Annotated in this window: 51 protein-coding genes; 17 read left to right on the top strand and 34 right to left on the bottom strand. The window is 34.1% G+C overall.

Annotated features, from left to right (window positions below; genetic code table 11):
* The first annotated feature begins 156 nt into the window (after positions 1-156).
* Positions 157-471 carry a hypothetical protein gene (locus I215_RS12310; protein ID WP_008992303.1) on the top strand — a complete coding sequence of 105 codons (315 nt, stop codon included), beginning with the start codon at positions 157-159 and terminating at the stop codon, positions 469-471.
* Between the two features lie 144 nt (positions 472-615).
* Here I215_RS12310 and I215_RS15755 read toward each other — a convergent pair whose 3' ends face one another.
* Positions 616-1482, bottom strand: coding sequence for a WG repeat-containing protein (locus I215_RS15755; protein WP_008992304.1), 867 nt, complete (start codon positions 1480-1482; stop codon positions 616-618).
* 18 nt (positions 1483-1500) lie between these two features.
* The gene (locus I215_RS12320) at positions 1501-2307 is read right to left on the bottom strand and encodes a hypothetical protein (RefSeq protein WP_008992305.1); all 807 of its coding nucleotides are present in this window, start codon (positions 2305-2307) and stop codon (positions 1501-1503) included.
* Between the two features lie 406 nt (positions 2308-2713).
* On the opposite strand from I215_RS12320, the gene I215_RS15955 reads away from it, so the two are divergent.
* Complete coding sequence (locus I215_RS15955; protein WP_008992306.1) at positions 2714-2923, top strand: hypothetical protein; 210 nt, start codon at positions 2714-2716, stop codon at positions 2921-2923.
* Positions 2924-2954: 31 nt separating this feature from the next.
* Positions 2955-3386 (top strand): hypothetical protein, encoded by a 432-nt coding sequence (locus I215_RS12330; RefSeq protein ID WP_237738963.1) that lies wholly within the window; start codon positions 2955-2957, stop codon positions 3384-3386.
* A gap of 162 nt (positions 3387-3548) precedes the next feature.
* Here I215_RS12330 and I215_RS12335 read toward each other — a convergent pair whose 3' ends face one another.
* Both I215_RS12335 and I215_RS12340 read right to left on the bottom strand, forming a co-directional pair.
* Positions 3549-7280 (bottom strand): AAA family ATPase, encoded by a 3732-nt coding sequence (locus tag I215_RS12335; RefSeq protein ID WP_008992308.1) that lies wholly within the window; start codon positions 7278-7280, stop codon positions 3549-3551.
* A gap of 3 nt (positions 7281-7283) precedes the next feature.
* Positions 7284-8531: an exonuclease SbcCD subunit D gene (locus tag I215_RS12340; protein WP_008992309.1), complete on the bottom strand. Its 1248-nt coding sequence runs from the start codon at positions 8529-8531 to the stop codon at positions 7284-7286.
* A 233-nt stretch (positions 8532-8764) separates the two neighbouring features.
* Here I215_RS12340 and I215_RS12345 point away from each other — a divergent pair, with 233 nt between their 5' ends.
* Entirely contained in the window at positions 8765-9283 is a 519-nt protein-coding gene (locus I215_RS12345; RefSeq protein WP_008992310.1) for an outer membrane beta-barrel protein, read from the top strand.
* 160 nt (positions 9284-9443) lie between these two features.
* On the top strand, positions 9444-9611 hold the full coding sequence (locus I215_RS12350; RefSeq protein WP_262486295.1) for a helix-turn-helix domain-containing protein: 168 nt from the start codon (positions 9444-9446) through the stop codon (positions 9609-9611).
* Positions 9612-9702: 91 nt separating this feature from the next.
* Here the strand turns inward: I215_RS12350 and I215_RS12355 are convergent, their stop codons facing one another.
* Together I215_RS12355 and I215_RS12360 are read right to left on the bottom strand one after the other, a co-directional pair.
* Positions 9703-10971, bottom strand: coding sequence for an O-antigen ligase family protein (locus tag I215_RS12355; protein WP_008992312.1), 1269 nt, complete (start codon positions 10969-10971; stop codon positions 9703-9705).
* 43 nt (positions 10972-11014) lie between these two features.
* The gene (locus I215_RS12360; protein WP_008992313.1) at positions 11015-12358 is read right to left on the bottom strand and encodes an exopolysaccharide biosynthesis polyprenyl glycosylphosphotransferase; all 1344 of its coding nucleotides are present in this window, start codon (positions 12356-12358) and stop codon (positions 11015-11017) included.
* 92 nt (positions 12359-12450) lie between these two features.
* Here I215_RS12360 and I215_RS12365 point away from each other — a divergent pair, with 92 nt between their 5' ends.
* From I215_RS12365 to I215_RS12385, 5 genes are read left to right on the top strand one after another with little or no spacing between them, the layout of a single operon-like run.
* Positions 12451-13533, top strand: a complete 1083-nt coding sequence (locus I215_RS12365; protein WP_008992314.1) for a glycosyltransferase — start codon at positions 12451-12453, stop codon at positions 13531-13533.
* A gap of 39 nt (positions 13534-13572) precedes the next feature.
* Positions 13573-14814 carry an MATE family efflux transporter gene (locus I215_RS12370; RefSeq protein ID WP_008992315.1) on the top strand — a complete coding sequence of 414 codons (1242 nt, stop codon included), beginning with the start codon at positions 13573-13575 and terminating at the stop codon, positions 14812-14814.
* Entirely contained in the window at positions 14811-16058 is a 1248-nt protein-coding gene (locus I215_RS12375; protein WP_008992316.1) for an O-antigen polymerase, read from the top strand. Before I215_RS12370 ends, I215_RS12375 begins: the two co-directional genes overlap by 4 nt.
* A complete protein-coding gene (locus I215_RS12380) occupies positions 16059-17054 on the top strand; it encodes a hypothetical protein (RefSeq protein ID WP_008992317.1) in 996 nt (331 codons plus the stop codon).
* Positions 17044-18282 (top strand): O-antigen ligase family protein, encoded by a 1239-nt coding sequence (locus I215_RS12385; protein ID WP_008992318.1) that lies wholly within the window; start codon positions 17044-17046, stop codon positions 18280-18282. Before I215_RS12380 ends, I215_RS12385 begins: the two co-directional genes overlap by 11 nt.
* Here the strand turns inward: I215_RS12385 and I215_RS12390 are convergent.
* From I215_RS12390 to I215_RS12425, 8 genes are read right to left on the bottom strand one after another with little or no spacing between them, the layout of a single operon-like run.
* On the bottom strand, positions 18279-19595 hold the full coding sequence (locus I215_RS12390; RefSeq protein WP_008992319.1) for a hypothetical protein: 1317 nt from the start codon (positions 19593-19595) through the stop codon (positions 18279-18281). The genes I215_RS12385 and I215_RS12390 overlap by 4 nt on opposite strands.
* A gap of 31 nt (positions 19596-19626) precedes the next feature.
* Positions 19627-20307, bottom strand: a complete 681-nt coding sequence (locus I215_RS12395) for an acylneuraminate cytidylyltransferase family protein (protein WP_008992320.1) — start codon at positions 20305-20307, stop codon at positions 19627-19629.
* Positions 20307-21356, bottom strand: a complete 1050-nt coding sequence (locus tag I215_RS12400) for a nucleotidyltransferase family protein (RefSeq protein ID WP_008992321.1) — start codon at positions 21354-21356, stop codon at positions 20307-20309. The genes I215_RS12395 and I215_RS12400 overlap by 1 nt, the downstream gene beginning before the upstream one ends.
* Positions 21357-21365: 9 nt before the next feature.
* A complete protein-coding gene (locus I215_RS12405) occupies positions 21366-22424 on the bottom strand; it encodes an N-acetylneuraminate synthase family protein (RefSeq protein WP_008992322.1) in 1059 nt (352 codons plus the stop codon).
* Entirely contained in the window at positions 22421-23263 is an 843-nt protein-coding gene (locus tag I215_RS12410) for a family 2 glycosyl transferase (protein WP_008992323.1), read from the bottom strand. The genes I215_RS12405 and I215_RS12410 overlap by 4 nt, the downstream gene beginning before the upstream one ends.
* Before the next feature lie 2 nt (positions 23264-23265).
* Positions 23266-23895 (bottom strand): acetyltransferase, encoded by a 630-nt coding sequence (locus I215_RS12415; protein ID WP_008992324.1) that lies wholly within the window; start codon positions 23893-23895, stop codon positions 23266-23268.
* A complete protein-coding gene (locus tag I215_RS12420) occupies positions 23882-25027 on the bottom strand; it encodes a LegC family aminotransferase (RefSeq protein ID WP_008992325.1) in 1146 nt (381 codons plus the stop codon). Before I215_RS12420 ends, I215_RS12415 begins: the two co-directional genes overlap by 14 nt.
* A gap of 1 nt (position 25028) precedes the next feature.
* Positions 25029-26216 (bottom strand): UDP-N-acetylglucosamine 4,6-dehydratase, encoded by a 1188-nt coding sequence (locus I215_RS12425; protein ID WP_008992326.1) that lies wholly within the window; start codon positions 26214-26216, stop codon positions 25029-25031.
* Between the two features lie 938 nt (positions 26217-27154).
* On the opposite strand from I215_RS12425, the gene I215_RS12430 reads away from it, so the two are divergent.
* From I215_RS12430 to I215_RS12435, 3 genes are all read left to right on the top strand, one after another.
* Complete coding sequence (locus I215_RS12430; protein WP_008992327.1) at positions 27155-28318, top strand: glycosyltransferase family 4 protein; 1164 nt, start codon at positions 27155-27157, stop codon at positions 28316-28318.
* A 280-nt stretch (positions 28319-28598) separates the two neighbouring features.
* Positions 28599-28811: a hypothetical protein gene (locus I215_RS16205; RefSeq protein ID WP_156800271.1), complete on the top strand. Its 213-nt coding sequence runs from the start codon at positions 28599-28601 to the stop codon at positions 28809-28811.
* Positions 28812-28934: 123 nt separating this feature from the next.
* Positions 28935-30479 (top strand): RNA-directed DNA polymerase, encoded by a 1545-nt coding sequence (locus I215_RS12435; RefSeq protein WP_008992328.1) that lies wholly within the window; start codon positions 28935-28937, stop codon positions 30477-30479.
* A 202-nt stretch (positions 30480-30681) separates the two neighbouring features.
* Here the strand turns inward: I215_RS12435 and I215_RS12440 are convergent, their stop codons facing one another.
* From I215_RS12440 to rfbC, 13 genes are all read right to left on the bottom strand, one after another.
* Complete coding sequence (locus I215_RS12440) at positions 30682-31875, bottom strand: glycosyltransferase family 4 protein (RefSeq protein WP_008992329.1); 1194 nt, start codon at positions 31873-31875, stop codon at positions 30682-30684.
* A gap of 336 nt (positions 31876-32211) precedes the next feature.
* Positions 32212-33453, bottom strand: a complete 1242-nt coding sequence (gene wecC / locus I215_RS12445; protein WP_008992330.1) for a UDP-N-acetyl-D-mannosamine dehydrogenase — start codon at positions 33451-33453, stop codon at positions 32212-32214.
* Positions 33446-34582, bottom strand: coding sequence for a non-hydrolyzing UDP-N-acetylglucosamine 2-epimerase (gene wecB / locus I215_RS12450; RefSeq protein WP_008992331.1), 1137 nt, complete (start codon positions 34580-34582; stop codon positions 33446-33448). Before wecB ends, wecC begins: the two co-directional genes overlap by 8 nt.
* 228 nt (positions 34583-34810) lie before the next feature.
* Positions 34811-36067, bottom strand: a complete 1257-nt coding sequence (locus I215_RS12455; RefSeq protein ID WP_008992332.1) for a lipopolysaccharide biosynthesis protein — start codon at positions 36065-36067, stop codon at positions 34811-34813.
* A gap of 3 nt (positions 36068-36070) precedes the next feature.
* Positions 36071-37465, bottom strand: a complete 1395-nt coding sequence (locus I215_RS12460) for a hypothetical protein (RefSeq protein ID WP_008992333.1) — start codon at positions 37463-37465, stop codon at positions 36071-36073.
* Between the two features lie 123 nt (positions 37466-37588).
* Positions 37589-38560 (bottom strand): O-antigen ligase family protein, encoded by a 972-nt coding sequence (locus I215_RS12465; RefSeq protein WP_162131563.1) that lies wholly within the window; start codon positions 38558-38560, stop codon positions 37589-37591.
* Between the two features lie 566 nt (positions 38561-39126).
* Entirely contained in the window at positions 39127-39339 is a 213-nt protein-coding gene (locus I215_RS16210; protein WP_156800272.1) for a hypothetical protein, read from the bottom strand.
* Positions 39340-39717: 378 nt separating this feature from the next.
* Positions 39718-40215 (bottom strand): acyltransferase, encoded by a 498-nt coding sequence (locus I215_RS12470; RefSeq protein ID WP_008992335.1) that lies wholly within the window; start codon positions 40213-40215, stop codon positions 39718-39720.
* A gap of 121 nt (positions 40216-40336) precedes the next feature.
* Positions 40337-40861 (bottom strand): KdsC family phosphatase, encoded by a 525-nt coding sequence (locus tag I215_RS12475; protein ID WP_008992336.1) that lies wholly within the window; start codon positions 40859-40861, stop codon positions 40337-40339.
* A gap of 46 nt (positions 40862-40907) precedes the next feature.
* Positions 40908-41942 carry an N-acetylneuraminate synthase family protein gene (locus tag I215_RS12480; protein ID WP_008992337.1) on the bottom strand — a complete coding sequence of 345 codons (1035 nt, stop codon included), beginning with the start codon at positions 41940-41942 and terminating at the stop codon, positions 40908-40910.
* Complete coding sequence (locus tag I215_RS12485) at positions 41939-42697, bottom strand: cytidylyltransferase domain-containing protein (protein WP_008992338.1); 759 nt, start codon at positions 42695-42697, stop codon at positions 41939-41941. Before I215_RS12485 ends, I215_RS12480 begins: the two co-directional genes overlap by 4 nt.
* A 319-nt stretch (positions 42698-43016) precedes the next feature.
* On the bottom strand, positions 43017-43832 hold the full coding sequence (gene rfbD / locus I215_RS12490) for a dTDP-4-dehydrorhamnose reductase (protein ID WP_008992339.1): 816 nt from the start codon (positions 43830-43832) through the stop codon (positions 43017-43019).
* A 75-nt stretch (positions 43833-43907) separates the two neighbouring features.
* The gene (rfbC, locus tag I215_RS12495) at positions 43908-44450 is read right to left on the bottom strand and encodes a dTDP-4-dehydrorhamnose 3,5-epimerase (protein WP_040460389.1); all 543 of its coding nucleotides are present in this window, start codon (positions 44448-44450) and stop codon (positions 43908-43910) included.
* A 186-nt stretch (positions 44451-44636) separates the two neighbouring features.
* Here rfbC and I215_RS16675 point away from each other — a divergent pair, with 186 nt between their 5' ends.
* A complete protein-coding gene (locus tag I215_RS16675) occupies positions 44637-44765 on the top strand; it encodes a hypothetical protein (protein ID WP_394330798.1) in 129 nt (42 codons plus the stop codon).
* Between the two features lie 303 nt (positions 44766-45068).
* Positions 45069-45320, top strand: coding sequence for a DUF6364 family protein (locus I215_RS12500; protein WP_008992341.1), 252 nt, complete (start codon positions 45069-45071; stop codon positions 45318-45320).
* Positions 45321-45405: 85 nt separating this feature from the next.
* On the opposite strand, the gene rfbA is transcribed toward I215_RS12500, so the two are convergent.
* From rfbA to I215_RS12535, 7 genes are all read right to left on the bottom strand, one after another.
* Positions 45406-46269, bottom strand: coding sequence for a glucose-1-phosphate thymidylyltransferase RfbA (gene rfbA, locus I215_RS12505; protein WP_008992342.1), 864 nt, complete (start codon positions 46267-46269; stop codon positions 45406-45408).
* Between the two features lie 5 nt (positions 46270-46274).
* Positions 46275-47360, bottom strand: coding sequence for a dTDP-glucose 4,6-dehydratase (rfbB, locus tag I215_RS12510; RefSeq protein WP_008992343.1), 1086 nt, complete (start codon positions 47358-47360; stop codon positions 46275-46277).
* A 6-nt stretch (positions 47361-47366) separates the two neighbouring features.
* Complete coding sequence (locus I215_RS12515; protein ID WP_008992344.1) at positions 47367-48632, bottom strand: nucleotide sugar dehydrogenase; 1266 nt, start codon at positions 48630-48632, stop codon at positions 47367-47369.
* A gap of 140 nt (positions 48633-48772) precedes the next feature.
* On the bottom strand, positions 48773-49387 hold the full coding sequence (locus tag I215_RS12520) for a hypothetical protein (RefSeq protein ID WP_008992345.1): 615 nt from the start codon (positions 49385-49387) through the stop codon (positions 48773-48775).
* Positions 49388-49471: 84 nt separating this feature from the next.
* Positions 49472-49768 carry a DUF2695 domain-containing protein gene (locus tag I215_RS12525; RefSeq protein ID WP_008992346.1) on the bottom strand — a complete coding sequence of 99 codons (297 nt, stop codon included), beginning with the start codon at positions 49766-49768 and terminating at the stop codon, positions 49472-49474.
* Positions 49769-49773: 5 nt separating this feature from the next.
* Positions 49774-49989 carry a hypothetical protein gene (locus I215_RS12530; protein ID WP_237738964.1) on the bottom strand — a complete coding sequence of 72 codons (216 nt, stop codon included), beginning with the start codon at positions 49987-49989 and terminating at the stop codon, positions 49774-49776.
* Between the two features lie 109 nt (positions 49990-50098).
* A complete protein-coding gene (locus tag I215_RS12535; protein ID WP_008992348.1) occupies positions 50099-50419 on the bottom strand; it encodes a nucleotidyltransferase family protein in 321 nt (106 codons plus the stop codon).
* A 395-nt stretch (positions 50420-50814) separates the two neighbouring features.
* Here I215_RS12535 and I215_RS12540 point away from each other — a divergent pair, with 395 nt between their 5' ends.
* Positions 50815-51216 carry a hypothetical protein gene (locus I215_RS12540; protein ID WP_008992349.1) on the top strand — a complete coding sequence of 134 codons (402 nt, stop codon included), beginning with the start codon at positions 50815-50817 and terminating at the stop codon, positions 51214-51216.
* Positions 51217-51635: 419 nt separating this feature from the next.
* Positions 51636-52307 (top strand): 3-keto-disaccharide hydrolase, encoded by a 672-nt coding sequence (locus I215_RS12545; RefSeq protein WP_008992350.1) that lies wholly within the window; start codon positions 51636-51638, stop codon positions 52305-52307.
* The last annotated feature ends 243 nt before the right edge of the window (positions 52308-52550 follow it).

Here is a 52550-nt window from a genome sequence, read left to right on the forward strand (position 1 = left end):
TTTACATACTTAAATATACGAAAATTTATACTGTTTAACGAATAAAACCATTATAAAATAGCATTTAACCTACATATATTAACCTGATATTTCCCCAAATTTGACGAAGAACCCATTACTCCGAAATAGCCACCACCCCTATAAATGTCCCAAAGAATGATGTTTTCTCTCCCTGAGGGTAAAGGATATTCAGTTGCTGTTAACTACCAAAACAATGTGTCAAACTGCTTTTCATTCAAGAACAGCCATGGATTAAGATCTTTGACAGCAGTCAACTTGGCTAAAGCTGCCCACTGGCTACCTATAGCAAAGGATGAAAGAGGAGCGTTCTCTATGAAAGATATTAAAACGCTGTATAACAATGAATTAATGATTCATAGATTTTTGGACGTGTTCGGCATTAAAGCGAACAAGCCAAAAAATAAAGAAAAAATCAGGCAGCTAATGACCTACGGGGCTAGGGCTGCGTAAAACTAAACGAACCATTATTATGTAGAACGTATCCAAAATGCTGCATAGTGGAGTGATTGTCATCTCTAATACCTGTGACATTTAACCAAATTACTCTATCGAGTCTTTGGCTTGGTGGGGTGATTTTTTGATTAAGTTATGAGATTATCCTAATACAGGTTGGTTATTCTGTTTATTGCCGTTTTTATCAATGTAAAATTCATATATCACGTTGAATTGTTTTCTTTTAACAAGGGCTCTACCATTTTTGAAACTATAGGCGTCATCATAAATAATGTCTATGATCGTTTCACCTTTTTTATTAATGTAACCGAAAAAATCTCCTTTTCTTACTACGGCTAAACCTTCAGAGAATTCCTCTGCATAATCATAGATTAGGGGAACTTTGGTTTCTCCATTTTCCATAATAAAGCCATATTTATCCTTGTAATTGATGGTTATATATACTAGGGCTACACCATCTATAAACTCGTATGCTTTACTATATTTGTGCTTTATCAAAATATTACCGTCTTTGCCAACATATCCAAATTTTTTTAACGTTGGGTTATAATGAAGATTTAATTTGTCATTCCAGCTTGTTGAAATTGCTTTTGGTTCTTCTATTGAATTATTTAATAAATAATGCTTTTCCAAAAAGCTATTAAGCTGTTCCAGTTTATTAATGTTTTGCAATAAAACCTCTTCATCCATAAAAAATGCATATTCATTTTTTCCATCAACTTTTAAAACGAAAATGTTATCATCTAAAAACCCATGCCTAAACAAAAATGTTTGATTTTCTTTTTCAATCAATAACGAATCTTTACCTAAATATTCCCATTTCCCTTTATTAACAATACCGTTTAATGATATTAATAACTCATTATTTCCTCTAAATATATACACCAATTTGGTGTTGTCTTCTTCATTAAGTAGAATCCAATATTTGTCCACAAAATTTGTTAGGACATTAAGTTTTTTGCTGTATTCTTTTATTTTAGGAATAATGTTAGAGATAAAAGTTTTCATAATGGTAACGCTGTCTTTTTATAATCTATAACCTGTAAAACGATTACCTTCACTATTTATATAAGAAAGGATATGAGATCCTACGTCTTCAATATTTAGAGTATATCTCTCTTTCCGTGTTTTTATGTGTATTTTTTTATTTTCTAACATATATGTTCCAACTATGGCTGTTGATTTATCAAAAATAAATTTAACTTCGTTCTCATTATTGAAATATATGATATAATTTTTAAACTTCCATGCTCCGTAAAAATCTAAATAGCTATAGTTTGATTTCTCCACAGCTAGATGTTGTTTATATTTTTGATATAATGTCCATGTATGTTTTGGATACAAATTGTTTCCGTATATCGACATATAGCTCTCGTAATCTTTTATAAGCAGATATACTTTCTTTTCAAATTGCTCTTGTGATAATAGACTGACCCTTAATAGATTATGCAAATGCTTGTATTCATCTAAACTTTTTACTTTTTCTTTTACTAGATTAGTTTTTAGGATGTTACTATTCTGTTCTATAATCTCTAATTTTTCATGATATTCTTCATTTGTCAGTATCCCTTTTTGCTTCAATACAAGTAAACTCATTTCCTGCTCACTGGTTGAAAAAACTCTTTTGAATTTTTGAGTATTATTTGCAGGATATGAGATTCGGGATGAGTTATAAAAGTATATTATTATAATTGAAATCCATTGAAGCGGTACAAAGAGAACACAGAAAGTTAAGTAAATCTTTTGTGGAAGTGTGTATCGTCCTGACGTCCAAACGTAAATTGTTGACCAAGTGGCAAGTCCAACTATAAAAGTAACTACTATTTCTTTCATAGGATCCGAAATTAGTTTAAAAAATTATTTGGTTATTGAATGTGAATGATACTACAATTTTAATACGTTATAAACACATACATATGGTATGTTTAGATTTTTTTAAATAATAGCTTTAATTTGACAATGGTTCGTTTAAAAATGGATTAAATAGTTGAATATTAATAAAACAAAGCAAAAATAATGATCGAAAAATTAAGGCAACTCTCTGATTAGTATATTAGTCGTTTTACGACAAGCAGCTAAAATATGACTCACAGAGAGAATTCCAGGTATAAAGATCTTACAAAAAGCATTCTTAACAAAATGCCAAACATAGGGAAACGCCATAATAATTTCATTCTGGAAGTCTTTGGACTATTACTCTCCATAAAAGGAAGGGTTAATTTTCTTAGTCTTGCTCGCTATGGGAATCGTGAAGAGCAAGACTACAGATCGCGTTTCGACAAGGATTTTGACTACCTTTCCTTTAACACTCAACTGGCATGATCACGGGAGTGGTGATTTCACCATTGCCTTTGATCCAAGCTATGTGAGTAAATCAGGGAAAAAGACTCCTGGTGTTGGCTATTTCTGGTCTGGCTCTGCTGCTCGAGCAAAGTGGGGTCTTGAATGAAATGGCAAACCTGCTATTAAAGATAGACCAAATGGATGCGGCATATGTAGATAAAGTTTCTGATCAGATCTATGAGCAACAACCTTTTTTCCTATCAGTGCTGTTAGGTTATAGCAAAGATATTTCTATGGTGGAGGTAGAAGAAATCATGAAAGTTTATTTTCTAATATGGGAATATTTTAAATTAAACCAGAATCTTCCCAAAAAGAAAATAACCCAAACTATGTTTGAGAAAGCTCAACAAAAAATAATACAAATGCTTCACTATAGTGAGGGAGAACCAGAATCCCTTAGAGACCAAATTTACGAGGTAGAATTTCAAAACCTCAAGTCTAAATCATTATGGGCAGCTGTACTATTTCGCTTTCATAATCGGCCAGCTCTGATGAATTTAAATTCAGAAAATAAAGGAATAATCCTGGTGGGGATTCTAAGCTTTATTCAGTGCTTTGAAGCGCAATAGAGGTATTTTTAAGCCTTGATGGGAGTAATTATCAATCAGGGTTTACTTAGCCGTTCATCTGAATATACCTTTTCTTAATAAGACCTCTTTCTAACTACGAAGGCATTTCATCCAAACAGCTTATAAGTTTCACGGAAACTGTGCCTACGCTCCTACTCCAACCTAACACCCAACAACCTCCACCTTACTCTTCCCACTCTGTTGTTTACTTACCTTGATTTGAACTGGTATACGCTCAGTCATTTCTTGCACGTGAGAAATCACCCCGACTTTACGACCCTGATTATGTAAGCGCTCAAGAGCATCCATAGCAATGTTGAGTGTTGCAGGATCCAGTGACCCAAAACCTTCATCAATAAATAATGATTCTACTTTCATTCGAGCTGAAGATAAGGATGCTAGCCCCAGTGCAAGCGCTAGGGAAACCAAGAAAGATTCTCCACCTGATAATGAATACACCGTTCGCACCTCATCCCCCATGTCCTGGTCTAGAACTTGGAGCCCAAGAGAATTCGGTATTCTCTGAAGGATATAGCGCTTACTCAAAACCTCCAAATGAACATTCGCATAACTTAACAGCACATCTAGGGTATATTCCTGAGCAATTTGACGAAACTTTTTACCATCCGCAGAACCAATAATCTCATTGAGTTTTGCCCAATTCTCCACCACATCAGCTTGCTTATTGATACGCTCTAATAAGGTACCAATGAGCTTCTTGTTCTGAGTGTCTTGATTTATCTTAAAATCAATCTCATTGGATGCTTGTCTATTTTTCTTTAAGGATTCTTCAACCTCCACGCGTATGGCAGTCAATTCCTCCAGTGACATTTCAGAAGTACGCTGTTTGGTATGGGTATCCAATGTTTTAGTACGCTCTTTTAATACAGAATTTGCTTGCATAACCCCTTCATCAATTCCGCGTAAACTATTTCTTTCAGTCTCAATCCAGTCTTGGCTATATTCTAATAAGCTTAATAAACCCTCTTGACTAAGAATCGTTTCATTCTGCGCATTATAATCTGAAATCCAATTCTCAAGCTGACCTTTAAGTTCAGCTACTTTCTTGGATAAACTATTAACATCTTTTAAAAGTTGCTCATATTGGGCACTATTTCGGGTAATGTCTTCATTTATTTTGTCAAGTACTTTCCTTTGATCCTCCAAAGTTTTCTTCGCAGATTCAACCGCTGCTTTTAACTTGGCTTCCACTTCTGTTACTGGCGATCCCTTAAAAAGAACTGTCCGCTGCTCTAATAGCTTTTTATTTTGATTTTGCAAATCAGCATACTTTTTATGAAGAGATGTCACTTCTTCCCTAGTAACATTTAAAGGAGTCTCCAACGCTTTGCTCTTTTCAGAGAGTAACTCCTGTTTACGCACTAAAGAATCAAGCTTGGAAATATTGCTTTTCCAATTACTAGAAAAATCTTTAATCTGAGAAACAAAAGAATCTGGATTGCTCTGCCAATTCTCAAACCACTCCTTGGAACTAAAATACCCTGATAAAGCTTCTTTAAGCTCCTCTAAGTTTTTATTGATCTTATCTCTTTCATTAGTATCATTCTGTTTCTGTTCCTCCAAAGTTTTCAGGTTTCTTTCAGCATCCTTAATGCTGTTAAGAATCTGGTCATATTCTATTTGAAGTTTGTCAAGCTGGGATCTATGATTTTCAAGTTCCAACTTCTGCTTATTATAGGATTGAAGTGCTTCTTGTAATTTCTGCTGTCTCTCTTTTTGCTTTTTTAATTGTTGTTGTAACCAAGAGCTTCTTTCCTCTTGTGGAAATGTATTACACTGAGTTGAAACCTGAAATGATGACCAAATCCTTTTAAGTTCGGCTAAGTCAGTTTCCTTCTCCAGGAGCTTCTTCTCTTGCTCCTTAATTAACTTTTCTAGTTGTGTAGCGTTTTGGCCTAGCGTATTGTGTAAGGTCAACTGATTAATATACTCAGAATCGATTTTCTTATGCTCAGCTTCCAACTTATCAAGCACATGATCAAGACCTGGATGGTGCGTAGCATATGGATGGTGCGAACTACCACAAACTGGACAAGGCTCTTCAGGGACCAGGTGACTTCGTAACTCCTCTACACTTTCTGCCGCAGCTAATTTTGCTTTTTCAAGCATTTTTAAAGATGCATCTTTTTCCAATGTTTTAGTAACAAGAAGTTTTTTGGCTTGCGTTAACTTAACAGTGGTGTGCTCTAATTCCTCTTTATTACTTTTAAGTGTCTGTTGTAATTTATCTTTTTCCGATACAGCTGAAAATAACAACTTCCAATGAGCTGTTGCACCAATAAGATCTTCTATAGAGGTATCCAGAGCAGCTTTTTCTTTCTCATTTTTCTCGAACGAAACTTTAGATAATGCAGCAGTCAAAGACTCGAAGTCACTCTTTTTTTGTTTCAGATCACCTTCTATAGCATCACCCTTATTAAGGAAATCCTCCTGCTCTTTTCTGTTAATTAAGATATCTTCTTCAGCCTTTTTTATGCGAGCATTATAATACTTAAGATTTTGCAAAATCCCCCCTGCATCCTGAAGTTTAGATAAGATGAGATTTTCCTGTTCCGCTATGGGCCCACGAGATTCATTATCAGCCTTCCATTGTTGTAGTTCAAGGATTTCTTCTTTAACAGATCCTAGTTCAATTAAAACCTCAGCAGATTCCTTTGTCTGGAGTGTAAGCTTACGATTTACACGAATAAGCTCTTCACTAGCATGTTCTACCTGCTCTGATTTTTCAAGGAGTTTTACATCTAAGGCTTTTGCTGCGTTTAATAGTGGTTGAGCTTCCTGCTCTTGCTTCTGCTTTATATCAAAGGCTGCATTGGCTTTTTTAAAGCTTTCATCGGCTTCTTTTTTATCCTTCTTTAAAAAATCTATTTTAGTAGAGAGCTTTGAAGCATTATCCGCTTTTAAGGAATGTTGCTGCTTTACCCCATTTCGCTCTGTAAAAATTGGCCTAGCTGATTGTACTCCTACAATCTGTTGGAACTTCACTTCTCTAGGTTTGGCTTCTTCTTTAGCTTTAAAGGCACTATCATATTTCTGCTTAGCCGATTGCACACTCCCTTGAAGTTCAATCCACCTCTCATGCCAACTAACCTGTTTATTTAATTCCTCAAATCGCTTCTCATCAGCCTTGACAAGGGTGCCTAACTTTTCTTTTTGAATCTTATAATCCTTTAATTCTTCAGTGGTTAGGGTGGCTATTCCTTCCCTTTGTACATCTAATACTTTGAGGTTTTGGGACTCCTCTTTATGATGTTCGTATACTTTTTTAGAGATTTCTGAATAGATGTGAGTTCCTGTCAGTTTTTCTAATAAGGATGACTTTTCATCCTTTGCAGCTTTTAAAAAGGCTGTGAAATCTCCTTGAGCTAATAAAACAGAACGGGTAAATTGCTCAAAATTAAGCCCCACCAAACGTTCGATTTCTGGAAGTAATTCTGTTTTCTTTCCTGGTATATCTTGATCTGTTGAAATGTTTTTAAGTGACATCTCATAGGGTTGCAAATTTCCTTCCGCCTTATTACGTGCTCTTCTTACGCTCCAAGTTGAGCTGTAGTGATGACCATCAACTCCAACGAAATCTACTTCCGCATATCCACTAGATGAGCCATCTCTTAAAATTCCTCGCACATCACCTTGTTTGATGGTGCTTCCTTTTACATCTGCTACATCTATTGAGTTTTCTGCATGCCTGTAACGAGGTGTTCTAGCATAGAGCGACAGACACAAGGCATCTAATATGGTTGATTTCCCGGATCCTGTAGGTCCGGTAATGGCAAAGATCCCTGCAGAAGAAAGTGGCTCGTTAGTAAAATCAATTACTGTTTTTCCACCAAGGGATGCTAGATTATGTATGCGAATAGCAAGTATTTTCATTTTTTAATTGTCGGTTTCATTGACCTCTTGTGCTACTTGTAGAAATAGTCTTTGAAGGTCTTTAGGAACGGGGTTATTGTATTTACTTTGGTAAACTTTATCCAGAACTTCCATTGGTTGTAGTTCTTTAAGCTCTTCAGAGCTTATCACTTTACTTTCCTTAGATTTAGAACTTGAAGCTGCGTAGCGTACATCTATTTTAGCGAGTCTGTAGTTTTTACCTTGCAGAGCAGTTTCTACCTTATGTCGTAATCCAGGCTCTGGTCCTTCTAATAACACGCGGACTTCCAAATAGGGTGCTGTATTTGAATCTCCCGTAAAAGGTTCTAATTGTTTCAAAGCATTTAGTACTTCTGTAAGCGAACTATGCACTGTTGGAGTTCTTTTCAGTGGAACTGAAACAGGTATCTCGATGGAATGCAAGTTTTCTATTTTGTCCTCCTTAATATCAAATACTATGACTTGATGCTTATAATTGGTTTCTGAAAAGGACATGGGTAAGGGACTTCCACTATAGCGGATATGCTCTTTCCCTCCAATGCGCTGAGCTTTGTGAATATGTCCTAATGCTACATAACGGATACCAGTATCAAATGCGGCTGCTGAAATGCTTTCCACGCCTCCCATAATAAGCCTTTCTGTGTTATCGAGGTCTCCAACTTCTGCTTGTTGGGCGTGCAAGTGTCCCATTGCTATAATGGATTGTCCTTCTTCTTTCTTTGATGCCGCATAAGTATATGCTTCTTTATAGAAGGAATTAACGCCTTCTGTATATGGATTAGAACAATTAGGTACGGAAGGGTAATCCCCCATCCGTAGAAAAGGAGCTGCTATACACCATATGGCAGTATTTCCTTGTTTATCTTTTATTGGTATAGTGAGGTTACTGTAATCAATAGCGCCATTTCGATCTTTTTGTACAAGTCCTATAATATGAATATTAGAAGATTCTAAAAGGGGTTTAGGTGATTCTAATCTGGAGGCTGAGTCATGATTCCCAGCGGTAACGATAATTTGTAATTCCGGGTTTTGTCTTACTGCTTGGTTTAGAAATGAGTAAAACAATTTTACAGAAGCTGCTGATGGATTGGAGAGATCAAATACATCTCCACTTACAAGCAAAACATCTATCTCTTGTGTGGTGAGGGTTTCTAGCAGCCAATTTAAAAACTGCTGGTGCTCATAACTACGGTCGTATTCATGAAAGAGTTGTCCTATGTGCCAATCAGCGGTATGTAATATTCTAATCATCTAGTGGTTTTAATTCAGTGTAAAGTTATTAATATAGTCAACAGAGTTACTTTTGACAACTTACTTAAAATGTAATTTTATCAGTGTCTTTCCTGTTGTTTGTTACCTCTATAAAATTAAAAATATTAACTACAAAATCGTTGAGGAATTCAGTAAAGATTTGAAATGTAATAAATCCTTTTAAAATTGAATTTATAGTTTATATTTGCTACTTAAACCTTAATCAATATACTATGTTTAAAAAATTTCTTTTTTTCGCGATCCTACTAACTAGTATGGTTACTTTTGGCCAAGAAGTACGTTTTGGAGCCCAAGCAGGTTACCTTAATATGCAAGACAAAGCTACTTATGATGGTACTTCAGTTTCTGAGAACTACTCTGGCTTTTTTGTTGGTGCTTTAGCTGATTTTACTTTATCAGAGAGTTTTCATTTACAACCTTCTTTAAATTATGGGAGTGTAGATGACACAAGTTTCTTGATCATTCCGGTTATGGCACAATACCATATCCAGGAATCTGGATTCTATGTTCAGGCTGGTCCTCAAGGAACTATCTCGTTGGAAGATACAGCAGAAGGGTTTAACTCTTTTGGTTTAGATCTTGGGGTTGGTGCTGGTTATCAAATCAATGAAAACTTTTTTGTTGAGGCTAAATATGCCTTTGAAATCACCAATAGGTATTCAGGAGATGGCAGTGATGATATAAAGAGTCGTATCAACACTCTTAGCGTTGGATTGGGTTATAAATTCTAATCCAGAATAAAAATATAATTTTTTAAAAGGAAGCAATACGCTTCCTTTTTTTGTCTGGTATAACTTTATGTTGTAGGTTGAAAAACTAGAGTTTTTCTGAAAGTTTTGTCTTGCTCACATAGTCATAATTGAAGCCTTTTCATATTATTTTGGCGAAATCATAAAAAACAGACGAAAAGAATTGCATATGACCCAGAACTTGGCAAAAAAAGTTGGTAAAAAGCGCCCCTACATTTCGAGGATTGAAAACGGGGAGGATATACGGTTGTCAAATTTTGCACTGCTAGCCAATGCTTTGGGATTGTCTATTGAGTTAAAACCTGAATAGGCAAAAGGCACAATTCACTACAAAAAACAGTATAACACTTTATCTGAAAGCGTTCTGAACTGCTTATCCTGACGAAAGCAAGTTTCAAACATCAAACATTGCGGATAATACGACTACTTAGAATACTCTTCTTTTTCAAGAGCAGCGGAACTATAATAGAAAAGAATACAATACCGTTAAAACGAACCAGCATTGACTCAAACATCAAAGCAATAAACAAGGCCAAGAACACCGCAAATTCATTGGAACTACGCCTCATATAAAAAGCTAGCCAGGTAAAGACAAACAAAAGAATAAAAATTCCGATAACACCTGTTTCAAGCCAAGTCTGCAAAAACTGATTATGGGCGTTATAACGGTGCTTTGCATGGTTTTGATACTCAGATCCCAGTTCTTTATATTTAGCTACCAGAACATCCTTAGCATCCCCTATTCCGTATCCTAATAAAGGAGCTTCTTCAATAGCCATTATAGCTGCCTTCCAAGTAAGCCAACGGTCATTTTCTGATATGGGGAGTTCCTGAGTATTTAACGCTGTATCATTAGTCCTACCTTTATCATGAAAGAAATGAGGATTCTTCACAAAAACAATGGTTCCCAACAAAAACAAACAAACCAGTATGTAACGTTTAGATTTATCCTTGACTTTCCATATAAGTAATATACCCATTACAAACAGCGTATAATAAGCAGCCTCATTACCTAGAAGAAATAAGTAGGCAAACAATATCAACACACAAAATAATCGCCAAACGGTATTCAATTCCTTTTTAAGATAATAACTCAGCACCAGTAGTATATACAACGAAACATAACTGGGACTAACAACATTGGAGAACTGATCGTTCATAAATAGTCTCCAGGACACTGTTACCTGCTCCCACAAAGAGGTAGTTTCTACTTGTACGGTTGTGAATACATCATAAAGGACTGTAGAGAGGTTCATAAAGAAGGAGAATACCAATCCATAAAGCAAAAAGTCAAAAAGTTTTCGAACGGAACTTGCATCCTCTTTAACAAATAGAAATATTATTGGAAATAACAACAATGACAAAGATCTGACAATAAGATCAAACCCGTCAGGAAGGTTATCGGTATACAGAATACTAATAAGTAAAATCAGAAAGTATAAGGGAAATGCCAACAGCACCTTGTTTTCACGAACATAAGCCTTATCGGCTTTGATAGTGTTCATTGCACCGAAGATAATGGCAAGTCCGAAAAAAGGTGTAGGATAATTAATATCAATAGGCAGCAAAAAAAAAGCGATGTAAAGGCTGTTCCAGAAAACACGCTGAACAAGCGTACTGTTTTCATCGTTATAGAATAAGCTTCTGATATATTTTATTGTTTTATCCAACGACCAATATATTAATTAAGTTCTACTACTATTTCAATAGGTTTTAATACGCCTTATCTTCTCCTTGGAAGACGTTCAGGACGGTTTGGATAATAATTTTAATATCCAATGCCATAGTCCAATTCTCCAGGTAGAAGATATCAAATTTTACACGGTTAACGATATCAGTATCCGTTTCAATTTCACCGCGGTAACCGCGAACCTGAGCAAGTCCGGTGATTCCGGGTTTTACAAAATGGCGAACCATATACTTATCTACTTTCTTAGCATACAACTTTGTATGGAGTACCATATGAGGACGTGGCCCCACTACGGACATCTGTCCCCAGAATACATTAAAGAATTGTGGTAATTCGTCAATGCTGGTTTTCCTGATAAAAGCTCCCATTTTAGTGATTCTCATATCTCCCTTAGTGGCCATTTGCTTATCAGAATCCTTATTAACGGCCATGGAACGAAACTTTAAACAAGCAAACTCTTCTGAGTTTATCCCATTCCGGTACTGTTTAAAGAATATAGGCCCTTTAGACTCTAACCGGATTAAGAGCCCAATTAATGGTGTTAACCATGAAAGTACCAAAACAATCACAAGACCGGAAAAAATAATATCAAAAGCTCTTTTTAAGTAATAGTTAATTGAATTCTCCAAAGGGATATCTCTCATGGAGAGAATTGGAATATAATCGTAATACTCATACTTCAAACGCTTGGTGAAGATGTTCTTATTATCCGGAATGAACTTCACTACCTTTAGGTTATTATCGGCAAAAGCAATGATCTCCTCCAGCTGACTGTTTTTTAATTCCGCTACGGAACAATAAATTTCATCTACGTTATGTTCTATAATGTATTCAAAGCACTGCTGAAGCGAAAACCCATAACCTCCTACATCAAACTTTCGTTTAAAATCGTATCCAAACTCCATCCGTTGCTTAAAAACTTCAACCAATTGATTGGTTTTCTTATTGTCTCCAATGACAACTGTAGTTCTGCGGTTACCTCCTAGAGTTTCCCTGTAGCGCATCAATAGGTAATACATCAAGATCTTAAAAAAGGAAACCAGTACCAGACACAGGATAAAATATTCAGCCAACAATAACCGGCTGATCATGGTTTCTTTAAAGAAACCGATAAAGGCGTATAATAAAAAGAAGAATACAGTAAATTGCTTAAACAGCAGAGTTAAGATAAGTGGCAATTTTGCATAGCGTTGAACATCATAGAAAGTATTACGAATAGAAATTACAATCCAACCAAAAGTCAAATAACTAAAGAACAAGATTGGGTTATATAACCGTATTGGCAAATAATATGCTAACAATAACACTATTCCCAAATCTAAAAAATACGTAATAGGTTTTATAAGTTTATAATAACTTTTTTGCACAGCGTTTAAAATTTATTATTCGTAATTATGCATAAATAAAGAACAAAAGTATTATTAATTCAAATAATTTATACTTTTACAAAAAAAATAAATTGAAAATATTACACATTACCGAGTCATTAGGCGGAGGAGTTTACACCTATTTCAAGGATTTGGGAGATTTTATCACATCGAAAACACACAACAAAACTCTTGAAAATATACTCATATACAGCCCTAACCGGAAAGAACTAAATAAACAAAAGCTACAAAAAGAACTTTCCCTAGTGTATACTTTAAAAGTCGTCAAGATGACTCGCGAAATATCACCAATAATAGATTTGATTGCCATATATAAATTAATTAAGGAAATTAAAGAAATTAAGCCAGACATAATTCATCTACACTCATCAAAGGCAGGGGTTTTAGGTCGTATTGCTTCAATTTTATTCCCAAAGGTTAAGGTGTTTTATACGCCTCACGGTTATGCATTCACAAGAGAAGATATCTCAAAGTTCAAAAAGAAATTATATTGGAACATTGAAAAATATGTGACAAAAATTTTTGGAGGCACAACAATAGCATGTGGCGACACCGAATATGAATATGCATTAAATATTGGACCCGCTGTACTAGTCAGGAATGGTGTTAAACCTATAACCATCAAAAATGAGGATAAAGATGAGTTAGAGGATCGGGAAGTTTTGATAGGTACGATTGGAAGAATTTCGGCTCAAAAAAACCCTAAATTATTCAATGAAATAGCCAGACATTTTCCAGATATAAAATTTATCTGGATTGGGGATGGAGAGTTAAAAAACAGCTTGACCTCAAGAAACATCACTGTAACTGGTTGGCTTGATAGGCGAGAAGTTCTAAAAATGACAAATTCGTTCACAATTTATTTACAGACTTCGCTTTGGGAAGGCCTCCCATTCACAATTTTGGAGGCCATGTCCTTAGGGAAACCAATAGTTGCAACAAACGTCATTGGGAATAAAGATGCGGTTTCCAATGGATATAATGGGTACTTATGTAACGATTGTATACAATTTAGAGAAGCAATAAATAAAATTATTGAGAGTGAAGACCTCCAAAATCAGTTCTCAAACAATTCATTGGTTAGAATAAATGATGACTTCAATCTAGAATCAAATTTTAAGACACTATTTAATATATACATTTCTCATACTTAGTAAGCAAATATCTTCAATAAAATATTTTAATTTCGAAAAATGAAAAACAAAATAATTTACTTTTTTAGCTTTTTCATTAGCAAAGCCAGTGTTTTTATCGCTCCCCTTCTTCTTTCACAAACCATGTCAAGTTCAGATTATGGAATGATTGAATATGCCATTGGGGGACTAGGCTTCTTGATAAGTTCTTTAATTGGTTTTGGGATTCCGGCATCTACTGGTTATTTTTTATTGTCAGAAAAAGACTATGAGTCTAAGGAGGGGTACAATTTATATCTATTGTTTTTAATTTTATATTTAATTGTTGTTCAGCTTTTATATTTTGTACTTCCGCTGGAAATATATCTTTCCTTCGTTCTCAGCTATATACTTGCTAACCAGGTTTTTTACTCCTATATATTTAAATCAGAGACTAAAAATATTTATGCGACCTTTATAGAAGGTGGAATATATTTTGTATTCCTACTCCTAATATTGGTTAGTCGCATCACCGAAGTCAATATGAATATTGGTGATTTTATTTTACCTCTATTAGTTTATTCTGGTATTTATGTCATATTTGGCATTAAGAATAACATAAACCTTAATTTTAAAACTTCTTTGAAACAATTATTGAAAATTGGAAAGTACAGTGTTCATTTATTGCTTAGTTCATTTTTAGTAATTCTGTTATTAAACTCAGGGAGATTTATTTTGGAATTTTTCACAGAAGATTATGAAACAATTGCAATATTTGGTTTCTACCTCAGAGTATCTGGAATCTCCTTAGTACTATTTCAAATGTTATTTATATTATATTATAGGGAAATCTACACTAGAAGTTATCTCTATCTCGATAGAATATTTGCAATTTTTCTATATGTAATTTTAATATATTCCATAGGTAGTATATATATTCTCCCTAAGGTATTAATTAATATCTCATCCTTTTTTCAGGAAACATATGTTACAAATTCGTCAATTTTAATAATACTAACATTCTTCACTTTCTTTTGGGCTGTTTTCAATATATTTTCAAACATTTTTGTACGAGAAGGGCTAGTAAAATACTTCAATTATCTTTTAGTATTTATTTCTTTATTATATGTAGTTTTTTTAATACTTATGCCTCAATTAAATGTTATTCAGTTTGCTGTTGTCCAATTTATAATTGGAATAGTCACAGTGACCGCACAGCAAATCATTCTTATAAAAAATGGATATATATTTAAAAAATCCATAATTGTCATTATATTGACAATACTAACTTCTATTCTGTTTTTAGCGAATTATTTGATATGAAAGTATACTCTCCCAGAAATGCAGCCATTTACGGTATTCTTATATGGATACTATTCTATTTAATTTCTCCTATTTCATATTCTTACCCTATTTCTAGCGTTTCAATTATATTGTTACTCGGTTCATACCTATTGTTTTTCTTAGGCTATTCTATTGGAAGTAAGGTAAAACATCTTAGGATAATATCTACTAATTCAAGGAGAAATAGTATAAAGCTATATTACATATTCTTAGGTATATCGGTTTTATCTGTGCTTTGTTTATTTATTGACAGTTTTGTAATTAGAGGGATTAATATTAATAACGGTGCATTTGAGAATAGAGAAATCCTCGAAAATTCGACTCCAAGTATAATTGGAATATTTGGTAACATTATTAAGGCAAGTGTATTTCTGAATTTCTTCTTATACTTTCAACATAATTTTAGGAAACCCTACTTATTATATGCTAACTATGCGTTAATAATGTATTTTATTTTCGAAAGCTTTTTAACAGGCTCTAGATCTATTCCGTTTTTTTATGTTATTTTGATTATACTTATACTTTTTCACTTTAAAATAATCCAACTTAAAATTAAATATTTATTTTATTTAGGAATTTTAGGAATATTATTTTTCATATTATTAACTGAAACTTTTATTTCAAGAACCATCGAGTTTACTGGTACTAGGGAGCAAGCAATCATATTTATATTAAAGAAAGGGACATACTTAGATTATACTAAAATTGACGAATCCTTTTTATCATTCGTAATAAGTATAGATTCCTATTACCTGCAGTCTTTTTTCGTGGGTTTAGCATCCTTCTATGGCTATTACTTACATAGTATAGTAGAATTTTCTTATTTAATTGATCACTTTGATTCTCCCGCACGGCTTGGTTCACATACTTTTTTTGTGATTGCAAAGTTCTTTAAAATTATATTTGGTGGAGGATACGAATTAACGTTAAATTATGTTCCAAGACCAGGTAAATACACAACTTTTTTCGGGGATATATTTATGGATTTTAAATATTATACCCCATTTTTCATGATGCTTTTTGGTTATTGGCAGTCAAGGCTATATAAATCAGTCATAGCCAAAAACAACTATACAATCATTCCACTAATTTTATTTTTATGTATCTTAAACTTTATTTTTCCAGTTTTCAACTTGATTACCGGTGGAAAAGGTATATATCTTATTATTGGGCTAATTTTACTAAGTTACATGTATAGATTTCTAACTCAAATTAAATCATAAATGTTCCAAAAAGCAATTAAAATATTCGCCATTATAACCCTCTTTGTGGGTTGTAATTTAAGTTCAAATAAGCTAGAAGTTCAAAATAAAAGTGTCGTTAAAAAGAAGTTTAGTGATGTGGAATGGGTGAAAGATGAAAAATTCAATTACGGTGATATTAGAAGGTATGGATTTAGTGGCCCCATGCTAAATAACGTACAGATTGATTCGATATTTCTTTTGGCAAGTAAAGGAGTTAAAGTTAAATTCCCTAGTGGATTTTATAATATAAATTTAATTATTGAAAATAAAAAAAATATAAATATAGAATTTAATAAATCCGTTATATGTGGAAAAATTAGCTTTGAAAATGTTGAAAATGTAAACATCACGGGAGAATTTACGGCTTTAGACATGATGTTTTTTAAAAACTCCAGCAATATTAACATAAATGGCGCTAGGATAGCTACTAATATAGCTCATAATCTGTACAATGAGGCTAATCGAGGAGTAAGTATCTATAGCGGCTCCAAGAATATTTATATAAAAGATTTAAAGATTTTAAATTCAGGAGGTAGTAGTCGAAGATTTATTTACAACCAAGCCTCCCTATTAATTCATGGCTTCCTAAATACTCCACAAAATATAACCATTGACAATCTTTTGATTAGTAATTCCAAAAGAACTGGCGCATACATCAGTGGTCGAGATCATAAGTTTAAAAAAATCGTGATTGAAAACTTTGGGTCTGGAGAGCTCAATTCCAACATAAAACCTATTGAAAAAGCAGAAATTGGAGGAGAAAAAAAATTTAGTGGATTATGGTTAAATTTAAATGAGAACAACATTATTGATAGCTTAATAATTGAGAATAACAATTCATCACTTCCATTGATTAAATTTGACAAGAGTTTAGGATACATCCCAAATGTAATTAAAAATATGTCAATCACAAATAACAGAAATAACTACTTAATTAGTGAAAACTCTAACACCTTAGTTCTAAATGAATTTTAATTTTAAAGCAGATATAAGACATTCAGTATTCAGTATATTAATAGTGTTATTCATTATATCGTTTCCATTAGGATACAGGATAAACACAATGCTGTTATATGTCTTTTTAATTTTCTTTTTCACTGACAGCAAAAGTTCGATAAAAAATAAATGGCTAAAAATTAAATCAAATAGGGTAATAAAAGCATATATAATGTTTTTTTTAGTTCAATTTATTGGATTAGTGTATTCAAATGATTTCAATGAAGCATCAAAAAAAATACTTTTATTATTACCAGTAATATTTTTACCTGCAATCATATTATGTGAGTTAAAAGTATTCTACAAACAGAAGTTATTTCAAATTATTAAAATACTCATACCAGTTAATTTCATATTAATAGCATTATACTATAGATTATTCCTTAATTATGAAGGAATGGATAGATTTGTACAAATTACATATATTGATACAATAGGGATTAGTCAATTCTATTTAATTTTTATTCTATTAATGCCACTGCTAATTATTCTTAATGATATAAAAAAGGAAAATCTTTATTTAGATATATCACTAATTGTGGTTTTAAGTTACTTCGTAATAATAATGAATAACTTTACTGGTGTCGCCTTTTTGATATTTATTCTATTCTTAACACTTAAAAAAATTCTAAGAAATAATAATAATAATAAGAAATTATTTATTTCTATTGTTGGGTTCGGGGTGGTTCTTTCATTATTCACCATAATAATTGCAAACAATAAGTTTGAAAGGAAGTTTCAGCCTTTAAAGTATACCACTTTAAATATTGAAAATATTAAAACCAAAAATAAATATGCTTATACCAGGAATACTCTAGAGCACAGAATATACATTTACAACTTAGTATTAACAGACTTAAAAAATACATTTCCATTCGGTGTTGGCACAGGCGACACCCAGAGTTATTTAAATAATTTATATCTTGAAAATAACTTTTTAACTGGTATAAAGCTTAAATTAAATGCCCATAGTCAATATTTACAAGAATATTTGAAAACGGGGTTAATAGGGCTCTTTACACTTATTTTTTTGGTCTATACATTATTGCGGTATGTAATAAAAGTAAATCAATATTACTCCTACTTTATTATTTTTTTCTGTATCGGGTGTCTCGTGGAAAGTTACCTCAATAGATATCATGGGGTAATAATATTATCCGCTTTAATACCTATATTAATATTTAATGAAGATGATCAAAATCGCTAGCCTTCAATGTGATTTAAAACATTTATAAAAGCAGCATTTAGATTTTTTATATTTTCCAAGCTAATACTCGCTTTGTTTCTATATGGGTCTGCAATCAGACCTCTATAACTAACCGAATTCAAAAACTGCATATATTGAATTTTTTCCTCCATATCGAAAGGTCTAAAATTAGAAGATACCACTTGATTAATAATATCTTTAATTTCATCAAATGAATTAATATTATAAGAACTTCTTACATTATTAAAATAGGTACTTACCAAACTTATTACTGGTTTACCGCTCAAAATGCACTCGATTGATATTGTTCCAACAATATTGATAAATAAATCAACTTTATTAAAAACGTCATCCATTCTAACTCTACTATTTAAAGCTACAATATTATCATTATTCTTTACGAGTTGAATGATTTTTTCATTTATTTCAAATGAAGATTTTGGATTTGGTTTGACATATAAAACATCATTCGATCCAAGCTGTGTAGCTATTTCTTTAAGGGTGCTGGCTTGATCTGAAAATTTCCTTCCCCATACATCAATACTAGATTCTGGTTGCATATGTAGTGGAAAAAGGATTACAAATCGAGAAGAGTCAACCGTGTCAACGGCCATTTCATTCCATTTTTTTAAATAGTTTTTATTTTTTAGTTCTTTCGTAAACTTATAATAAGGTGATGGTGTATTAAATCTTTCTCCTTCCAAATAACCTCTTAAAATATTTATTCTGTCCTGTAATTTCTCGATCCTAGTGGTTTTCTGTGGCACCATGTAATTCGGGATAACTTCCCTATGCGCTATACATTCAATAATTTGCTTAGCTTCATCAACATTTAGAGTTTCGTTACTACCTCCAAATATTTCTAAAGTGTCATGTTTGTAGAATGCAAATCTATTTATTGGATACCTACAAGTTCCTGGGTGTAGATATAAAATATCTCTTTTTTTACATGCCTCTATCGTTATTAAATGATGAAATGATGTTGGTTCACCAAAAACTACATCAGGCTTTATATCATCAATTAATTTATTGATCTTCTCGTCATAATAATAGAAATGTTCTTCTGACTTTAATGAGTAAAAACGTAATTGGCGATCAGTAGAGATTATGTCATCCAAATAATCATTCTTTCTAGTAGAAGTACTTTTACCATTTGGATAGTCTATACAAAAGGCTTTCCCATTTTTAGGAATAAATCTATGGTTCATTATTAACCAATATATTTCATGCCCTTCCTCCTCAAGTGTGCTTGCAATTTCAGAATATAAATTTGTAATATATCGACTTTCAACGAAAAGAATTTTTTTATTCATCACTAATAGTACTTTTAGGGTAATATAGAAATTAATTGGTTTTAATATTTAACATAAACTCTGCATATTGAAAATCATACTGGGTATCTATATCTATAGAATTGGTTCTATCCATTAAATAAGCAAAGGTGTTTTCTGAATAATAAATACCCTTTTCCAACATTTCTCTTTTAAATACAAATACCGCTCCATTGGGGTAGTAAGTTTTTTTCTCCGATTGTCTATTCGCCACTCTACTTTCAAAAATAGGTAAAATTCTTCCGTCATTGGACAAATGTTTATTCCATGTTATAGGGTGATGTTCTTCACAGAAGCTAATTACCGAATCAGCATTTTTCTCTATAAACAACCCAATGGCATTATCAACATCTGTGTGCGTTCGAAGTGGGCTAGTTGGCAACAAAATAACAACATTATTAATCCTACTTCCGTTTGAATCGTCTAATCTATTCAAGGTATAATTATACACATCCACCGCTAAAGCGTCATCACCTGCCAGTTCTGCTGGCCTCATAAATGGAACCTCAGCACCATATTCTTCTCCTATAGCAGCAATCTGTGGATCATCAGTACTCAATATTACTCTTGAGATTGACTGGCTTTTTAGGGCGGCTTCTATAGTATAGGCTATCAATGGTTTCCCTAATAATGGCAATATATTTTTACCGGGTAAACCTTTCGACCCGCCTCTTGCTGGTATTATAGCTATCATTAACTTATATGTTTTATAAATTCTTGAGCATGATCATAATCTACTGGTTTACCAATATCAATCCAAAATCCTAGAATTGGATTATACAATAATTTTTTACCATCTTCTACCAGTTTATCCATCAGGGTTGTGATATCATAAAATTCATTTTTTGGAATCTCATCAACAAGTTCCTTCTTCAAAATATAAATACCAGCGTTGGATTGATATCGAAACGTTGGTTTTTCCTTAAAGCTTTTCACATCGGAACCATTGGTTTCAAAAACTGCATAAGGCACATCCACTTTATACTCTGTGGATGCCACAATCATATCTCCTTCTTTATTTAATATATTTAAATATAAATCTTCGAAATCAATATTGGTGAAGAGGTCACTATTCATAAGTAAGACATGATCTGTTTTAAACTCGGGAACAAGAGATAATGCTCCAGCTGTACCAAGAGGCTCATCCTCCCATACATATTCAATTTGAACGCCTTTTTTACTTCCATCCCCAAAATAGTCTTGGATTTGTTGACCCAAGTATTTCAAAGAAATGTAAAACTTAGTGATTCCGAATGATATTAAACGATCAATATTGTGTTCAATGATGGGCTTACCTCCAAGTGGCAGCATGGGCTTCGGCATTTTATCAGTTAATGGACTAAGTCTTTTACCTCTACCGCCTGCCATAATCATGCATTCCATAGGCAGTACCGCTCTGGTTTTAACCAAATCTATGATTCGCACCAGTCGCTTTTGATGGTCTAGAATAGGTAGAATTTTAATGTTATTTTTATTGTATTCACTTAATTGGATAAATCTATTATTCTTGTTCTCTAATTCATATGCAAAATCATAATTACAAATACTTCCTACTTGGAGATCCAAGTCAGCGTATTTGGCCAAAGAGCGACGTATGTCACCATCTGTTAACGACCCAATTACTGCGTTTTCTTTGTTTATAACAAATAAAATCAGTCGACTAATATTACGAAGGGCGTTTAGCTTTACCAGCGCTTCTAGTATGGTGCTATTTTTATGTATAAGTAGACTTTGTAAATCCATGATTTCTATCTAATTTAATAACTCCCATTTAATTAAATCATCATTACTCACATCAACCTTTAGGCTTCTACCGACTACAAAGTTGACCTGATCTGGTGGAATATGAGTCCCAGGTCTTTTAGCGGAAAGATCATCTTTGGTTAGGACATGACCTTTATTAAGATCCTTATTGACAACTAAACTCCTTCTAAATCTTAATTTTTTACTTTCCTCGGCTTCTGAGACAATTCTTTTATAGCTTCCTAATGCATTAACAATGTTTTTAGAATCTTCGCATATTACTTTTAATTCCTTAGGGTCCGCTGAGATTTCATGATCCCAACCTGGAAGGTCTTTATCAGTAGTAAAATGTTTTTCTATAATACAGGCTCCAAGAGCGGCCGAAGCAAGCGGAATTGAAGTTCCAATGGTGTGATCCGAGAAACCCACTGGCACATCAAACGTACGCTGCAGAGTAGTGATATTATTCAAATGAATATCTTCATAAAGCGGTGGATAAATAGAGATGCAGTGTAAAAGCATGATCTTATCATTCCCCTCCTTATAACAGGCATTAAGTGCCGTTTCTATTTCCCCCAATGTAGCCATTCCTGTAGATATAATTACAGGTTTCTGATATGATGCGACCTCTCTTAAAAAAGTCAGGTTATTAATATCCATAGAAGCTATCTTAAAAAAAGGAACATCAATATCGTTGAGTAATTTGGCTTCTTTTTCAGAGAATGGTGAGGAGGCAAAGGTGATTTCTTCATTCTCACAAAAATCTCTTAGCTCTTTGTGTTGAGCGTCAGTTAGGGCATACTTTTCAACCATTTCTTTTAAAGACCCAAAATGCTTCTTTTTAGAATCATTATACACCTGGTTACGTTCGTATTCTTCTTTTGCAATCAGTGATTTAGAAGTCCATGATTGAAATTTAACGCAATCTGCACCGGCATTTTTAGCAGAAAGAATCATTTCTTTAGCTAAATTCATATCTCCGTTGTGATTTGCTCCAATTTCTGCAATGATATAGGGTTCGCAGTAGTTGTGTACTAATTTTCTATTGTCAATTTGAATTTTTTTCATATCATTTCTGTTTCTTCCCACCAAAATGGGAATTTGTTCAATTTGATGTTTTTGTTTTTATAATTTTCCAAGTTTTTTTCGAAAGCATCAAGACGCTCCAATTCTTTATTTAGATTCGGGTAGAATTTCACTAGGGCGCTATAATGTCTTTTCTTCACCATAGTTGCTTTATATATGCTTTCAAATGTCAGCTCATTTGATAGCCCTGCAGTGTTTTGTTCATGTTGGTTATAGATAGTCGTGCAATCATGTAAAAAACTTCCCTTTAGTTTACCATTGTTTAGGAATTGGTAGAAAACAAACCAATCTGTAGCCCAAATGTTATTGTCTCGAATAATTTTTGTTTTTAAAACTTCTGATCGCACACCTGAATTACCAAGACCTATTATGTTCTTATCTGCAAGAAAATCCTGGTCGAAATTAAAGCCATGTTCCATGCGATGGGACCAAACATTAGCCGCGATAATTTTTCCATCTTTACTAATGGACAAATCATTACAAACAATGGGGTCGAGCGTTAGACCAGAAATCGTCTGCTCCACACGATTCGTACTCATCCCATCATCAATGTCCTGAAAAATCACATATTCATAACCTTGGTCAGTTAGGAAATGAAAAGAATCAAACCGTATGTTAGGAATCGATTTATGTTTGCTATCAATGATCTGAAAGGATGGCGACAATTCTTCCAGATCATCTTCTGATATAGTAGCGCCATCATTAAACAGTATCACGTCGAAGTCATTACAGTTTTGCTTATTGACAGAATCGACAAAACTTCTTAGATACTTCTTGGCAACAGGGTATATATAACTTACTAATACGGCCTTCTTCTTCATGTTTACTTTATTCTTCTAGCTGGATTTCCAACCCATGTGGTATGAGAGGGTAAATCTTTTATGACAACTGATCCAGCACCTACTATTACATGATCTCCAATAGAAACTCCCTCTTTAATAACGCTATTAGCACCAATGAAAGATTCTTCTCCTACTTTTACATTTCCCAATAATACTGCTCCTGGGGCGATATGGCTAAAATCACCTACTATACATTCATGTTCTACAATTGCAGCAGTGTTAATTACACACGCTTTTCCGATCACAGCTCTAGCATTAATGATCGCGCCTGAGGACACATAAGTAGATACGTTGATCTTAGCTGTTTTGGATACCTTTGCACTTTTATCAATAATGGTGAATTGATTGAAATGATATTGCTCTAGGGTTTCTGAGATTTTCTTTCTCAACTCATTGTCACCCACTGTCGGAAACACATAATCATCACCAACAATTGCCTTTAAATCAACCTCTTTTTCATTTCCACAGAAAGTAAGTCTATAAGGATTATCTTCATTAGCCTTGGTATCAAAATAGCCCTGAATAGTATGGTTGTTTGATAAAGCACTCTCGACAACTACGTAAGCATGTCCAGAATATCCTAATATGTATATGTTCTTAAACTCTGACACTACTCGGTATATTTACAACACGGTCTTCCAACCATTTAGCATTCTCTATATTTCCAAATTGGCTGTTTTTAAACATCTTTAAATTGGTCATTAATTTCCAAATAGGTCTCGTCATCACACCTTTATCATTGGTTGCTTCTAAGAACATATTTCTTTCCTTAAGGTCATTACATATCAGTGCATTTAACCAATAATTCACAGTAGTACCTGCTCTTTCCACCACAAACTGCATGCCTTTATTGTCAAATAACTTTTTATAATCTTCTGCCAAGGCTCGTTTACTTTCAATGAACATTGGAAGGTTTTCCATCTGGGCACACCCTAATGCAGCATTAAGGTTAGGAAGCCGATAATTGAACGCCAACATATCATGCTCAAAATCCCAACGGTGTGGTATTTTAGCAGTGGTTGTAATGTGCTTGGCCTTTTTAGCCAATGCATTATCGTTAGTGATAATCATCCCGCCACCTCCAGTGGTAATGGTTTTATTTCCATTAAAACTTAAAGTTCCACACAATCCTAATGTTCCTGTATGCCTTCCATCAGAATAACTCCCTAAAGATTCAGCGGCATCCTCTATCAATCGAAGGTGATATTTATTACAAACCTGAAGTATTTCTTCGGTTCGGGCTGGGTGACCAAAGGTGTGCATGGGCACCACTGCTTTTATTTTTCTTTTTGAAACTTTATTTATACAGAACCCATTTTTGATTTCAGTATTTTTGGAAAGAAAGTTCTCTAACTTTTCTGGAGATAATCCCATACTATCTTTATCCACGTCCACAAAAACAGGATGCGCTCCAATATAGCTTAAAGCATTGCAGGTTGCAACAAAAGTTAAGGGTTGTGTGATTACTTCATCATTAGAATCAACATCAGCTAGTAACAATGCTATATGTAGTGCAGCTGTTCCATTAACAGTCGCTACTGCATATGATGCTCCAGTAAACTTTTGCACCTCTTCTTCAAACTGATCTACATACTTCCCTACACTAGAAACAAAGGTAGAATCGATACAAGCATTCAAATATTTCTTTTCATTACCTATGAATCTTGGCTCATGCAGCGGAATAAACTCTTCCGTTTTATAGGTGCCTCTTATAAATTCAATTATATCATCAAACATATCCATACTACATTTTACTATCTAAATATTTACCTGTTTCCTTATGACCGAAATTTGGTATCATTTCATTAAACAAATCAACAATCTCTTGTTTTGACCATCTCTTAGCCTTCTTCATTTGATCGATGCGATTAGTGAAATTCTCTAAGAGATCGTTATTGTAGTTTACTTCATTTTTGATAACTCCTAAATTGTGGAATGACTCGACATCCAAGGTCTCATTTTCCGTAAAGAATTCTTCAAAATCTTTTTCTCCAGTAGTGTCACTCTTGGTGAACAGGCATGGCCATTTATTTTCTTTTGGCAAGCTGTGCACCAGTTCTCTAGCTTGATCTTCTGAGTCGCACAAATAAGGCTCAAAACCTAAATCGTTTAAATACTTTACGGCAATATCCGCAAAAGATATCAAGTGCAAATCCTCACTAAGTTTAGGAAAGAAAATGTCTCTGTTTTCTCCAAAAATACAAGACATTAAACAAAGTTCTCCTGATTCCTTTGGAATCACAAAATACCTTTTAATATCATTAGGTGCCACAATAGGCTGCCGTTTCTTTATACGTTGATCAAAGCCATGAAGTAATGAACCATCTGAAAAGGCTACATTGGCAAAACGTGCCGTTGAAATTTCAATGTCTTTACTTTTTCGCATTAAAAACATCTCCATTATACGCTTTGACCCGCCCATCATATTGACAGGGTTAGCTGCTTTATCTGTAGAAACACAAAAATACTTTTTTATCCCTTTTTCAATCGATTGCCGCAAAGTTTTCTCCGTATTGAATATATTCACATCAATCATCCGCATCAAGGTGAAGGGATCTTTTTCACTTCGCACATGTTTGAGTGCTGATAGATTTAACACATAATCATAAGCGCCATCGGCAGCAATAAAGGCATCGTATTCAATCGATCCCACATCCAACGCAAATGTCTGAAAGTCACCATCAATATATCCAAAAGAACTCCGAATATCCCTCACAAGTTCTACTAGGTTATTTTCACTTATATCTACGACATGGAGTTTTTTCGGATGACGTTTGAATATTTCCTTGGTCACTGCTTGACCTATGGATCCAGCTCCGCCAATAACTAAAAATCGGGAAGATGATACAGTGGAATATAATTCCTTTTCATAACAAGAAATATCATTTGTGAACAATTCCGATTTTCTTCCAATTAAATTTAAATACTTCATTAAAAATAATATTTTCGATGATTTTATTTATTTATCATTTATAAAATAAAGGCTTTAACCCCATTATAAAATGCAACATCAATCTATACTTACGATATATATGCCCCAAAAATCTTTGCTAACTGATTGCTAAATCCTCGCGATCAGATTTACATAAAATATAATATAAGTAGCAAAGCAAAAATACAATAATCCAGTATTTCACCAAGTCATTTTAGATTAATTACTAGAATTATATTCACTATTTGACACAAATGTGAACTATAAACGAATTAAATTTAGTTTTATTTGATTTAATTCAAATAAGCATCTTTTAAAAAGAAGTTTAATATTCAATAACATCTAAATATAGATGGTCACTTGATAGGGTTCTTACATTACTCAAAGTATGACACTTGGATTGATTACTTAACATTGCGAATGAATTGCAACTTCTATAACCCAATGAATCAAAATTGCGAAATTTATGATCTTAGTGCGATATGATTAGGAAATTTTATAATCATAATGTGAGAAGAGTTTCATGCTTATTTGAATAGCTATTAAAAATCCAGGGAATGGAGTGTAAAATGAACTTCTATGTTAAAAATAGACCCTCAGTCCCGAATTCTTGAATTTTCTCCATCACAAATTCTTCCTATTTAAAATTAATGTTAATGCAGTAAAATATTACCTAATCGTTAAACCATAGTATATGAATTTCAGTCTATATTACTTTTAAACCTATGACATCAAGGGCTTAAGGGGGAAACAATTAATTTACATAGGATAAAATGTAAGTTTTCATCTACGAATAGCACAACAATCTCATAAATCTCTCGTTAATAAGTAGTGTCAGATAAGATGAAAAGTCTGACAGAATTGGGCTGTGGTGCCCAAGTGTTTTAGGTATTTATTTTAACTAATCAATATAGACTTATATTGAATAATCGCAACGAATGTATTTTTTAGAAACCGCAATAGTATTATTGGTGGGTGCTTTTTTACTTACCTTTTTTACAATTCCAAAAATAATTGGAGTTGTAGAGTATAAGAAGCTCATGGATAATCCAAACCATAGGAGCTCACATAAGAAAGTTACACCCACTTTGGGTGGTGTCGCCTTTTACTATGGCTTAATACTGGCTATATTCTTTTTAAAAGGCCAGGATATGTACAATGAAGCCATCTATCTGGTACCGGCAATAACGATTTTGTTTATCATCGGACTAAAAGATGACTTGGTGGTTCTATCTCCGCTGACCAAACTAGCCGCTCAGATCATAGCCGTTTCTTTTATACTGGCAAGCGATAGTTTTACAATCCATTCACTACATGACTTTTTAGGGATCAATGACATCCCCTACTTTGTTTATTTACTCATAGGTGGATTCTTAATGATCACCATTATTAACGCCTACAATCTCATTGACGGTATCGATGGATTGGCAGCCATGGTAGGTATAGTTATACTTACCATGTACACCATCATATTTTACCTTTCACATGAGTTCTTCTATTCTTTATTATGTATAGCGCTAACAGCCTGTTTAAGCGCCTTCTTGTATTATAACCTATCAAAGACCAAGAAAATCTTTATGGGAGATACAGGGTCGCTCATTGTAGGATTTATGATTGCCATGTTTACGCTGAAATTCTTGGCGTTAAATCCATCTGACTATAGAGAATTACCATTCCACTTGGATAGTGCTCCACTAGTTGCCATGGGAATATTGATAGTACCATTGTTTGATACTGCCAGAGTATTTACCCTTAGAATCGCCAACAAAAAGGGACCCTTCTCCCCGGATCGTAACCATACCCATCATGTAATGGTAGATTATTTAAAACTGTCCCACAGACAAGCCAGTTGTACCATAGCAGGGTTTAATTTGATATTTGTCGTCATCTTAATTATCATGGGCAGTGCATCATCAAATCTTTGGATGATAATATTGCTCTTATTTACCTGCATAGCTTTGGCCTATCTTTTCTTTAGGCTAGATTATAGCATACCCAACTTAAAGAGAAAGGTGTTCTTAAAAAGAAAAGTTGAGGAGCTTAAACATAAGTTACATTTAACCCCGCCGCTAGCCTGGAGCAGTAGATCCAAGCATAAGTAATCTAATTATACTAAAAAATAAATAACACCAAGCAAGCCCTTTTCGACCTTTATTCAGTCAAGGGTTTTAGCAATCTTCGGGAACTAATGAGTGTGAAAACATTAATTTCCAGTCAATTTGAACCAAATAGCCGCGGATATTTTATATGGATATCATAATCACTTATCCTGATTTCGACACTTTTTTTGACTCTATTTCGTAACTAATGAATAGTCAGTAAGTTGCAAATTTTGCTTCACCAACTAGGGTGACGCGGAGGCCAAATTCGCTATTTTTACCCATGTTTTTGCGTAGAAAGAAAAATCGATTTGGGACTACCAGCGTGGTGGTAGTCGAGAAAATAACCGGAAATTCAAATAGGTTAAAACTATTGGTGCTACCCTCACCGGGAGTCTATGACCAATATTCAAGCCTCTGGTTTATAGAGCGAGCTTTTAGGATTACGATGGGAACCATTGAAATGCGTCCAATGTCGCATTTTACTGAACAATAATAACTACAATTCTATAAAACCCATGAGATTTCTATGTATTTCTGTATATTTGAATGTATATAATATTAAAATTAACACACCACATGTGTTTGTTCATATGTTGTAGCCAATTTAAAGAAACAGATGTCCTTACCAAAGAAACATAACAAAGAAACAAAAAGGCTTCTGAAAAAAGTGCCAAAAGTGAAGATTTCAAAATGGCTATTGGAGGAAGGTTACTATCCTGAACAGTATGTAATTCCACCTTGTTTTCAAGTTAAAAAATTTGAATTACAAGATAATCCATACTATGAAGTTGATACAACAGGTGCCCAACCGAAATTCGAGCCTAAAAAATCTGATTTAGTAAACGTTTCTTTCCCTAAATCGCAACTTACGGACAGAACATTTGGAATTATTGCACCGAAAATCTATCACGATTTAGTTTGGTACCTAATGAATGAATGGGATTTAATAATAAAAACATTATTCAAAGCTCAAAACAAAATATATTCATACAGTTTTCCAATTCCAGTATCCAAAAAGAATGAAGGTATTTTAGGTCATCTTCGTGCAGGAAGAATGATTTATGAATTTTTGGAAATGGCTGAAAATGATTTAGTAGCTGAAGCATACAACTACAAATTCATATTAAAAACTGACATAAAAAACTTCTACCCTTCGATTTACACTCATAGTATTGCTTGGGCAATTCATACAAAAAAGACCATTAGAGCCAAAGGAAACAGAAGTGATTTTGCAAAATTTTTAGGTTTAAAACTTGACAAGTTGATTCAATATGCGAATGATGGTTGCACTAATGGAATTGCTATTGGACCTGCAATTTCTGACTTAATTTCAGAAATAGTTTTAAGCACTGTTGATACAGAATCCTCGAAAATAATTAACAAAAAAGGAATTGATTTTATTGGTGTTCGCTTCAAAGACGATTATAGGTTTTTATGCCATTCAAAAGAAGACGCCAACTATATAATTAAGACTTTACAAAAACAAATGGCAGTTTTCAATTTGACTCTTAACGAAAGTAAATCTAAAATTGACGAACTTCCAGAAGGTCTTTTTAGAGAATGGACAGCTGACTATCAACCCTTTTCAGTAAGATATCGAAAAAAAATAAATTATAAACGATTTGAAAGCTCGTTGCGTGGAACTTTAAAAGTGGACAAAAAACATGAAGGAACTGGAGTTGTGGATAGATTTTTAAGTGAATTAACAACCAACGAGAATGAATTAAAATTCGACTTTAAAGATAAAGATTTACTTAAGGCAATAAGTTTATTACTGCTTTTAAAAGAAAGAAGAAACAAGTCCTTTCCTCAAATACTTGGAATAATTGAAAAAATAATACAGAAAAATCAAGGGAAGAAAAGAATAACAGCTAAAATTACTTCTGTTATTGAAAGTCTGCTAAATGAAAAATTAAAGAATATTGAAGACAATCAATATGACCTTATATGGCTCATATATTTTGTGAAATCTCTAAATTTATTTCCAGTTACATTTCCTAAAAAATTCAAGTCACCATTAATAAAAAGTCTAAAGACTAATGGACTGGAATTCTTTAAACCAATACCAACGGAAATGAAACTATTTGAAATAATTAAAAAGCCAGGTAAGAATAAAGAATTACTCGAACATTTAGCTCTATTTAAGAAAACCGAGGAATAATGTTTATTTCACTCTAAATGAAACCGAAATAGGTGGCGCAAGTTGATCCGAGGTACCCATATAGGGTAACGCGTTGTCGAAGTCAGCAGTAGGTCCAAGCATAAGGGTTTTAGTTGTTTTCGGAAACTAATGATTGTAAAAGGCATTAATTCCCTGTCAATCTGAACCAAATATCCAGTGTATCCATCCTATGAATAAAAAGTTATTTGGAAATAAAATCTAACATCTTAATTGCAAGTTTTCTCCTATCGAAATCAATTAGTACCTTTTTAAAATCATATGAAAGATTGCTGCTGTGATACATTTGGTCAAGTTGTGATTCAAAACTATCATAATCCTCTGGGATAAAGCTGCGACCTACGTTATAACCTTCTACTATTTGTTGAGCTTCTCCTTCGACTCCAATTAGAATGGGCTTATGCATTGCGCATAATTCGAAAATCTTAGAAGGTATTACTGACTTAAAAGTGTCCGATTTCTTTAGATTTACAAGACCTATATCCAAAATCGAAATATAATCCTTTACTCGATTTTTATCAACATTGTCAAGCATGGTAACATTTTCCAGATTTAGACTTTCCTTCAAAGATTTTAAATATTCTTTATGAGCTCCATCGCCAACTAAAAGAAAATGGTAATTCCTGTTTGGTAATTTACTTGCAGCCATTAAAATAAAATCTAACGCATGAGCCATACCATGTGTTCCAATATAGCCAATAATGAATTTCCCTTGCAAATTTAAATCTTGTAAGAGTTGGCTGTCCTTTTCTTTTGGAACAAAATGGTCAGATAAAATCCCGTTTTTAACAACCGCTATTTTTTCTTCCGCTATCCCATGAGGTTCTAGTATATACTTTTTAAATGAATCGGTAACCACTACAATTTTATCAGCTGATTCATACATCCGGTGTTCCAGATATTCAAAGTATTTTAGGATATACCCATCCTTCATTGCTCCCACGGCTTTAATTGATTCCGGCCAGATGTCTCTTACTTCCATAACCCATTTCTTTCTTTTCCAAAATGCCAACCATCTTCCGGATATTGCTGTAAAGAATTGGGGAGAAGTAGCTATAATTAGATCTGTTCTAATAAATAAGCCCACGAGAAAGGAACTAATCATGTAACTAACATAATCTAATATCCTTTTTACTGTTCCCTGGTTTGCTGATATATATGTCCAAACGCGAATGACCTTAATCCCATCTATTATTTCTTTCTGAAATAATTTATTCTTGTACCCTTTAAAAACCTTTCCTTTAGGAAAGTTGGGTGCACAGGTTATTACGGTAACATCAACTCCTTGCTTTACCCACTCTCTGCAATGTTCGTAAGTCCTGGTTGCGGGAGCATTAGTTTCAGGAACAAAATTATCAGTTAGAAAAAGTATTTTCATTTTGAATAAACTTAAAATTTAGTATTAACTACAGCTTAACACAAGTTAATCTCTTATAGTTAGCTATTTAGCAAATTGAATTTCGATGACAACGGCAGGTTTAGTTTAATTACAACACCTATTAATCTTTATTACAGTACATATGTCTGTTCAACAGACTTACTGATCCAAATTTGTTTACCTCATCTTCAAAATTCTATTTGCGTATAAAATGGGCACATTTAAGGCTAAAAAACATATTAAACGCGAAGACGCATCCTTAAAAGACCCATTTAGAAATCCTTGATATTTCCCCTACTTCATTAGACTCTAGCTCGGGTGTTTTAAAAAAAACATCTAAAATGCATAACTTCGGTTTGCAGTTAACCCCTTATTTACTCCACAAAAATCCAGCACCACTTTATCATCAGCTATTTTCAGATCTTTAAACTCATTATGTGCCACTAAGAACACAATAATATCAGCTTTTTCTACGGCATCCCTATAATCTGTCAGTTTAAAAACATTATGTTCCTCTATATTGGGTTCTACAATAAAGTATTGTTCATTATTTGAATTCTGTAGCACTTTTTGAGCAATATACTTAGCCGGAGATTCTCTCAAATCATCTATATTGGGTTTAAACGCCAATCCCATAAGCGCAATATTCGGTATCCTTCCATGCTTTAACTCAAACTCTAGTTTAGCAGTTTGAACTTTTTCCGCACACCAGAAGGATTTGTAATTGTTTATCTCCCTTGCTTTACCTATGATTTGAGATTCCATAGGATAATCGGCTACAATAAAGTAAGGATCCACTGCTATACAGTGACCCCCTACACCACTTCCCGGCTGCAGGATAGTAACTCTAGGATGTTTATTTGCTAAACTAATAAGTTCCCAAACATTTATGCCGGCTCTATCACAAATAAGTGAAAGTTCATTTGCAAATGCAATTTGTACATCCCTCGAAGAATTCTCTACCAATTTGCACATCTCAGCTGTCCTGGCATTTGTCTTGTGTAAATCCCCCTTTATAAAATCCTTATAGAAAGACACAGCTTTTTCTGTAGATCGCTCATCCACTCCTCCTATGACCCTATCATTATGAACTAATTCATACATAACATTTCCCGGAAGTACTCTTTCAGGACAATAGGCAATGTAAATTTCCCCTTCAAGTTCTGGTCTCTCAGAAAAAATAAGATCCATCATTTTTTCAGTAGTCCCGATAGGTGAGGTGGATTCAATAATATATAAATCCCCCTTTTTCAATAATGGAATAATACCCTGGGTAGCAGATTTCACAAAAGAAATATCAGGCTCGTGATTCCCTGTAAATGGAGTCGGAACCACTATAAGGTAGGTGTCGGCCTCAACAGGCTTAACAGCAGCCCTTAAATAGCCTTGCTTAACTGCATTGGCAACAGCCTGATCAAGTTCCGGTTCAACAATATGTATTTTTCCCGCATTAATGGTCTCTACCACTTTAGGGTTAATATCCACTCCGTGAACATTAGTTTTATTTTGAGCAATTAAAGCAGCTGTCGGCAGACCTATATATCCAAGTCCTACCATTACTACATTTGGCTTATTCATTTGAAATTCCTTTTATAAAATTTACAATCCGTTCACATGCCTTACCATCCCCGTAAGGATTATGTAATGCACTCATTTTATGATATGCCTCACTATCGTCTAACAACAGTGAGGCTTGTTTAATAATTCTATTACTATCGGTTCCAACGAGCACGACAGTACCTGCATCAACAGCCTCCGGCCTCTCGGTAGTATCCCGCATTACAAGCACAGGTTTCCCCAGACTTGGTGCTTCCTCCTGAACTCCTCCGCTGTCGGTGATAATCAAATAAGATTTTTCCATCAACCAAACAAAAGCCGGATATGAAAGCGGGTCTATCAACTTAATGTTGTCAATATTTGACAATAGATCATAAACCGGTTTTTGCACATTTGGATTCAAATGAACAGGATATACAATTTGTACATCTTTATTTTCTTCAGCTATTGTTTTTAAGGCTTTACAGATATTCAAAAACCCTTGTCCGTGATTCTCTCGTCTATGTCCGGTTACCAGTACCAATCTTTTATCGGATTCTAAAAGATCTGTTAGTTTTTGAACCTGGTGATCAACAAAATCAGTATTTTTAATTTTAGCTACACTAAAAAGTAAAGCATCAATTACTGTGTTACCCGTAATTAAAATGGATTCATCCTTTTTATCTTCGGTTAACAGATTATTCTTTGAAGTTTCGGTTGGAGAAAAATGATAATTTGTAACCACTCCTGTTACACATCGATTCATTTCTTCCGGGAAGGGAGATTGCATATTAAAGGTTCGCAATCCTGCTTCTATATGGCATACTTTGGCTCCGGAATAAAAGGAGGCTATACTTGATGCCATAGTTGTAGTTGTATCCCCATGAACATAAACCAAATCTGGTTTAAAATCTTCTAAAACCGGTTTGAGCCCGGTTATAATATCGGAGGTTAAAGTGTATAAATTCTGATTCGGTTTCATCAGATTTAAATCGTAATCAGGCTTAATTTCAAAGAATTCAAGCACCTGATCAAGCATCTCCCTATGTTGAGCTGTGATACAAACTCTAGTCTCAAATTCTTGGTTATTTTTCTGGAATTCCTTCACTAATGGCGCCATTTTAATGGCCTCAGGGCGAGTACCAAAAATGATCAGATTTTTAATTTTCATTTAGCATTTTAAGTTTTTATTCACAATTCACACAAGAACACGCTGTTCAAGCGACTCTTTTAAGACTTATCAATCTAAGTCATCGTAAAATTCTGTATATAGGTATTTATTCGGGGATTAATATCATTGTATTGTAAAACGGTAATTACGCTAGGATATTATTATTTGGATAGGACTTTTAAAACTTATTTACTTACAAATTTAGGATGTGATTATATTGTTAATTCTTTATTTTAAATTCCATGGCATTTTATAAGATTTCAGGGTAACGTAGAGAATTACCAACATAAAAAATAAGAAGGTTAACATGGTCGCTTGAGCTGCACCTGTGATTCCATTAAATTTAATAAGGAAATAATTCAATACTATATTTAAGCTTGCCGAGCTTATTGACAAAACGGCAACCAGCCTGGTTCGTTTATCATAAAACAAGAAATTAACCAACATCTTATAAATCCCATTAAACAAAAATCCAAGTAAAACCCAAATTATCAAAGATGCACCATCACTATAACTCTCATTGATAAAGTATTTATATATGACAGGAATTAGCAAATAGATCAACAAGGTCATCACTATCAAAAACGCAATATAGATGTAGGTGATTTGAACAATCTTTCTTTTACTTGCCGGGGTATTCTCATTTAATTTTTGAAAAAAGAATGGTACCCAAGCTTGATTGAATGAGTTTTGAACCAGCGATATGACCATTCCAATTTGATAGGCCACTGAATATATCCCTACATCACTCATACTAAGCATTAGCAATATAAAAAAGCGATCTGAAAAATTAATTACATAACCCCCGAAAGTATGGAAGATCAATGGCACACTATATGACAAGGCTTCCTTTTTATAGGTTTTGTCTGCCTTTAATCCATCTAGATAACCAAGTCTAAATAATAAATATAAAGCAATGGCTGCAAAAATAAATGCTACTACGACTTGAGGGTAGATTCTCCCCTGCCACCCATAACCTAGACTTACGATTAAAAAAATGGAAAGCCCCAAATCCAGCGCTGTCTTACTTACACGAAAGATCCCAAAATGAGCTACCTTATAGGATACTCGCCATAAAGCGAGAAGAATTTCAGAGATTTGTGTAAACAGGGTGTACAGAAAAGCCAAGAAGATCAAATAAGGAGGAATATCATAGCTCAATAAGTAATCTTCAAATACAATATTAAAAACCAGAGACAGGGCTGTAATAATTAGCCCTGAAGAAAGCAGGATCACAAGAACTGTTGACACAAATTTCGAAAGTACTATCTTTTCAAAATAGAACCTTCCAATAGATTGAACAACACAAAGTCCTATAACGGGTGTTATAATAAGTGTGGTATTATAAAAGATATCGACTACTCCATAATGTTCCGGGCTCAAATAGGCCGTTAAAACAGGTAATAACAAAAATGGAATTGTTGAGTTAAGCACGTTGAAAAAAGCAAACCCGGATATGTTTTTCAACAAATTGATTTCCTTCATGTTCTACGAATTAAGTTCCTCTTTAATGAAATGGTTCATGTTGCTTATGAAGTCTCGTTTAAAGAAATTATCAGAAGCCGAAGCTATATACGCTTTAGACTCAAAATTATGAGCTGAGATGGCATGGACAAATTCATATGGTGAGTCCACAAAGATCGTATGATTCACATCGCCTAGAATATCAGCATAATATGACTTTGAAAAATTCTGATAATTATACATGATGTTAGGCACCCCAAAACTCAAGGATTCAATAGCACAGGTGGAGAATATTGTTGAATGAATATCCACGAATCGTAAACAGTCATAGACATTCAAATTCTTTTCAATTATTAAGTTTTCCGGCATATTCTCACGCACCTCTTTTAGATCAAAGCGCGGCAAAAGCAGAAACAACACATTAGGCGCTAAATTCGCCGATTCAATAAGGAAATCCAGGATCTCCTTTTCATAAACTTCCTGATGGGTGTAAGCCACAATTGTTTTATACTTCTTTTTATAATTTTGGATATACTCCGTCTGATCGTCGGATTGATTTGAGAGATATTTATCAAGCAAATAGTATCCAACGGGCGTTACATTCTTTGGATTTATAAAATAGTTTTCCGGGTTATTAAACACCTCCAGCTCTCTGTATCCATAGGTCAACAGATAATCTGGAAATAATTCGTTCCCGAAATCATTATAGACGTTATAGGCGTTGTGTTCTTTATTAATAACCCCGTGTTGAATTTCTATTACCGGCACATTAAATTCTTTAAATGCTCTTATATAGCCCATAGAAGAGGCCGAATAAACAAAGAATACGGCTTTAGGTTTTTTAAAACACTTAAGTAGTAGTTTAATCAGTCTATATTGTCCTTCATAGATCAGTAAAAATCGGTTATAATTGATTTTAAAATCATACTTTTTTTGAATGTCTAAAAAGACCTTTTCATTTTCTAAAGCACTCTTTTTATATCCAAAAAAGCCTAGTATGAAAATCCCTATGAACAAGATACTTTCACTCATGATGCTCTTAGTGGGTATCTGGTCTTTCCTGTAATGTTTTCCCAGTGGAAAAGGATTCTCAATCAGTAATGAATTTGTTTGGGATAAAAACCCTTCCACTACGCGTTCAGGGTATAAGCCATCTACATGTTTTCTCCTTTCGGAACAAGAAAAAACCAAATAATCATAGCGACTTAATTTAAAAAGTTCCGAGAAACCGTAAAAGAAACATTTTAAAATCACTAAAACTGAAGACTTGTTCAATTTTCTGGTGATATTGGTAGCTCCTTTTTGTTGCTCTAAAATTTGATAAAAACTCTTTAATCTTAAGACAGGCCATATCGATATGCCTTTATATTTTAGGGCAAATATGCCTTTATCCTGTTCTATTTCTTTTAATATCTTCACTTGGTCCTAACTTGGTTTATAATTTGTTTCTAGCACTAATAACTAGTCCGCTAATCGGCAAAATATTGATCATACTTTGCTGCTTTTTTTTTTAAAATTTTAGTTCAGTAATCTTATACCTTTTCAAAGTATTTGCCCCTTCTCAATCTGCCTCACTTTGAGATTTGTTAAACCAGTTTTCTCTTTGACTTTTCCTTTAGTTTCTTCTGTTAGAAGTTTTTCTTTAATCAAACTATCCTTAGTTATAAAAAGGAAATAGAAAAAAACGAGATCCATAAATGATACTCCCCAAAATATCACGTACTGAAATTGGGATAAAATGAGAATTGGAAGCAGATAATAAAAATTATACTTATTCATATTTCGAAAAACCAGATAGAGAAATAACAACCCAATAAATACCCCATGTGTTGCGAAAGTTTGCAGGTAAGAATTATGCCCATGATACAGTGTACCATTTATATTCATCCACAACTTATAGGAACCGTTCCCAAAAAAAGGATGTTCCTCTAAAAAATTATAATACAGTTGGAGTACGATATCACGCTCAGACATATCTACGTCCTCCATCCCTCTATTTAATTGAAAATACAAATCTTCCCAATTGGAAATAAGTGTAAATAAAAGCGCAAATACACCAATAGCTAAAAGAATATATAATACTCTTAATTTTCGATTCAATAAATCTTTTAGAAAATTGGACATTTGAGGAATACAGGCTAATGTCAAAAAAAATAATACCGCTAGAATAACTGATCTGGTAAATGTAATTAGTATTCCAATGCTAAAAATAGTGGCATATATATACAATTTTCTTCCCTTAATTTTCAAATGGTGAAGCAGCAAAATTCCAATAAACACCTTAAATGCAAATACACTTGAATTAGTGCTCAAGCCGGCTACTCGTTTATAGTATATCAAACCGTTGAAACCAAAAGGAGCTTCCCCCACAATGTTCTTAAGCACTGCCGGAAAAAACGATTTCACCCCTGAGACATATTCTAATACTCCTATGAATATCTCAAATGAAAGAAATAGCAACAAATAGTGAAATACACGAGCATTTACATTTTTTCCAAACAAATAGGAAATCATAATAAATATTGTGTATGGAATTATGTCAGCATAGGAAAAGTCTCTTAAGAGAATCTTTAGATTTAACACTTGATTCATTACGCTCAATAACACAATTAGAACAATGAGGTAAAAATTGAAATCTAATTTTGTGTTGCGTGTAATCATTAGGGGCACTAACAATAAATACAAATACAGCGGTACAAATGCAAATGATGGAAGCACCAGCAATACCGCAATTAATAAATCTTTATTAAAACTTTTACTCACCATTGGTGTTGATCACTAATTACTTAATTGATATGATTGCCTGTGTATCGGTGCATCTATCACCATGAAATGTTCGATTATCCTTAATAGTTTAATTATCATTTTCAACATTCAAATATGATTATTGAGCCTTTTTCAAAGCTTTATTGCCATCGTTGGACATAGAATAATATTCCATTACTTATCTAGATGTTTTTTATATATCTTAATTAGCCTTTCCACCTACTTCACTTTATACTCCATCAGTAAGAATCTGTTCGAAAAAAAAAGATCCGTATAAATTCTACTTTATTCTATAAGATCATCAATGGAAACATCTAAAAAGTCACTCTGTTTCCAGTTTCAGAACGTACATTTTTGATAGTTTGAGATATTCTTAAATGAAGGGGGGATTTTGCAATTACGATTTTATCGGACTTGGATCCTCTGGCCGTTTGACTAGTGCAGAGCTCGGCGAATTTTAAATCGACCGCCGTAGTAGGGCAATCAACATAGACTGTGCCAATACAGCAAACATTACTTACTTCCATTTATCTAACTAGATTTTATTCACGTTTTATTGACAAGTGATCAGAATCGCTTGTTCAACTTTATAAAAATCAAAATATTGTAGTAAGCTTGGGGGCTATGGATTGTTTATTTATAAAATCCCAAATTGAGATTACCTGATTCAAGAACGTCTATAGACTTAAGTTATTACTTTTTTTGATTAACTTTTTCTGCATCTTAACTTCATTATCCTGCATTGTGCTGATTAATCCTCCAATAGTTCTAAATGATGCCTCTTAAACCACTGTCTAATTGAAAACTGTCAATATAACACAGGATGCAAAGTATTCGTTTTTTAAATCTTTTTAATTCAAGTTTATGACAGACTTGATATTAACAGAAACAATACATATGCCCCACTAAATAAACTGACCTTGCTTTTTGAGTTCAAGATAATGTTCGATATTTCGAATTGAAAATACTTTTGCCGGGTGACCTCCAGCTATGGCGTAATCCGGAATGTTATTTACCACTACACTACCCGCTTGTATGATTACTCCTTCCCCAATGGTAACACCTCCCATTACTGTCACATTTATTCCAAACCAGACATTGTCTTTAATAATGGTATCTCCTTTAATAATTAAGGTTTTGTCATAGGGTATTTTATCTCCTTCATAGTTATGGTGTGAAGTCATAATATTACACCCAAAACCGGAATGAAAATTATCACCGATGTAACATGTTCCGACCCCAAAAATTCGCATACCGTTAAAATGGACATTTTTTCCCAGAATGGTTTTACTAGTGAGTTTGGTAAAACCATTCGCCTTAATATCAGCTTTCCAGTTCTTGGCGGTAGACTTAGCATAACAAGTAAAGAGCCAGGATAATATAGATTTTATAATTCGCGTCATAACTTAATCATTAGTCCTTTGGAATCTAACAGGTAATTCTTTGAAATAGCAATAAAAAGAAAATGCATCCTATTATATTTCGATTTTCCATTTCCTTTCGACTTCAATTTTCGTATTTGATTCACTGAATAAAGTTTTTAATCACTTCTTTTTGAATTAGAAGTTCTTTAATATCAATATCGTTTTGATAAAGAATCTTCTCAACAAATTCTCTAAAAACCCCCTCACCCCCTTTTTTGGATAATACCCAATCTACCTCATTTCTGATGTAATCCGGTGCGCTGGAAGGACATGCACTTAAACCTACATGTTTCAGAAGATTAAAATCATTGATATCGTCTCCGATAAAGGCCACTTCGTCCATGGAAATTCCTAATTTAGAAATCAGGTCTTCAGCCACCTGAACTTTATCCTTTATGCCTAAAAAAGTATGTTCGATTTTTAATTTATCGGCCCTTCTTTTTACAATATTAGTAGACTCCCCTGTTATGATACAACAGGGGATTCCTAACATCCTGGCAAATAATACCCCGGCACTGTCGTATGTATTGAACTTTTTGAATTCATTATCAAAATTATCATAATACATACCACCATCGGTCCAAACACCGTCAATATCGGTGATTATTAATTTTGGTAAAACCATAGATTTAAATTATGTTACTCGTTTGGTCTACTTTGATTATTTACTGTTATGCAATATCACCCGGGTAGATGATTTCATCTTTCTGAATTTCTTTGCTCAGCCTTTTCCCTACTACATTACTTCTTTGCATCCATTTGAATCCGTCGTCCGGGCTCAACAAATGTATATCCTCTTCCGTAATAATGTGACCCTTAGAAAGCGGACGAATAGACGCAACAGATCGCTCTAATTTCTCTCTTGCAGCCTTAACAGAATCTTCAATAAAGATACCTTCTTCACCAAATGATTTTTCGAGGTTTCTGATATCCCTCATCATTCTGTAAATACCGTCTACAGCTAATGATCCTGCCTGATCTGTACCTTTCATTTGCCTGTCAAGGGTAATGTGCTTTTCTATAATTTTTGCACCCATGGCAACAGCTGCGATAGGAGTGGCAATACCAATAGTATGATCAGAGTACCCGATTGTATATTGTGGATACTGCTTTTGAAGATACGTAATTGTTTTTAAATTTACGTTTGTATACTGAGTGGGGTATTCAGAAACACAATGCAATATAGAAACATCAGAGTGATACTTTGTGATGGTATCCAAAGCATCGTTCAGCTCTTTTTCGCCGGCCATACCCGTGGATAAAATCATAGGAATTTTTGTCTCTGCCATGGCAGCCAATAATGGCAGGTTGGTAAGATCTCTGGAGGCTACTTTAAGCCGATCCGGAGTAAAGAGCTTTAACAAACTCAAACAACCTACAGCGCATAATGTTTCTACAAAATCAATACCCCTGTCTTTGGCGTATTTGTAAAGCTCGTGATGTTCTTCATCATTAAGCTCTAAGAATTCTCTGTGCTCTCCATAAGTTCGACCGAAAGAATTTGGGGTATCATAAATTCTATTCATCTGCGAAGCTGACAATTCTTGACTAAGATCCCGCTTTGTAAGTTTCACAGCGTCCATAATCTTAAGTTCGTTACCGAATAACTTGTCATTTACAGGTCTTTTAACTGCATCAATAAGCAATTTTGCAATATCAACGGAACCATTATGGTTCTGGCCTATTTCTCCAATTACGTATGTCATTTTTCGTATTTTTTAATGTTATTAATCATCAATTTTAAAGTGTTCGTATGCTGATCAACGTGTTGAATCGTTGATTTTATGTCATCGTTATGCTGTGTGTAATAGGTGTATAATTCTTTAAGGTTTGAGAAATCCTCCTGGTCATCTATGGTGAACCTAAGGTCCCCCCTGGAATTCAGATAATCCGGCATTTTCTGCAAATGCACTTCAAATTTATCAGGGTTAGCATAAATGTAGTTTGTCACATGTTCTCTGTAGAGTTTCTCGTTGGTTTGCTGTTGTACACGCCTTAAGGCATCTAAGGTGACGATCTCAGTAAATAGACCCAAGTGGGTTTTTATAGCTGGAGTTCCGTTATGATTTTTAAAACTCAGATAATCTAATCCTGGATGACTTTTGAAATAATCAATCAAATCTTGAATAAAACCTGTATCGAGGAAGGGATTATCGGCGCAAACTCTAATAACAGTATCTAAATTAAATTCTGTTGCAGTATCCACGAATCTTTTCAATACGTCCAATTGGTCGCCAACATAATATTCGATATTATATTTTTTCGCAATGTCAACAAGAACCTTATCATCCGGGGCGTCTGTTGTTGCCAGGATGATCTTATAAGTGTCCTTAAACACAAGAAGTTTATTGATTAAAATATCCAAAATGGAGCTCCCGTTGTAGAAAGGAAGCACTACCTTATTGGGCAGTCTGGTAGAACCAGTACGCGCCTGTATAATAATACCGATTTTTTCAGTCATAGCTTAATAGTAATAATCGTAAAGTAATACGTAGATTTAGGGCTAAAACAATGTGAATACGGTGCTATCCTAAGGTAATTATAACCTTATACAACAATCGTATTGAATTGTTTGATTGTAGAACGCTCTACATTGTAAGATATTATTATCATCTTTATATTTTACACTAACGTAACATGGTAATTTCGAAGGATTATTTGTTTGTGTAGCGCCTAAAGTTGAAAAAGCAGAACAACAATCTATTGGTAGATTGAGGGTTGTAGAAATAGTAAAGCTTCACTATAAGATTGCTTCTGGAGGTATTTATTTAAGAGAATTATTATCCCAAAACACTATAAACAGGTCTTTTTGCCTTGGTTTTATAGCTGTTATTTTTTATGAGGATTGTGTTTTGGATATTATTTTCCTCCAAGATGAGCTTGGCAAAATCATACCAACTCATAACCTCCTTATCACTAAAATGATGTATACCGTAGTTGTCACTGCGGTTCATAATTAAATCAAGAATGTAACCCTTTAAATTTTCGGCATCTGTGGGACAACCTGCCTGGTTGTCAACAATATGTAGCTCTTTTTCTGTTTGAGCTTTTTGGAGTATTGTTCGGTAAAAATTCTTTCCGAATTCCCTACTATACAACCAGGAAGTTCGAATAATGAAATATTGGCTTAAGAATTTTTTAATATTATGCTCTCCTTGTAGTTTGGAAGCCCCATAGACATTAATGGGATTAGGAGTGTCTGTGGTCGTGTAGGGTGTCGTTTTTTCGCCGTCAAATACATAATCAGTCGAAATATGTATTAAAATACAAGATTGTGCTTTGCATGCCATTGCTAAAAATTCAACAGCTACTGCATTCACCAAGAATGCTTTTTCCGGTTCTTTTTCTGCCTTTTCGACATTGGTATAGGCGGCGCAATTAATACAGTAATCTGGTTTGACTTGTTCAAATACCCGATCTACGGCCTTTTGATTTTTAATATCCAAGGCCTTAGCATCCATAAACACAAAATTCAAATCCTGATAGTCCTTTTCATGCTTTCTAAAAGTCATCCCTAGTTGCCCGTTGGCACCGGTAACTAGAATGGTTTTCTTTTCTGAAGATAATAGACGCTTATGTGATGTGTTTTTTGACATTAACGGACGTTGTATGTTTTAGGTGTGTGATTTTAATTCAGATGGGTTAATTCATGTAAGCCTCATAACGTCATCTCAAAACAATGCTTTAAAACTTAGAAGCAGTTGATCTTTCTCAGATACAATAATTTCTGATTCCGGAATTCCCCAATCAATGCATAAAGTAGAGTCGTTGTATATGATTCCGCTTTCTGATTCCTTATGATAATAGTTATCGCATTTATAAGAAAATTCAGAGGTTTCAGTTAGGGTTATAAAACCATGACCAAATCCTTTGGGAACATAGAGCTGTTTTTTATTCTTTTCTGACAATAGAATGGTTTCATGCTGTCCAAAGGTTTTGGAATCTTTTCGAAGATCCACAACTACATCCAATACTTCTCCCTGTAAAACCCGTACTAGTTTGGCCTGTGCATATTCACCTTTTTGGAAGTGAATCCCTCTTAGTACTCCCCGCTTAGATCTGGATTGATTGTCTTGAACAAAATGAATTTTTTCATTGATAGCCTTCTCAAACTTTTCTTTGTGATAACTTTCATAAAAATACCCCCTGTCATCCCTATGGATGGTAGGTTCAATAATATAGCACCCTTTTAATGTGGTCTCTTTTACAATCATCTGTAATCCGTAATCTATTCTCTTTTCAATTTCTTTTTCCCTATCACAAAGGCTACTACCTAAAGCCTCCCTTCTGATTTTCGACAGGATAAATATAACTGCTTTTATTTTTGCCAAAGAACAAAAACAGAAATTTTAAAACCTGAGGCTTTTAAGAACGACAATATCAAGTGGTTTCGGTTCAATTTGCGATATAGAGGAATTATTACTCGCCTAGAAACATTATCAGATGGTGCAAAACCTCAATTTGCAACCGTAATGAAAGTTTTAAAAGCAATTGGAGGGCAAATTCAGGTTAGCCCAAAATCTGCCTAAAAACAACGATTCTACTGTAGAGTTAAAAGTTTCATAGGCTTCAAAAAAGGAAGCATTTTGCCATTTACTTGGCATATTTATCCCAAGCTATGATTATTAACAAAGTAATTTATGTAAGCGGGGAGCTGAAACCATAAACTAGAAAAAAATGAGCTCTTTCAATGGTGACATTTTTAATTTCATGTCACAAAACAAGGGTAGATTTTTATCTTTTGTGGATTTAATCATATATTTATCAACCCTTTACAATAGGATTTTAATAATTCAGACAATAAAAATATTTTAAAACGTAATAAACGTAAGGTGAAGGATCAAAAACTGACGCTCAGCCTTAAGCATGAAGTTCTTGAGAAAGCCAAAAAATATGCTTCCGATAAAAAAATAAGTTTATCACGAATCATTGAATTTTATCTTCAATCATTGACCTCTGAAAACGAAAAAGATGAATTTCAAATTTCTCCTTTTGTAAAAAGTATTTCAACAGGAACAAGCGTTTCCAATGATTTGGATTACAAAAAAGAATATTCAGATTGTTTAATCGAGAAATACAAATGAATGGTAATTTTGGATGTTTAACTAGATCAGTATCTACTATGACTGGTTCATATCATCGTTACCTCTTCTTTTTGATCTTGCACACTTATTCCTTTATCAAACTAAGTAGTCTTTTTCCATATCCGCTCTTTAAAAGAGGTTCAGCCAGTGCTTTCAATTGTTGACTGTCAATATAGCCCATCTCATAGGCTGTTGCTTCGATGGAGCCAATTTTAAGACCTTGCCGTTCCTCTATAACCTCAACAAACTGCGAAGCTTGCATTAACGATTCAAAAGTTCCAGTGTCCAACCAGGCTGTTCCTCTATCCAGAATACTCACTTGGAGCTTTCCTTTTTGTAGATAGGCTTTGTTTATGTCTGTGATTTCAAGCTCCCCTCTTCTGCTGGGTTTTATTTGTTTTGCTATTTCTATAACATCATTGTCATAGAAATAAATTCCCGGTACTGCATAATTGGATTTGGGATGGCTAGGCTTTTCTTCAATAGAAACAGCTTTACCGTTTTTGTCAAACTCCACTACCCCGTACCGTTGTGGATCATGAACGTGATAGGCATACACAATTCCGCCTTCAGGGTCATTGTTTTGTTTAAGTAGTTCACTTAGCCCAGTTCCATAAAAGATATTATCCCCCAGAATCAGTGCGACCTTATCATTTCCGATAAATTCTTCACCAATGATGAAAGCCTCCGCCAGTCCATTAGGTTGCTCCTGAGTAGCATATTCAAATCGACATCCGTATTTTTTCCCATCACCCAACAAATTGACAAATAACTCTTTATCTTGTGGGCTAGTTATGATTAGGATCTCGTTAATTCCGGCACTCATGAGGGTTGAAAGCGGGTAATAAATCATAGGTTTATCATACACCGGCATGAGTTGCTTACTTACTGCCAGTGTAAGTGGATGTAATCTAGTTCCTGATCCCCCTGCTAATATGATTCCTTTCATATGATTTACTTTATCTTTGTATCGTCCTGTTGATACTGCTTAATATAATAGTCTTGATAGGCTCCACTGGTGACATGGTCTAACCACTTTGGATTACTTAAGTACCAATCAATAGTTTTCTCCAATCCTTCTTCAAAAGTTACTGTCGGACTCCAGCCCAGCTCCTTATGTATTTTATTGGCATCAATGGCATAACGCAGGTCATGGCCTGGTCTGTCTTTTACAAAGTTGATAAGCTTTTCTGATTCTCCTTGATTCCTGTTCAATCGTTCATCCATCAAAGTACATAATAGTCTCACCAAATCAATATTCTTCCACTCGTTAAATCCGCCAATGTTATAGGTTTGAGTATTTTCACCTTTGTGAAACACCAAATCTATGGCTTCGGCATGGTCAACAACATACAACCAATCTCTAGTATAGTTACCGTCCCCATAGACAGGTAAGGGCTCATTATTTATAATATTATGGATAAATAAAGGAATAAGTTTTTCTGGAAATTGACAAGGACCATAGTTGTTGGAACAGTTGCTGATCACAAAGGGAAGTTTATAGGTTTCTCCATAGGCTCTTACAAAATGGTCCGAACCAGCTTTAGATGCGGAATATGGTGAGTTCGGATCATACGCAGTTTTCTCCGTGAAATAACCAGAATCCCCTAAACTACCATAGACCTCATCGGTGCTTATATGATAAAATCGTTTTCCTTGCGTATTGTTCTGCCAATTTGATTTGGAGGCATTTAAAAGATTTACCGTTCCAAGAATATTGGTGCGTACAAAGGCTAAAGGATCTGTGATAGATCGATCCACATGGCTCTCTGCTGCCAGATGGATTATCCCGTCAAATTGTTCTCGTTTAAATAGTTCGTCTATGAAGGCGACATCTGTTATGTCACCTTTTATAAAGTTATAATTAGGTTTACCTTCAATATCATAGAGATTTTCCAGGTTTCCGGCATAGGTTAATGCATCCAAATTAGTTATATGATAATCAGGATATTTGTTGACGAACAAGCGTACCACATGAGAGCCGATAAATCCGGCTCCACCTGTGATTAATATTTTTTTATTTGTTGATTGATGTTTCATATTTACCTATAATCTTGCGGTTGCTTGTCCTTTAGGGAGAACACTTTTAACATCGAATACTACGGTATCTTTACTGGCTTTTAAGACTTCGAGATCTAATTCTAAAAACTGATTATGACCTATAGCCAATACAATAGCTTCGTAACTATCTGTTAATTGATCGATCAAATCAAGGTTATAATATTTTTTCACTTCTTCCTTATCAGCGTAAGGATCATAAACATCTACTTTCAGTCCAAAGCCTTGTAATTCTTCGATAACATCGATCACTCTGGAGTTTCTAACATCAGGACAGTTCTCCTTAAAGGTAATGCCCAAAACCAAGGCTTTTGCGTTTTTTACAGGTAGCTCACTTTTTACCATCAACTTAACCATCTTATTTGCTATAAACACACCCATATTGTTATTGATTCGTCTTCCGGAAAGAATCACCTGTGGGTGATAGCCTAATCGTTCTGCTTTATGAGTTAAGTAATATGGATCTACACCAATGCAATGACCACCAACTAGTCCCGGGCGAAAGGGCAGAAAATTCCATTTGGTTCCTGCTGCTTCCAATACTTCTACTGTATCGATTCCGATACGATCAAAGATCAGGGCTAATTCGTTTATAAGGGAGATGTTAATATCCCTTTGGGTGTTTTCTATGATCTTTGATGCTTCCGCTACTTTGATACTAGAAGCTTTATGAGTTCCAGCTATAATTATGGTTTTATAGAGGGCGTCAATTATATCGGCCGTCTCGAGTGTACTTCCCGAGGTGACTTTTACAATATCACGAAGTCTTCTTTTTTTATCCCCCGGATTGATTCGCTCTGGAGAATAACCGCAAAAGAAGTCTTGATTGAATGTTAATCCACTGACTTTTTCCAATACAGGTACACAGTCTTCTTCGGTACAGCCTGGATAGGTAGTAGACTCATAAATGACAATATCTCCTTTTGTTAGATGTTTACCTACAGTAGTACTTGCAGCTATTAATGGTGCTAAATCCGGTTGTTTAAAATCATCTACGGGTGTAGGAACGGTAACAATATATATGTTTCTGTCTTTTAGGAGTGTTTCATCACTGCTAAAAGTCAAGTTATTTACTTGTTGTAGTTCTTCTTTAGTGATTTCATCGGTTTCGTCATTATGATTTTGAAGAGCCTTAATGCGTTTTTCCTTGATATCAAACCCAAGAACATCATAACCCTTACCGGCAAACTCTACAGCCAATGGCAAACCTACATAGCCTAAACCAATGATACCTATCTTATAGTTTTCAGTCATCTACTTTTCGAATAATATTGTAAAAATAGGATTTATAGGTTGAACTTGGTAATAAAGAAATATTAATATGCGTTGATAAGTGGATTAAAGAGCACAGCAACTTATTTTATGGCGTTACGTAGAAATACCATTTTCTGGAATTACCTTGCCTTCTTTTCATCCAATATGTCTCTTAAATCAGTTAAAGGAATTAGGTTTTCAATATTGGACTCGTCTAATTTCACCCACTCAATCCAATCTAACCCCATTGTTACGTCATACTCTCCGATTAAACTATCTAACAAAATGTAGATTGCGTTCTTTATATAATCCTCACCATTGAAATTTCTAATATTCAGCTCAATTCCTATCTTGCCGTATCCACCATCCTGGTACCTAAAGTAAATATCAGAATAGCTAATTTCCAAATCGCCATAGCATATTGCCAGTTCATCTCCGGGAACCCTCTGGCGGAACGCATTAAATTGCCATTTTTCAATAGTTGGTGCCTTTGCCACAAGTTTCTCCACCAATGGAAAAGCTGCTTTAATACCATCTGTAGAAATGATGAATTCTCTGACCTCACTCTCACGTATTGGACTGAACTCAAAAACCAAATCAGGATGAACTTTCACTAGGTGAGTTGTCAAGTCATCAAACAACTTTTCTCGAAGGTCAAGATTATCAACTTCTGCATAATAGGTTTCTTGATCTTTCAAGAACCAGTTCCAAAATCTATCTTCTTTTGATTGAGTGTTGAACAATGAAAAAGCCATAAATAAAAATAGGGTTGGAATAAAAGTTAGTGATTTTTCTTTTATAATTATTTAATTAGGTCATAACTAAGGAGCTATCAATACTTACTCGAATTTTTCTTCAATATTCCAAAGTATTTCGCAGTCACAGTATCCACCATTATCCTGAAACCACTCAATCATTTGATCTGTCAATTTTATTTCTTGCAGTGCGAGGAATCTGTCGGTTAAGGTATAGTCGTGTTCACAACCATTGAACTCAAGTTCTGAATCCAAATTATCAAATAGATCAGTGATAGTTTGCTGAGCGAGTGGAAGATTCCTCAAAAACTCCATCTTATCTTTTTGTGCTCTTTCTTTATGAAGTTGTCTACGTTGTTGTTTTTCTTCTTTGGGTGGCATATGGGTCAGTCCAGAATTTTGTTAATAGAAGGTTCGTCAACATTTAAGGCTTTAAGTATTGTTCTGGCAAGATCCCTATTACGCCATTTAGAGGCATCAAATACTTTCATTAATCCGCTAACATACTGCCGTTCATTGACTGTCATACCTTCTAGACCTTCGACTTCACTTGCCTTTTTGAATATTTCTTCGAATTCCATTATGGATAAGTTACTACTCAAATATAAACTATTAACTCCTTTAATGTTCAAGACTTGACCGGAAACTATGTTCTTCTGCAAGATGGAATCGGCAACATTTTGCTAATAGTAAAAATCACCTAAGTTCATATTAACTAATCAAACCCCCGGCATCGTAAATAAGTGTTTTATTTTCATTTACTCTTTTTATAAAATAAGGGTTCTTCAATGTGTTTTCGACTACAAGATCTACCCTACATTTAAGTAGCTTCTCTAAACTTTCTTTAAAGTCAAAATAATTATAAAAAGTACCATTAGTTCCGAACGGAAAAAATTTAACCAAAAAATCAACATCACTATGAGGTGAAAAATCATCAGTTAGTACGGATCCAAAGACATACATTTTATCCACTTTATGTTGCCTGCATAAAGCTTTAATTTTGTCAATATTGTCATTAATTAATGAATTCATCGATCAAAATTTTTACCGCATTTTAGTAAACATAGTGTTTAGACCGTGAAAGATAAAACATTTGGAGGTCAGTAGTTAAACGATGGCGTCCACCAATGCTTGGGATTTTGATAAGAATGTTTTTTTGTAAGATCACTATGGGTGGATTTATCCCCATGAATTACATTGCATCCGCTAATGATAAAACAAATAACACATTGATAATAGGTCAGTTATCTTTATTTTTAGATCATTATTTTGTTGTTATTCAAGCATTTAAACTATTTTTAAACGTATCATTGAATTAACTGGATTACTTAGCCGTTTAGTTAGTAGCTCCGTTACAAAAACAGCAAGCAGGATTTTCTTTGGCACAACTTTTGTTTTTAGATACTAAAGTTTAAAAATTGACAATCATGAAAACCAACGTATTATTTATATCGTTCATGTTCTTAATAGTAGGACAGGTATTTTCCCAACATAAGGATCAATGGAAACATAGCAAGAAGCACTATAAAAAAGAAATGGAAAGACAACGGAAGCATGACAAAAAAATGGCTGAATACCGTAGAGAGATGCAAAAAGATGAAAGGGAGTATTATCGAGAACTGGCCAAAAATGAAAGAAAATATTATAAAGAGTTGAGAAAACGGGAACTTGAACATTTGGAGGATTGTGATGCTTGTAATCATGGCTTTTATCATAATGACGATTATTATTATGAGCAGGATGTTTATTATTCCCGAAGAACTCGTAGACCCGTTACCGTCGATGCCGAAGTCTTCTTTCGAAACGGGTCGATTAGGGTCCAGCTTTGATCAACTTTTTCTCCATAACTTTTAAGTAATGGAGCATAATAGCATAAAATTTCCGTAAAACAGATTTGGCCCCAAGGGCCGGATCTGTTTTTTTAAACTCCCGATTCCAATTGAAAATCGGATAGGAAGTAATTCAAATTTGTCTGGAAGAACCGAAAAGGCCTAGTTACACAATGATCCCTCGGGCAGTTACTTTAGCCTTGTTAGATGCAGTGGATTTGTTCTTGTTACCTTCATATGTTCAGACCCATATCGCTACCTCATTCCCTATCCTAATATTTGGGGAATATTATAAACATGAAGCGCATATATCTAAACTTTAACTCAATTCATTGAAATTAACGATATTTGTAATTGAACAAGTGTTTTAATCGCACTTAATGTATAAACAAATCATTAATTGACATTAATTTCAAACCATGAAAACCATTTATTCCCTTTGCTTTATTTTAATTGTTTTAGCCTCTTGCACGAGTCAACAAACAGAAAGTCTGTTTAATGGAAAAGACTTAACCGGATGGCATGTGGATGTGCCGGATATGGATAACAACCCGGAAGCTATAAATCCTTTTATAGTTCGGGACGGTAATTTGGTAAGTTTAGGAAATCCTCAAGGACATCTTATCACAGATAAATCCTATGAGAATTATAAATTAGATGTTGAATATCGGTTTGCAGGTGAGCCTGGGAACTGTGGCGTACTTGTTCATGCTTCTACCCCACGGGTTTTATATGGAATGTTCCCAAAATCAATTGAAGTTCAGATGCAACATGGCGATGCCGGTGATTTCTGGTGTATCGGAGAAAACATCAAAGTTGACAACATGGTAGAGCGTCGCGGACCTAAGGAAAGCTGGGGTGTTATAGAAGGCAAAAAGAGACGTATCAAAAACCTAACTGATAATTCAGAGAAACCCTTAGGAGAATGGAATCACATGACCATCGAAGTTAAAGCTGATTCCGTTCGTGTATGGGTTAATGGCGATCTTGTCAATGAAGGATACGAGGCTACAGCCCAAAAAGGACAAATTGCAGTCCAGGCGGAAGGTTCAGAAGTTGAATTTAGAAAACTGGAGTTAACTCAGTTGTAAGCACACCCTAACACAAACAACTCATAGGCATTGAATCTAGATTTTCAAGGTATGGCCAAGAATAAAGGCATTAGTGGTAATAAGAGGTGTACTAGAATGGATACAGATGTACAAGGTGGATTTAGAAACAACAATAAAGCTGCTGTTCTCGAGAGTTCAAGACATAATAAAGGATGTATAAGAACACAATAGCAAGAATTTCAATAATATTTGACACTATCCCAGGAAGTGTGTAAGTTTTAA

This window comes from Galbibacter marinus (genome assembly GCF_000300875.1).
In the GTDB taxonomy this organism is placed as follows: domain Bacteria; phylum Bacteroidota; class Bacteroidia; order Flavobacteriales; family Flavobacteriaceae; genus Galbibacter; species Galbibacter marinus.

Bases quoted from the DNA above. Each gene is read 5' to 3' on its own strand.
- wecB (WP_008992331.1), bottom strand. From the start codon at position 34,582: ATGAAAATTAAAAATCTGATCATTTTTGGTACTCGCCCTGAGGCCATT.
- I215_RS12425 (WP_008992326.1), bottom strand. From the start codon at position 26,216: ATGAAGTATTTAAATTTAATTGGAAGAAAATCGGAATTGTTCACAAAT.
- I215_RS12385 (WP_008992318.1), top strand. From the start codon at position 17,044: ATGAATTTTAATTTTAAAGCAGATATAAGACATTCAGTATTCAGTATA.
- I215_RS12370 (WP_008992315.1), top strand. From the start codon at position 13,573: ATGAAAAACAAAATAATTTACTTTTTTAGCTTTTTCATTAGCAAAGCC.
- I215_RS12430 (WP_008992327.1), top strand. From the start codon at position 27,155: ATGTATTTTTTAGAAACCGCAATAGTATTATTGGTGGGTGCTTTTTTA.
- I215_RS12320 (WP_008992305.1), bottom strand. From the start codon at position 2,307: ATGAAAGAAATAGTAGTTACTTTTATAGTTGGACTTGCCACTTGGTCA.
- I215_RS12400 (WP_008992321.1), bottom strand. From the start codon at position 21,356: ATGGATTTACAAAGTCTACTTATACATAAAAATAGCACCATACTAGAA.
- I215_RS12470 (WP_008992335.1), bottom strand. From the start codon at position 40,215: ATGACGCGAATTATAAAATCTATATTATCCTGGCTCTTTACTTGTTAT.
- rfbD (WP_008992339.1), bottom strand. From the start codon at position 43,832: ATGTCAAAAAACACATCACATAAGCGTCTATTATCTTCAGAAAAGAAA.
- rfbC (WP_040460389.1), bottom strand. From the start codon at position 44,450: ATGATTGTAAAAGAGACCACATTAAAAGGGTGCTATATTATTGAACCT.
- rfbA (WP_008992342.1), bottom strand. From the start codon at position 46,269: ATGAAAGGAATCATATTAGCAGGGGGATCAGGAACTAGATTACATCCA.
- I215_RS12455 (WP_008992332.1), bottom strand. From the start codon at position 36,067: ATGAAGGAAATCAATTTGTTGAAAAACATATCCGGGTTTGCTTTTTTC.
- I215_RS12420 (WP_008992325.1), bottom strand. From the start codon at position 25,027: ATGGATATGTTTGATGATATAATTGAATTTATAAGAGGCACCTATAAA.
- I215_RS15755 (WP_008992304.1), bottom strand. From the start codon at position 1,482: ATGAAAACTTTTATCTCTAACATTATTCCTAAAATAAAAGAATACAGC.
- I215_RS12395 (WP_008992320.1), bottom strand. From the start codon at position 20,307: ATGATAGCTATAATACCAGCAAGAGGCGGGTCGAAAGGTTTACCCGGT.
- I215_RS16210 (WP_156800272.1), bottom strand. From the start codon at position 39,339: ATGGAAGTAAGTAATGTTTGCTGTATTGGCACAGTCTATGTTGATTGC.
- I215_RS12345 (WP_008992310.1), top strand. From the start codon at position 8,765: ATGTTTAAAAAATTTCTTTTTTTCGCGATCCTACTAACTAGTATGGTT.
- I215_RS12545 (WP_008992350.1), top strand. From the start codon at position 51,636: ATGAAAACCATTTATTCCCTTTGCTTTATTTTAATTGTTTTAGCCTCT.
- I215_RS15955 (WP_008992306.1), top strand. From the start codon at position 2,714: ATGGGAATCGTGAAGAGCAAGACTACAGATCGCGTTTCGACAAGGATT.
- I215_RS12440 (WP_008992329.1), bottom strand. From the start codon at position 31,875: ATGAAAATACTTTTTCTAACTGATAATTTTGTTCCTGAAACTAATGCT.
- I215_RS16205 (WP_156800271.1), top strand. From the start codon at position 28,599: ATGTTTTTGCGTAGAAAGAAAAATCGATTTGGGACTACCAGCGTGGTG.
- I215_RS12410 (WP_008992323.1), bottom strand. From the start codon at position 23,263: ATGAAGAAGAAGGCCGTATTAGTAAGTTATATATACCCTGTTGCCAAG.
- I215_RS12520 (WP_008992345.1), bottom strand. From the start codon at position 49,387: ATGGCTTTTTCATTGTTCAACACTCAATCAAAAGAAGATAGATTTTGG.
- I215_RS12525 (WP_008992346.1), bottom strand. From the start codon at position 49,768: ATGCCACCCAAAGAAGAAAAACAACAACGTAGACAACTTCATAAAGAA.
- rfbB (WP_008992343.1), bottom strand. From the start codon at position 47,360: ATGAAACATCAATCAACAAATAAAAAAATATTAATCACAGGTGGAGCC.
- I215_RS12330 (WP_237738963.1), top strand. From the start codon at position 2,955: ATGGATGCGGCATATGTAGATAAAGTTTCTGATCAGATCTATGAGCAA.
- I215_RS12340 (WP_008992309.1), bottom strand. From the start codon at position 8,531: ATGATTAGAATATTACATACCGCTGATTGGCACATAGGACAACTCTTT.
- wecC (WP_008992330.1), bottom strand. From the start codon at position 33,453: ATGAATAAGCCAAATGTAGTAATGGTAGGACTTGGATATATAGGTCTG.
- I215_RS12475 (WP_008992336.1), bottom strand. From the start codon at position 40,861: ATGGTTTTACCAAAATTAATAATCACCGATATTGACGGTGTTTGGACC.
- I215_RS12485 (WP_008992338.1), bottom strand. From the start codon at position 42,697: ATGACTGAAAAAATCGGTATTATTATACAGGCGCGTACTGGTTCTACC.
- I215_RS12535 (WP_008992348.1), bottom strand. From the start codon at position 50,419: ATGAATTCATTAATTAATGACAATATTGACAAAATTAAAGCTTTATGC.
- I215_RS12515 (WP_008992344.1), bottom strand. From the start codon at position 48,632: ATGACTGAAAACTATAAGATAGGTATCATTGGTTTAGGCTATGTAGGT.
- I215_RS12335 (WP_008992308.1), bottom strand. From the start codon at position 7,280: ATGAAAATACTTGCTATTCGCATACATAATCTAGCATCCCTTGGTGGA.
- I215_RS12480 (WP_008992337.1), bottom strand. From the start codon at position 41,942: ATGACATACGTAATTGGAGAAATAGGCCAGAACCATAATGGTTCCGTT.
- I215_RS12540 (WP_008992349.1), top strand. From the start codon at position 50,815: ATGAAAACCAACGTATTATTTATATCGTTCATGTTCTTAATAGTAGGA.
- I215_RS12310 (WP_008992303.1), top strand. From the start codon at position 157: ATGATGTTTTCTCTCCCTGAGGGTAAAGGATATTCAGTTGCTGTTAAC.
- I215_RS12375 (WP_008992316.1), top strand. From the start codon at position 14,811: ATGAAAGTATACTCTCCCAGAAATGCAGCCATTTACGGTATTCTTATA.
- I215_RS12380 (WP_008992317.1), top strand. From the start codon at position 16,059: ATGTTCCAAAAAGCAATTAAAATATTCGCCATTATAACCCTCTTTGTG.
- I215_RS12465 (WP_162131563.1), bottom strand. From the start codon at position 38,560: ATGATTTCCTATTTGTTTGGAAAAAATGTAAATGCTCGTGTATTTCAC.
- I215_RS12405 (WP_008992322.1), bottom strand. From the start codon at position 22,424: ATGAAAAAAATTCAAATTGACAATAGAAAATTAGTACACAACTACTGC.
- I215_RS12435 (WP_008992328.1), top strand. From the start codon at position 28,935: ATGTCCTTACCAAAGAAACATAACAAAGAAACAAAAAGGCTTCTGAAA.
- I215_RS12390 (WP_008992319.1), bottom strand. From the start codon at position 19,595: ATGAATAAAAAAATTCTTTTCGTTGAAAGTCGATATATTACAAATTTA.